A 52767-nucleotide genomic window follows, 5' to 3' on the forward strand; every position below is an offset into this window, starting at 1 on the left:
TGGGAGGACAATCAATGATCATGGAAATGCGCGTCTATCGCTGTTTACCCGGCCGCCTACCGGCGCTGATGAAGCGTTTCGATACGCTGACGCTGAAACTGTGGGACAAGCACGGTATCAAGCAGGCCGGCTTCTACACGACGCTGATCGGCACCTCCAATCAGGAACTGACCTATTTCATCGCGTGGGACTCGCTCGCCGACCGCGAAAAGAAATGGACCGCATTCCAGTCTGATCCCGACTGGATCGCCGGCCGCGCCAGGAGCGAGGAGGACGGCCAGATCATCGACAACATCGTCAGCCAGCTCTTGGTGCCGACGGCGTTCTCCGCGGTAAAATAGTCGCGGGCGCAACCCTGTAATTCGGGGGTAAACGGGGTTGATCCTGAAAGCGCGGACCGGCATGGTCTGCGCCAGTTATGAAGGAAAATCCCTTGAACGCGAAACTCGATGCAGCCCCGGTCGTCTCGGTCGGTCCGGTCAAATTCGGCAATAGCCTGCCGATTTCTATCATTGCCGGGCCGTGCCAGCTCGAAAGCCGTGCGCACGCCCTCGAAGTGGCGACTGCGCTGAAAGAGATCGCGGGCCGGCTCGGCATAGGCCTCGTCTACAAGACCTCCTTCGACAAGGCCAATCGAACGTCGGGCTCGGCGGCGCGCGGAATTGGTTTGGCGCAGGCCTTGCCGATCTTCGCCGAGATACGCTCCTCGCTCGGTTTGCCCGTGCTGACCGACGTGCACGAGACCGCCCAATGCGCCGAGGCGGCACAGGCAATCGATGTGCTGCAGATCCCGGCCTTCCTGTGCCGGCAGACCGATCTGCTGCTTGCAGCGGCGGCGACCGGCAAAGTCGTCAACGTCAAGAAAGGCCAGTTCCTTGCGCCGTGGGAGATGACCAACGTCGTCACCAAGATCACCGGCGGCGGCAATCCGAACGTGCTGGTGACAGAACGCGGCGCGTCGTTCGGCTACAACACGCTGGTGTCGGACATGCGTGCGCTGCCGATCATGGCGCAGACGACGGGCGCGCCCGTCATTTTCGACGCCACCCATTCGGTGCAGCAGCCGGGCGGGAAGGGCACCTCATCCGGGGGCCAGCGCGAATTCGTTCCTGTGCTGGCGCGCGCGGCGGTGGCGGTCGGCGTCGCCGGCGTGTTCATCGAGACCCATCCCGATCCCGATCATGCGCCGTCGGACGGGCCCAACATGGTGCCGCTGCGTGAGTTCGAAGCGTTGGTGAAAAGGCTGATGGGCTTCGACGCACTTGCCAAGAACGCTCCGCCGTGACCGCCACCAGCGGCATGCCGCCGGCGCTCAATATTATTGCGCTCGCAACTTTTTCGGCAGCCTTGTCCGCCCGCGCGCTCGATCCGGTGTTGCCGCATGTGGCCGAGGATTTCTCGGTCAGCATCGCGACCGCCGCCAGTTTCGCCGCTGCCTTCGCCTTCACCTTTGCCATCATCCAGCCGGTGCTCGGCGCCTTCGCCGACATTTTCGGCAAGGCGAGGCTGATGATCGTCTGCCTCGCGCTGCTCGGCTTTGCCAACATTCTCGGCGCGATGGCGACATCGTTTCCCCTGCTGTTTGCGAGCCGCATTCTGGCCGGCATCGGTTCGGGCGGCGTGTTTCCAATCGCGCTGGGGCTGACCAGCGATCTCGTTGGTCCCGAGAAGCGTCAGATCGCGATCGGTCGTACGCTGGCCGGCGCCATGACCGGCAACCTGCTGGGCGCTACGGTGTCCGGCTTGATCGGCGATTTCCTTGGCTGGCGCGGTGTGCTGGCCGTGCTCGGCGGAATCGTCGTGCTGGCCTCGGTCGTGGTCGCGGTCGGATTTCGCGGCGCGGCGCTGACACATCCACCGCGCACCAGCCTGTCAGCCCTGAAGAAGGGCTATCGCACGATTTTCACCAATCCGAACGCGCGCATCTGCTACTCGGCCGTCTTTATCGAAGGCTGCTGCGTGCTCGGCCTGTTCCCGTTCATTGCCGCCTTCCTGTTCGAACTCGGACAAACCTCGCTGTCGATCGCAGGTGTCGTCATCGCGGGCTTCGCCGTCGGCGGCCTGTTCTACACCATGACGGTGTCGCGGCTTCTGCCGAAGATCGGTGTCAACGGGATGATGATCGGAGGAGCGGCGCTGGTCGGCGTGCAGCTCATTGCGGTGGCGATGGGGCCGGAATGGAAGTTGCAGTTGCTCAGCCTGATTTTGATGGGCTGGGGTTTCTACATGATCCATGGCAGTCTGCAGGTATTCGCCAGCGAATTGTCGGCAGAAGCGCGCGCGATGGCGCTGTCGTTGCACGCGTTCTTTTTCTTCATGGGGCAGACCGTCGGCCCGATCGCTTATGGTTTCGGCATCCAGCACGTTGGCAAGGTGCCGACTTTGCTGACTGCAGGAGCCGTGATGATCGCGCTAGGCTTTGTCTGTGCCAAATTGCTGCGCCAGACGCGGCCCACGGATGCGGCGGTGACGTAGCAGGCCGCTAGAATAATCCGATGAGGTACTCGAACAGCAAAACCGTCGTGACAAAGGCGCAATTCCGGCCCGACTTCTAAGGAAATTGCCGGCTCGCGTCGGGATGACGCACATCTGCCGCATGCGTCTCGGCCGGATGCCGTGGTCAGGGAGCCGGCCATGGCACGAGGATTGCTTCACTTCTTGCCATTTAAGGTGATGATGTGGACGCCCAGATTACCCGCCCGGCCAGCAGTAATTTCGCCACCAGAAGTGCCGGCTATGCCAATGAACCTCCGCTCCAGCGTTTTCTGGCCGCTTGCTATGGCGACTTCAAATCGGACTATTCCGGCACGGTCGCGGATTACATCCCTGAACTGAAGCGCGCCAACCCGGCCCACTTTGGCATCGGTCTCGTCACCATCGACGGCCATGTTTATGAGGTCGGCGACAGCGCCGTGCCTTTCACCATTCAATCGGTGTCCAAGGCCTTCGTGTTCGCGCTAGCGCTCGACCTGGTCGGCGAGGAGCGCGTGGCCGCAGCGATCGGCGTGGAGCCGAGCGGGGAGGCGTTCAACTCGATCCGGCTGACTAACGACAATCGGCCCTTCAATCCGATGGTCAATGCCGGTGCGATCGCCTGTTCCGGTCTTATTTCACCAGGTCGACGGCGCACACGCCTTCGAGCGCATCCGCGAGAAGCTTAGCCAGTTCGCCGGCCGCGAACTTGGCGTTGACGACGCCGTTCATGCCTCCGAAGCGCTGACCGGCAACCGCAATCGCGCGATCGCCTGGTTGTTGAGGAATTATCTCGTGCTTCAGGACGACGTCGATGCCGTACTAGACACCTATTTCAGACAATGCGCCATCCTCGTCACCGCGCGTGACCTCGCGGTGATGGCGGCTACACTCGCTAATCGCGGCGTCAATCCGGTGACGGGTGTTTCCGTCATTTCGCCCAATATCGTCGCGCGTACGCTCTCGGTGATGACGAGTTCCGGCATGTACGATTACGCCGGCGAATGGATTTACCGCGTCGGTATCCCGGCCAAGAGCGGCGTCGGCGGCGGAATCGTTGCGGCGCTTCCCTCGCAGATGGGGCTTGGTACGTTTTCTCCATGTCTCGACAGCCACGGCAACAGCGTGCGCGGCCTGAAGGTCTGCGAAGCGCTGTCGTCGCGCTTCGACCTGCACATGCTCAACCGCAGCGCCGACGTCCGTACCTGCATCATTGCCGACTACGACATCTTCGGCATTTCGTCACGCCGCAGCCGCCAGCCCAACGAGCAGCAGATCTTGGAAGAGCGCCATAGCGACATCCGCGTGATCGAGCTGGTTGGCGCGTTGAATTTCGCCACGATCGATTATGTGACGCGGCGGCTGGCCGGAGAGCCGCCGAATGCGCCGTTGTTGATCCTCGATTTTCGCCGCGTGCCGGACCTGACCGCTGCCGGCGCGCAGCTCCTTGGCGAGAACCTCACCGTTCTCGCCAATATCGGTGTGACGGCGATTCTGACTGGTCTCGAGACGACGTCGCCGGTGTGGACGGAAGTGCGTGCACGAACCGCAGAGCCGCAGCGGTTGCGGCGCTTCGCGCTGCTCGACGAAGGCATCGAATGGGCGGAGGACCAGGTTATCTATCGCTATGGCGGCTTTACCTCCTCGAAGGAAACAAGCCATCTCGGCGAACAGGCGCTGCTGGCTGATTTGGCCCCGGCGGAAATCGCAGCACTGGCTGACCTATCGACTCCACGCCGCTATGAAGCTGGCCAGCGCATCGTCAGCGCCGGGGAGCCGGCCAACTCGCTCTTTTTCCTGCAAAGCGGAATGGTGAGCGTCAAGCTGCCGAGCGGGGTGCGGTTGGCCTCGCTCGGGCCGGGCATGGAATTCGGCGAAATGGCCATCATCGAACAGCACCGCAGCGCCGATGTGTGGGCTGATACGCCGGTAAAATGCCTCGAGCTGCCGCTCGACAGTTTTGCCGATTACCGCCAGCTCCACCCGCAGACCGCCTTGAAGATCATGCGCAATCTTTCTGCGCTGTTGGCGCGGCGCCTGATCCTCGCCAACGCCAAGGTCGATCTGCTCAGCGCATATTGAGAGCTGTCGACAGCAGCTTTTGCGCCTGCCGGCTTGCCTGGGTACAAAAATTCTCGAGGGCGATCAGCCGAGAATGGCGGAGAAAGCGTTGTGCACGTGCGGTGGTTGGTCGCAGAGGCCATCCGGTTCATGAAAATGGGGCTGATCGGCCTCGTGCGCGAGGCCGCGCCTTAGCGCTTGCCAAGTTTTCACATTGTGTAAAGATTGAACCGAGCCGACCGACCCAGCGCGTTAGGCCCGTTATGAACGGAGGATGCCTTGAGCGAGTCGATTCACCCCAGCGCACCGCATCATCTCCCATCCTTCATCACCGCGCCGGGCGACACCGACGTTCTGATGGTCGTCATCGGCATTTTTCTTATCGTCGCCGTTCTCGCGGTCGGCAATCTCTATTTGCACCTGCACACACTGCCGGAACGGATGGCGCACAAGTCGCAGAAATTCCAGTTTGAAGTCGTGGCGGTGCTGGGCCTGCTGGCGCTGTTCACGCACAACCACCTGTTCTGGGTGATCGGCCTGTTCCTTGCGATGATCGACCTGCCGGACTTCAGCACGCCACTGCGCAGGATCGCAGGGTCGGTCGAGAAGATGGCTGGTGTTCCGCCCGAACAGGACCCGACCGAGCCGCCAGTTGGAGACGCGACGCACGCTGCCGCAACCGGCGACGCCAAGGCCCGAATAGAGAAGGCCAGTGGCGCCAAGAGCGAGGTGCACAGCCATGCTTGAGTTGCTCCTCTGTTCGCTGCTGACGATCTTTCCGGATTATCTCTATCGCCGCTACCGGCAGGGCAAACGGCTCGGCAAGGAGATTACGCTGTACTCGGTGTGGTTCGAACTGCGATTTGGCATCATCGCCTGCCTGATGCTCACGGTCGCGCTGATTACGATGATCTTCTACTATCACCCGTCGACCACATCGGCGACGTTGTACTACCGAACCGTTCCGATTGTGCCCGAAATAACCGGCCGGGTGGCGGAGGTTAACTTCGATCTCAGCGCTCCCGTCAAGAAGGGCGACGTGCTTTTTAGGCTCGACAGCGCCAAGCAGGAAGCGTCGCTGCAGACCGCGAAGCGCAAGATCGCCGAAGTCGATGCCGCGATGCTGTCGGCGCAGGCCGATATTCTCAAGGCGGAAGGTCAGCTTCAGGAGGCAAAAGGCGCGCTGCAGCAGGCGCAGGACGAACTCGACACCAAGAGCGAACTGCAGAAGCGCAATCCTGGTATCGTTCCGCAGCGGGACATCGAAAAGCTACAAGTGGCCGTCGCGGGGCGTCAGGGGTCGCTTGACGCGGCAACGGCGTCGAAACAGTCCGCTATGACGCGGTTGAGCGCTCTGCTGCCGGCGGAGAAGGCAAGCGCGGAGGCGGCGCTGGCCGAAGCGCAGGTCGATCTGGACAAGACCTTTATTCGCGCCGGTGTCGACGGGCGGGTCGAGCAGTTCGCGCTCAGGCCGGGCGATATCGTCAATCCAATGATACGGTCGGCCGGCGTCCTGATTCCGGAGGGCGCGGGACGACGCGCGCTTCTGGCAGGGTTCGGACAAATCGAAGCGCAGGTCATGAAGGTCGGAATGGTGGCCGAGGCCACCTGCATTTCCAGGCCGTGGACGATTATTCCGATGGTGGTGACCAACGTCCAGGATTACATCGCGGCAGGCCAGGTCAGGGGCGGCGAGCAATTGCTCGAAGCGCAGCAGGTCGTGCGCCCGGGTACGATCCTCGTCTACATGGAGCCGATCTTCAAGGGTGGGCTGGAAGGCGTGACGCCGGGAAGCAGTTGCATCGCCAATGCCTACACCAGCAATCACGAACTGATCTCGTCGGGGAAAGTCGGCTCATTCAAGAGCTTTGGGCTGCACGTCGTCGATGCCGTCGGGCTTGTGCATGCGATGCTGCTACGCATTCAGGCGCTGCTGCTGCCGGTCAAGACATTGGTGCTGAGCGGGCATTGATCGAGACGTCCGCTGTGCAGCCGAGCTTTCTCTGGTCAGATTAGAGGCCAAGTGTGATCTCGGCCCAGCGCATCACAGTTCTGCCATTGAGAAACTCGATCACGCTGGGCTCGATCGCTGCCGGCCGGTCGTGGCCGAGCACAGCAGTCGCTACGATCATGTCGCAGCGTTCCCTAAAAACGACCGATATCGCCGTCTTGCCAAGCGGATTGCGAGCGTTGAGCGTGTAAGCGCGGCTGCGACCGTCCATCGACGCAATTCTGACCGGACGGCTGGTGCCGAGCGGCGAGACGTCGCCAACGAGAACAAGATCTCCCATGCGGTCGACATCATCGTCATCGGCTACGCCAGTCGTGCAATTGCAAAAGCCGATCTTGGCGCGCAGATAAATGTTCACCTCGGCACCGCAATCCGCCTCCTTACAGCGGAACGCCTTTCCCTTCCCCCAGGGATCGCTGGGGAAGGGCCAAGCCATCTCGGTCCATACCGGCGCGGTCGCAGTTGCGGCCGCGCGCTGTGGCAGACCGGACCATGCCAGCATCGCCGCCAGCACAGTTCCCAGCGACGCTACTACAATGGCGACACGACCTACCCGCCTCATTGCACCACCGTTTCAGGTTGGCCTAATTGCTGGCGAGATACCTCTTTGCCGCTGCGAGCTCTGGCCGCTCCGTGTCGGCGTTCGCGGTCAATGCCACGAGCTGTTGATAGTTGTGTCGTACCGCAGCCTTGTCACCGAGCGTATCGGCGGCCTTGGCAGCGCCTACGTAGCCTTGGAGTCGGTTCGGCTCCTTGGCCTTGGTGGCCTCGAAGGCCGCAAGCGCCTCCTTGGCCATGCCGCGATCGAGCAGCATGAAGCCATAAAGCTCGCGCGCCGGCGCCAGCGGGCCCGGCGTGATCGCGTGCTTCTCGGTTTTGTCCTCGGCGTCCGCTGCAGCGCTCATAGCCATGAGCGCCTCGTCGTATTTGCCCTCCGAGTGAAGTATCCACGCAACGGCGACCTGACGCTGGATGTCGACGATCTCCGGCCAATAAATATCCTTGGATTCGCGCAACTTGTCGCGCAATTCAGCAAGTTTTTGGACGTCGGCCTTGGCAGCCTCCGGCTTGCCGGAGCGCGCCGCGCCGAGAGCGCGAGCGAAGTGCGAGATCGCCGTCGAGAAGTGTGAGCCGCTCGGCCTGACAGACAGTTGCGAGGCGGCGTCCCAGTCACCGCGCTCGATCGCATAACGGGCCGGCGCCGCCGCCAGTGCATAGTCGGCCGCTGCGACCGTGGCCTTGAAGTTGGTCTCTCTTGCCATGTCGTCCATGACGACGCGCGCTTGCTGATCTTGGGCAAGTTGAAGGTGGGCGTAAACCATATAATCTTGCGCGTGCAGATAATTGCCCACCGACTTTTCGGCCTTGGCCGCCTTTACGGAGGCGATGTTGGAAGCAATCGACTCCTTCCAGTAACCGACGCGGGTGTAGATGTGCGACGGCATGTGCTGGGCGTGCGGCGCGGCCGGCGCGATCTTGGCGTAACGGTTGGCGGCGTCGAGCCCTTTTTGTGCAGTCGCCGGATAGTCGTAGAGATGGATCAGGTAGTGCGTCACCCCCGGATGCTGCGGAAGCCGCACGGAAATCGGCTCCAGGATTGAGGCGCCCTTGGTCTGCTGTGTGTAAGTCTTGTCGTTCAGGTCCGCCGACGTATTGAGCGTGATGGCGTAGGCGATCTGAGCCTCGTCGTCGTCTGGATATTTCGTGGCGACTTTCGCTTGGGCATCCCGGTAGGCGCGCATGCGCTGGGCGTGGGACACTTTGTCGTAATCCGCGTACATCACCATAAGGGCATCAATGTAGTCGCGTTCGCGCTCGGTCTTGGCCCCGATTTCCTTGGCCTTCGTGATAGCGGCAAGGCCGGGCGCGAGATTCGGCCGCGGGATTGCGTTGTGCGGGTTGTCCATCAGCGTGAGCGCGATGCCCCAATATGCCATGGCACATGCGGGGTCCGCCTCGATGACCTCCTCAAAGATCTCTTTGGCGTTGGCGTACCAGAAGGAGTGCTGATAGCGCATCGCTCGATCGAAGCGTCGCTGCGCGACTTCGTTGCAAGAGATTTTAAAGTGCACTTGACCGAGCTGCTGATCCACATCGTCTTGCGCAAACAGCGGCTGGGATGTCGATAGGCTAAGAGCTGCGACGGTAAACCCGAGGAGAGACTTCCGCATGGCCTTCCTCCCTTTGATGCATCTAGAAAAGAATAGATTTCAATAAGCGCCCTTATACGCCTTTCGCACTCGTGCTTGAACGAATATGTGGATCGTGGCAGTGCGACTGACCTTTCGTCCCCCGAGCTTAGACAGTTCTCGGAGGTCCCTGCGCGATTCCACTTCTGATCAGCGCTTAGCCTCGCCCGCGATAGGGCGCGACGCCCTGGTCGGGTACCCACATGCCGTTGGGCAGTTTGCCGGTCTGCCAGAACACGTCGATCGGAATGCCGCCGCGCGGATACCAATAGCCGCCGATGCGAAGCCATTTCGGCTTGATCTCGGCGGCGATCCGCTTGCCGATCATGACCGTGCAATCCTCGTGGAAGGCGCCGTGATTGCGGAAGCTCGCGACATAGAGTTTCAGCGATTTGGATTCCAGCAGCCACTGTCCGGGCACGTAGTCGATCATGAGATGCGCGAAATCCGGCTGGCCCGTCACCGGGCAGATCGAGGTGAATTCCGGTGCGGTGAAGCGCACCAGATAATTGGTATCCGCCTGCGGATTGGGCACGCGGTCGAGCTGCGCCTTTTCCGGGCTGTCAGGCCATTCCACGGCGCGGCCGAGCTGCAATGATTTCTGCAATGATTTTTTGGCCATCATGATCGTCCTCTGCGAGCGCTGACATGGCCGCAACGGGGCGGAGTCGTCAACCGTTAGCGCGCGGACGGATCGGCGAGAAACCGTACTAGCGCCTGCCGTTCGGTGGCGTCCTCGATCCCGCGTATCGACATCCACAATCCCGGAAACATCGCGGCGGGATCGGCAAGGAACGTTTCGAGGCGTTTTCGGTCCCAGCGTAGTCCCTCGTCGCGCGCCTTGCGCAGCACCGGCGAGTAATCGAATTCGGCGTCGTCAGCTACAGTGCGGCCGATTAGACCGGAAAGATTCGGGCCGGGCAGGCCGCGCTCCGCGGGATCGAGGCTGTGACAGGCGCGGCAGGGCGAGAATGCCCGCACACCATCTTCCTCCGCGGTGGCGGAAGCGGGCAGCAGAAGGCACAACAGCAGCAGGAAGGCGAAGGACTTCACGCGACCGTCTGTATCACGACCAGGCGGTCATTGCCGGATTCGCCGCCCCAGGTTTCGCCGGGCCGGCCGTCGAGCTGGCGCACATTCGCGCCCGATTTGTCGCTGGGGAATGCGTTGAACTTTTCCGTCGCAGGATCGAAGCGCACGATCGCGTTGGCGCCGAAATCGGTGAGCCAGACCTTGTCCTTGTCGTCGACGTAAACCGCGTAGGCGCGCGGGCTTGTGCCGGGCAACTTCCACGCCTTCCAGGAGCCGTCGGCAGGATCGTGGACCGATACATTGCCGCTATTCCATTCGCTGACCCAGATCCGGCCCTTCGAATCCGACCACACGCGCCGCGCGCCCTGGTTCGGCGTCGGCGGTTCGACCACGGTCGCGTTGCCGGTCGCCGGGTCGATCTTGGCGATGTGGTTGCCGGCCAGCGAGGCGTACCAGATGTCGCCCTTCGGCGTGACCGTCATGCCGTAGGTGCCGCGGCCGCGCGGTGATTTGAACACGGTCATGTCGCCCGATTTCGGATCGAGCCGGCCATAGATGCCGGATTGTCCGGTGAACCAGTAGATGCCGCTTCTGTCGAAGACAGCGGTGTTGAGGTTGGCGTAAGCCTCCTTTTCGGGCAGGCGGAACAGCGTCACCTTGTGATCACTGGGATCGACACGCGCAATCGCGTTCTGGCCGCCCTCGGTCACCCAGGGCGCGCCGTCCGGGCCGATAATCACGCCATGCGGCGCGGCGCCCTTGCCGAGATCGATCAGCTTGTAGGAGCCGTCGCGCGGATCGAGCCGGCCCAGCGTGCCGTTGCGCTGGCCGCAGAACCAGATCGTTCCATCGGGGGCGGGTGTCGTGTCGCGCGAGCCCATGCCCGCTTTGACCGGATAATATTTGACGCGAAACGGGCCTTCCTGGGCCGCAGCATTTCGCAGGACGGCGGGCGCGGCCAGGATTCCGGCAGCGGCGGTTCCAAGAAACTGGCGGCGATTCATTGCGTTACCCCGGTCTATCAATGTGAAGGTTTGGACGCTGATATCAACCTTGAAGCAAGTCTATCCTGACCCGGCTCTATCGTCCGGAAAAGGCCGCAGCCAAAGCGTTCACATTTGCTTGCGCCCCGTGTAAGACGCCCCGAAACCGGACCCACCATTCCCAGGAAAGTGCAGATATGACCGCCATCGTCGACATCATTGGCCGTGAAATTCTCGATAGCCGTGGCAATCCCACCGTTGAAGTCGATGTGGTGCTCGAAGACGGCTCGATCGGCCGTGCGGCCGTTCCCTCCGGCGCCTCCACCGGCGCGCATGAGGCGGTCGAGCTCAGGGACGGTGACAAGAAGCGCTATCTCGGCAAGGGCGTGCAGAAGGCGGTCGAGGCCGTCAACGGCGAAATCTTCGAGGCCTTGAGCGATCAGGCGGTCGAGGAGCAGGTCCACATCGACCAGATCATGATCGATCTCGACGGCACGCCGAACAAGAGCCGGCTGGGAGCTAACGCCATCCTCGGCGTCTCGCTGGCTTGCGCCAAGGCGGCCGCGGAATCCTTCGATATGCCGCTCTATCGCTATGTCGGCGGCACCTCGGCGCGGACGCTGCCGGTGCCGATGATGAACATCATCAATGGTGGCGTGCATGCCGATAATCCGATCGACTTCCAGGAATTCATGATCCTGCCGGTCGGGGCTGCGAGCTTCGCTGAAGCGCTGCGCTGCGGCTCGGAAATCTTCCACACGCTGCGCGATGAACTGAAGAAGGCCGGCCACAACACCAACGTCGGCGACGAGGGCGGCTTTGCGCCGAACCTTCCGTCAGCCGACGCCGCCCTCGATTTCGTGGTAAGCGCGATCGGTAAGGCCGGTTACAAAGCGGGCAGCGACGTGATGCTCGGGCTCGACTGCGCCGCGACCGAGTTCTTCAAGGAAGGCAATTACGTCTATGGCGGCGAGAACAAGACCCGCTCGCGCTCCGAGCAGGCGAAATATCTCGCCGACCTCGTCTCGCGCTATCCGATCGTCACCATCGAGGACGGCATGTCCGAGGACGATATGGAAGGCTGGAAGGAACTGACCGACCTGATCGGCAAGAAGTGCCAACTCGTCGGCGATGATCTGTTCGTCACCAACGTCACGCGGCTTGCCGACGGCATCAAGAACGGCCGCGCCAATTCGATCCTGATCAAGGTCAATCAGATCGGCACGCTGACCGAGACGCTGGCCGCGGTCGAGCTGGCGCACAAATACGGCTACACCTCCGTGATGTCGCACCGTTCCGGCGAGACCGAAGATTCCACCATCGCCGACCTCGCGGTCGCCACCAATTGCGGCCAGATCAAAACCGGCTCGCTGGCGCGCTCCGACCGCACCGCCAAGTACAACCAGCTCCTGCGCATCGAGCAACAGCTAGGCAAGCAGGCAATATATGCGGGCAAGGCAGCGCTGAAGGCCTTGGCCTAACGCATCGGCGCGGCCAGATATAACCAACACAATGGGGAGATTTCGATGAGCGACGGCAAGAGCGGGCTGCAACTGCGTTCGCTGCTCAAGAAGAGCGGCGAACTCGAACTGTCGCTGGTGGATGTCCCGACGCCGGAACCGGCCGACGACGAAGTCGTGGTTCGTGTCGAAGCGACGCCGATCAATCCCTCTGATCTCGGGCTTTTGATCGGCCCGGCCGAGATGTCGACCGCCAAGGAATCAGGCAGCAAGGACGCGCCTGTCATTACGGCGAAGATGCCGGAATCGGCCATGCGGATGATGGCGGCGCGGCTCGATCAATCGCTCCCCGTCGGCAATGAGGGCGCCGGCGTCGTGATCAGGACCGGATCGTCGGACGCTGCGAAAGCGCTGATGGGCAAGAACGTCTCGATGATCGGCGGCGCGATGTACTCGCAATATCGCACCATGAAGCTGAGGGACATCATGGAGTTGCCATCGGGCACCACGCCTGCCGACGGCGCGTCATGGTTCGTCAATCCGCTAACCGCGCTCGGCATGACCGAGACCATGCGGCGCGAAAATCACAAGGCGCTGGTGCATACCGCTGCCGCGTCGAACCTCGGCCAGATGCTCAACAAAATCTGCATCAAGGATGGCATCGGTCTCGTCAACATCGTGCGCAGCAAGGAGCAGGCCGACATCCTGCACAAGATCGGCGCCAAATATGTCGTCGATTCCACCTCGCCAACCTTCATGGACGACCTTACCAATGCGCTGGTGGAAACCGGCGCCACCATCGCCTTCGACGCCATCGGCGGCGGCAAGCTCGCAAGCCAGATCCTCACCGCCATGGAGATGGCGGCCAACAAGACCGCCAAGGAATACAGCCGCTACGGCTCCAACGTGTACAAGCAGGTCTATATCTACGGCAGCCTCGACAACCGTCCGACCGAGTTGAGCCGGGCGTTCGGCCTGACCTGGGGGGTCGGCGGCTGGCTCCTGACGCCGTTCCTGCAGAAGATCGGCCCGGCCGAAATCGGCCGGCTGCGCCAGCGCGTGGCTTCCGAGCTCAAGACGACGTTTGCCAGTCATTACACGCAAACGGTGTCGCTGCAGGAGACGCTGCAGCTTTCCAACATCGCGATTTACAACAAGCGTTCCACCGGCGAGAAATTCCTGATCAATCCGAACAAGGGCTGACGGCGCTCGGCGCTTTCATCCAGCAATGAACCGGACGGGCCGCTCCGCAAGAGCGGCCCCGTTCTACATTTGCGCGCCGTTGCAGAAAGATTTTTCTCGCAACGAAGCCCCAAAGCCTGTTCCATGCACTTGCATCTTTCTGGCGATCTGGCGTAAGGGAGGGCAGGCGCTTCCGCTTCAAAAGGGATATTCAATGGCCACCCATACCATCGTCACGATCGTCGGCAGTCTCCGCAAGGAGAGCTATTCGCTCAAGATTGCCAATGCACTGGCCAAGCTGGCGCCGGCTTCGCTCAAGCTCGAGGTCACCACGCTGGGCGACATTTCGTTCTTCAACCAGGATCTGGAAGCCAATCCTCCGGCCGACTGGCTGGCGCTGCGCGAGAAGCTGCAGAAGTCGAACGGCGTGCTGTTCGTGACCCCGGAATATAACCGCTCGATCCCCGGCGTGTTGAAGAACGCCATCGACGTCGCCTCGCGCCCCTACGGCAAGAGCTCGTTCCTCGGCAAGCCGGTCGGCATCATCAGCAACTCACCGGGCGCGCTCGGCGGCGTCAGCGCGGCCAAGCATTTGCAAAACATCCTGCCGGGTATTGCCGGCCCGATCCTCGGCCAGCCCGAAATCTACCTCAACGGCGTCGGCGATGCCTTCGACGACAAGGGCGAGCTGATCAAGGAGTCCGTGCAGAAGGTGCTGCAGCAGTATCTCGGCGCGTTCGCTGCGTTCATTGAGAAGCAGAACGGGTAGGCAGACCCATCCACGTCATTGCGAGCGAAGCGAAGCGCGGCATAACCGAAAGATGGATTGCTTCGCGGAGCCTGTCATCGGGCGCGCATTCGCGCGAGCCGGTGGCTCGCAATGACGGGGGAGAGGGCGGGTCCTCATCGCCCGTACCCGCCTTTTTAAGATTTCATTAACCCGGCCGTCGCATCTTGGCCGCATGGTCTCCCGCACCCGATTGAAATCCATTCTGACAGGCCTCGCCCTCTACACGATGGCGGCGCTGATGGTTGGCTATTTCGGCGTCAACGCCTACACCGGCAAATACGGGCTGAACGCGCGCCAGGAACTCGATCAGGAGATCATCGCCCTGACCTCCGAACTGGCGCGACTGAAGCGGGAGCGGGCGCAGGGCGAGCAGCGGGTTTCGCTGCTGCGGTCCGACCGCGTCGACCCTGATATGCTGGACGAGCGCGCGCGGTTTCAACTCGACTACGCCAACCCGCGTGACCTGGTGCGGATCAACAAGCCGAACTGATTTTCAAGCAGATGTCATGAGCATCGCCGTCATCGGGACGATGCCGGCATGCCGGTCCGCAAATTTCAAAAAATCGTCAAATCGATTTCGAAAATGTCTCGCCGCGCTGCAGTGCGGCATAGCAATATATTCTCCAACGCACGCAATCCTTTCACGCCGGTTTGAGTTGGGATAGAGAGGGCTGATCCGTCTCTTCCTTCTCTCTCACCCGGAATTGCCATGGCTGCACCCAAGAAAAGCGTCGTCGCGAAGGAATCAGGGCAGGAAAAGGCAAGCGGGTCCCCACCGGAATTCACCAAGGCGCAGGAATTGGCTGCGCTGCGGGACATGCTCTTGATCCGCCGCTTCGAGGAAAAGGCCGGCCAGCTCTACGGCATGGGCGCGATCGGCGGTTTCTGCCATCTTTATATCGGCCAGGAAGCCGTCGTGGTCGGCATGCAGATGGCCCTGAAACAGGGCGATCAGGTCATAACCGGATACCGCGACCACGGCCACATGCTGGCGTGCGGGATGGACGCCAAAGGCGTCATGGCCGAGCTCACGGGACGTCGGGGCGGCTACTCCAAGGGCAAGGGCGGCTCCATGCACATGTTCAGCATGGAAAAGAATTTCTACGGTGGCCACGGCATCGTCGGCGCCCAGGTCTCGCTCGGCACCGGCCTTGCTTTCGCCAACCGCTACCGTGGCAATGACTTCGTCAGCGTGGCCTATTTCGGCGACGGCGCTTCCAACCAGGGGCAGGTCTACGAGAGCTTCAACATGGCGGAGCTGTGGAAGCTCCCGGTGATCTATGTGATCGAGAACAACCGCTACGCCATGGGCACGTCGGTGACGCGCTCCTCGGCCCTGACCGATTTTTCCAAGCGCGGCGCCTCCTTCAACATTCCGGGCCAGCAGGTCGACGGCATGGACGTTCGCGCCGTGAAGGCCGCGGGCGACGAGGCGGTGGCCTGGTGCCGCGCCGGCAAGGGTCCGTTCATCCTGGAAATGCAGACCTACCGCTATCGCGGCCACTCGATGTCGGATCCGGCCAAATACCGGACCCGCGAAGAGGTCGAGAAGGTCCGCACCGACCAGGACCCGATCGAACAGGTTCGCAATCGCCTGCTGGCCGCCAAGGTCAGCGAGCAGGAGCTCAAGGCCATCGACGCCGAGGTCCGCGAGATCGTCAACGCGGCGGCGGATTTCGCCCAGCGCGATCCCGAGCCCGATCCTTCCGAGCTCTGGACCGACATCTACAGGTAATTCAACACGTACTCCGTAAAAGTGGGACCGGTTTTGCGACTCTGGCTACGTGCATCAAACGAGCGCAGAACCAACTGACGAGTGATTTCGGGAGCCGATATGCCCATTCAAGTGCTGATGCCTGCGCTGTCGCCCACCATGGAAAAGGGCAACCTTGCGAAGTGGCTGAAGAAGGAAGGCGAGACGATCAAGTCGGGCGACGTGATCGCCGAGATCGAGACCGACAAGGCGACGATGGAAGTTGAGGCCACCGATGAGGGCACGCTCGGCAGGATCCTGATTCCGGAAGGCACCGCCGATGTCGCGGTCAATACGCCGATCGCGACCATTTTGGCCGACGGCGAGAGCGCCGCCGATCTCGGCAAGGTGAGCGCGCCGGCGCCGCAGCCGAAGGCCGCAGAATCCGCGCCATCAGCAGAAGCCAAGGCGGAGGCGCCACAGCCGAAAGCCGAGGCGAAGGCGCCGCCGGCAGCCGTCGCCGAGCCCGATCCGGAAGTGCCTGCCGGCACCGAGATGATCACCCAGACCATCCGCGAAGCCTTGCGCGACGCGATGGCGGAAGAGATGCGCCGCGATCCTGATGTGTTCATCATGGGCGAAGAGGTCGCGGAATATCAGGGCGCCTACAAGGTCACCCAGGGTCTGCTGCAGGAATTCGGCGCGCGGCGCGTGATCGATACACCGATCACGGAGCACGGCTTTGCCGGCGTCGGGGTCGGCGCGGCGATGTCGGGACTGAAGCCGATTGTCGAGTTCATGACCTTCAATTTCGCCATGCAGGCGATCGACCAGATCATCAACTCCGCGGCCAAGACGCTGTACATGTCGGGCGGCCAGATGGGTTGCTCGATCGTGTTCCGCGGCCCGAACGGCGCCGCCGCCCGTGTCGCCGCCCAGCACAGCCAGGATTACTCGGCCTGGTACTCGCAGATCCCCGGCCTGAAGGTGATCGCGCCGTTCTCGGCCGCCGACTACAAGGGGCTGTTGAAGGCTGCGATCCGCGATCCCAACCCGGTCATCTTCCTCGAAAACGAAGTCTTGTACGGCCACACCGGCGAGGTACCGAAGCTCGACGACTACGTGATCCCGATCGGCAAGGCGCGGATCGTGCGTTCCGGCAAGGACGTGACGCTGATCTCGTGGTCGAACGGCATGACCTATGCGCTGAAAGCTGCCGACGAACTCGCCAAGGAAGGCATCGAGGCCGAGGTGATCGACCTGCGCACGCTGCGTCCGATGGACACCGACACCATTGTTGCGTCGGTGAAGAAGACCGGTCGCGCGGTGACGGTGGAAGAGGGCTGGCAGCAGTCCGGCGTCGGCGCCGAGATTGCCGCCCGCATCATGGAGCACGCCTTCGATTATCTCGACGCGCCGGTGGCACGGGTCTCCGGCAAGGACGTGCCGATGCCTTATGCCGCGAACCTCGAAAAGCTCGCATTACCCAATGTGGCCGAGGTGGTCGCGGCCGCCAAAGCCGTTTCCTATCGGTAGGTCGATATGGCCGGTCCCAACGAACAGCCGCTGCCGCCTGACGTGATCGGCCGCGAGGACGCCGTCGAAGTTCTGCGCGCGTTCGTGGTCGACGGCGGGCTCTCGATCGCGTTCCAGCGCGCATTCGAGGAGCCTGACATGTGGGGCATGCTTCTGGTCGATATCGCGCGCCACGCTGCCCGCGCCTATGCGCGCGAGAGCGGCTACACCGAGGACGAGGCGCTGACGCGTATCGTCGAGATGTTCGAAGCCGAAATCAACCGGCCGACCGATATGGGCTCAACCACGCCCCGGTCGCAACAGGGTCACTGACAATGCCGATCAACATTTTGATGCCCGCGCTGTCGCCCACGATGGAAAAGGGCAACCTTGCCAAGTGGCTCAAGAAAGAGGGCGACAAGGTCAAGTCCGGCGACGTGATCGCCGAGATCGAGACCGACAAGGCGACGATGGAAGTCGAGGCGGTCGACGAAGGCACGATCGCAAAGATCCTGGTGCCCGAGGGCACGCAGGATGTCCCGGTCAACAATATCATCGCGGTCATGGCCGGCGAGGGTGAGGACGTGAAGGCGGCCGGCGCGGGTGCAGGCGCTGCGCCCGCACCGAAGCCCGCTGAAGCACCTAAAGCTGCTGAGGCACCTAAGCCCGCTGCGGCTACATCTGCACCGGCTCCTGCAACCGGACCGACGCAGGCTGCCGCGCCGCAGGCGGCGGCTTCCGCTTCGCAAGCCAATGGTCACGCGCGCATCTTCTCGTCGCCGCTCGCCCGCCGCCTCGCCAAGGACGCCGGCATTGATCTTTCGCGGATCAACGGCTCGGGCCCGCATGGCCGCGTCGTCGCCCGCGACGTCGAGGACGCCAAGTCCGGCAAGGGCCTGAAGGCGCCGGCTGCCGCGCCCGCTGCGGGGCCGAGCATCGCGCCCGGGATGTCGGACAAGCAGATTCTGGCGCTGTTCGAGGAGGGATCCTACGAGATCGTGCCGCATGACGGCATGCGCCGCACCATTGCGCAAAGGCTCACCGCATCGGTGCAGACCGTGCCGGTTTTCTACCTGACGATGGATTGCGACATCGGCAAGCTCCTGGTCGCCCGCGAGGAGATCAACGGCGCAGCGCCAAAGGACAAGGAAAAGAAGCCGCTCTACAAGCTCTCGGTGAACGATTTCGTCATCAAGGCAATGGCGATCGCGCTGCAGCGGATTCCGAATTGCAATGTGAGCTGGACCGAAGGCGGCATGCTCAAGCACAAGCATTCCGACATCGGCGTTGCGGTGGCGATGCCCGGCGGCCTGATCACGCCGATCATCCGCAAGGCGGAAACCAAGACGCTGTCGACGATCTCGTCCGAGATGAAGGATTATGCGGCGCGCGCTCGGGCGCGCAAGCTCAAGCCGGAGGAATACCAGGGCGGCACCACGGCGGTATCCAACCTCGGCATGTACGGCATCAACCACTTCACCGCCGTGATCAACCCGCCGCATGCCACGATCCTGGCGGTCGGCACCAGCGAGGAGCGTCCGGTGGTCCGCGGCGGCAAAATCGAGATCGCGCAGATGATGAGCGTGACGCTCTCGTGCGATCACCGCGCCATCGACGGCGCGCTTGGCGCCGAGCTGATCGGAGCATTCAAGCAGTTGATCGAAAACCCCGTGATGATGATGGTGTAGGACGAGGGTAACCCGCACCGTCATTGCGAGCGCAGCGAAGCAATCCGTCTCTCCGGCGACAAGGTGGATTGCTTCGTCGCAAGGGCTCCTCGCAATGACGGAAGAACGGTGTCGCACGATGGCAACGAGTGCATAACCAATGGCCGATACTTCCTTCGACGTCATCATCATCGGCTCCGGCCCCGGCGGCTATGTCACCGCGATCCGCGCGGCCCAGCTCGGTTTCAAGACGGCGATCATCGAGAAATCCTATCTCGGCGGCATCTGCCTGAACTGGGGCTGCATCCCGACGAAGGCGCTGTTACGCTCGGCCGAAATCTATCACTACATGCAGCACGCCAAGGATTACGGGCTTTCCGCCGAGAAAGTGTCGTTCGATCCGAAGGCTGTGGTGCAACGCTCGCGCGGCGTATCGAAGCGGCTGAACGACGGCGTCGGCTTCCTGATGAAGAAGAACAAGGTGACCGTCATCTGGGGCGACGCATCGATCGATGCGCCTGGCAAGGTCACGGTGAAGAAATCCGCCGTGGAGGCGCCGAAAGGCGCGCTGGGCGAGGGCGCCTATCAGGCCAAGCACATGATCCTTGCCACCGGCGCGCGGCCGCGCGTGCTGCCGGGGCTTGAGCCCGACAAGAAGCTGGTCTGGACCTATTTCGAGGCGATGGTACCGGAGCGGATGCCAAAGTCGCTGCTCGTGGTCGGCTCCGGCGCGATCGGCATCGAGTTCGCCTCGTTCTTCCACACCATGGGTGCCGATGTCACCGTGGTCGAGGTGCTGCCGCAGATCCTTCCGGTCGAGGATGAGGAAATCGCAGGCCTTGCGCGCAAGCGGTTTGAAAAGCAAGGCATCAAGATTCTCAGCAACACCAAGGTCACAAAACTGGAGAAGAAGGCCGACAGCGTCGTCGCCACCATCGACGACGGCAAGAAGCCGCAAACGGTCGAGTTCGAGCGGGTGATCTCGGCGGTCGGCGTGGTCGGCAATATCGAGGGGCTCGGCTTGGAAAAACTCGGCGTCAAGACTGACCGTGGCGTCGTCGTGATAGACGGCTACGGCAAGACCAACGTTCCCGGCATCTACGCCATCGGCGACGTCGCAGGTCCCCCGATGCTGGCGCACAAGGCCGAGCATGAAGGCGTGGTCTGCATCGAGGCCATCAAGGGCCTGCATCCGCACGCCACAGACAAGAACCTGATTCCCGGCTGCACCTATTGTCACCCGCAGATTGCCTCCGTGGGACTGACTGAGGCTCGGGCGAAAGAGGGCGGCCGCGAGATCCGCGTCGGCCGTTTCCCCTTCGTCGGCAACGGCAAGGCGATCGCGCTCGGCGAGGATCAGGGCCTGGTCAAGGTGATCTTCGACAAGAAGACCGGCCAGTTGCTCGGCGCGCACATGATCGGCGCGGAGGTCACCGAGCTGATCCAGGGCTATGTGGTCGCCATGAACCTGGAGACAACGGAAGAAGAGCTGATGCACACCGTGTTTCCGCATCCGACGCTCTCGGAAATGATGAAGGAAGCCGTGCTCGATGCCTATGGGCGTGTGCTGAATATCTAGCCTAGTCCCTAACCGTCATGCGCGGGCTTGACCCGCGCATCCATCGCGCTTCACAAGAGTCTTGCGAAGAAGATGGATTGCCGGGTCGAGCCCGGCAATGACAAGCAAACCAGAAAGAACAGTTGTGAAAGACAACGACAATCTGACAATCGAACGCCCGACGTTCGTGACCCACCTCGAATGCGCGATGGAAGGCGATCATTACGCCGCCGACCAGATCCATAATCTTTCGAAAGCGGGCAAGCCGCTGCTGGTGCGCTACGACCTGTCGGGCGTGAAGAAGGCGCTGACCAAGGAGGCCCTGGCGCAGCGTCCCGCCGACATGTGGCGCTACCGCGAGTTGCTGCCGGTGCGGAAGGTGACCGACATCGTCAGCCTCGGCGAGATCATGACGCCGCTCGTTCGCCTACAGAGGCTTGCGAAGAAACTCGGCGGCGGCGAGATCATCGTAAAAGACGAGGGACGGTTGCCGACCGGCTCGTTCAAGGCGCGCGGCCTGGTGATGGCGGTGTCGATGGGCAAGGCGCTTGGCATCAAGCACATGGCAATGCCGACCAACGGCAATGCCGGCGCGGCGCTGGCGGCCTACGCCACTTCCTGCGGCATCAAGACAACGATCTTCTGCCCGGCCGATACGCCGGAAGTGAACGTCAGCGAGATTGAGTTGCAGGGCGCCACCGTCTACCGCGTTAACGGGCTGATCGACGACTGCGGCAAGATCGTCGGCGAGGGCAAGGCCAAGGCTGGCTGGTTCGATACCTCGACGCTGAAGGAGCCCTACCGGATCGAAGGCAAGAAGACGATGGGGCTCGAGCTCGCCGAGCAGCTTGGCTGGGAAATGCCTGACGTGATCTTCTATCCGACCGGCGGCGGTACCGGCCTGATCGGAATGTGGAAAGCTTTTGCCGAACTCGAAACCATCGGCTTCATCGGCGCGAAGCGCCCGCGGATGGTGGCGGTGCAGGCGTCGGGCTGCGCGCCGATGGTGCGTGCTTTTGAAGCAGGCACCGAACATGCGCCGCGCTGGGAGGACGCCCACACCATCGCGTCGGGCATTCGCGTACCGCAGGCGGTCGGAGATTTTCTGATCCTGCGCGCGGTCCGCGAGAGCAAGGGATTTGCGATTGCGGTGCCGGACGAGAAGATTTCTGCTGCGCTCAACGAAGTGGCGCGCGAAGAAGGCCTGCTGTTGTGCCCGGAGGGCGCGGCCACTTACGCCGCCTACCAGCAAAGCCTTGCCGACGGCCGCGTGACGAAAAATGATCGCGTGATGCTGTTCAATTGCGCCACAGGGCTTAAATATCCGCTGCCGCCGGTCACGCGTACGCTCGATCGACATCAACCGATCGACTACGCGAAGCTGTAAGGTCCTCATCCTGAGGAGGCGCAATGCGCCGTCTCGAAGGATGGCCGCGAGTCCGGCGGCCTCGTGGTTCGAGGAGCGCGGCGTTGCCGCGCTCCTCGCCGTGAGGGGTGAAATGGCGCCTTGGAGGAAGCACATGCGTAGAATGGTTTTGGCCGCCTTGTTCGCGACGCTGGCATTTTCCGGCTCCGCCATCGCGCAAAATTTTCCTTCGCGCGCTGTCACCATCATCGTTCCGTTCTCGGCGGGCGGTCCATCGGACGCGATGGCGCGGATACTCGCCGAACGCATGAAGACTACGCTCGGCGAGCAGGTCCTGGTCGAGAATGTGACGGGAGCAGGCGGTTCGGTCGGCGTCGGTCGCGCGGTGCGCTCGGCTCCTGACGGCTACACCGTCAGCTTCGGCCACCTCGGCACCCACGTCGCCAATGGCGCGATCTACAAACTCGGCTACGATCTCGTCACCGATCTCGAACCGGTCGCGTTGCTGCCGAGCAACCCGATGATCATCGTCAGCAAGAACGCGGTGCCCGCCAAATCGCTGAAGGAATTCATCGCCTGGCTGAAGACGCAGCCGTCGCCGCCGACCGCCGGCACCGCTGGCGCTGGCTCCGGAAGCCATATTGCCGGGCTCTATTTCGAAAACGTCGCCGGCGTCAAACTGCAATATGTGCCGTATCGCGGCACCGGACCCGCAATGAACGATCTCGTCGCCGGCCAGATCGATATGATCGTCGACCAGACCTCCAACTCGATCGGGCAGGTGCGCGCAGGCAACATCCGCGCCTATGCCATCACGGACTCTAAGCGCGTAGAGTCTGCTTCCGACATTCCGACCGTCGACGAGGCGGGGTTGCCTGGATTCCACATGACGCTGTGGTCCGGCCTTTGGGTCCCCAAGGGCACGCCAAAGGACGTCGTCGCAAAGCTGAATGCCGCGGCGGTTGACGCCCTGAATGATTCGGCCGTGCGCAAGCAGCTCGAAAACCTCGGTCTGCAGATGCCCCCAAAGGACAAGCTCGCGCCCGAAGCGCTCGGCACCTGGCAAAAGGCCGAAATTGCAAAATGGTGGCCGATGATCAAGGCCGCCAACGTCAAGGTGGACTAGCTCCCGATCCGCACGCGGATGAATGTGCAAGACCGGGGACGGGGAACCTACCGGTAGCGCGGACGTTAACGCTTCGATAGGTATACGGAGCGCGCAATGGCTGATAATGACAACCGATCCAAGGGCACAATCGGACTCATTCTCGGCGGAATCATCGCGGCGGCCGCCGCTGCATTCATTCTCACCGGCGGGGAATTGGGCGGAGTTAAAGAAGTGACCAGCGATTCTGATCTTCCGCCGGTCGCGCCCGGAAAGAAATAGCGTGGATCACTAGTTCGTCATGTGCGATTGGCTCCGACTGGAACCCCCAGTTTGAGTTGGTAGGAGTGACATCATCTCCATGACGCAACGTCGTTCCTCAAGACTTCGCCGTTGCAGGTATCTTGTATCTACGTATCGCCAGCACTGGGCTCGAACGGACCCGGTTCGGAGAAGCCCTCGATCGATTCGACCTTTGCGTAGTTCTCGGCGATGCTCTCGGGGGTCAGATGTGGATCGTAGAAGCCAGGCCCCATGACGATAGCGATACGTTGGATTGCTCCGGCTCCCACGTTGTAGATCCTGTTCGTCTCCGAACAACTATCGCTTGCCAGCCAGACGATCGCTGGCGCAACAGCCTCAACCGGCATGGCGGCTCTTCCATCTGCTTCAGACAAGCGCGATCCTGCGGCCGGGTGCATTCTCGTGTACGCGATTGGCGAAATGGTGTTCACGAGAATCCCGTGCTCAGCGCCTTCTAGTGCAAGAATGCGCATCAATCCGACTACTGCGCACTTGGCCGCCGCATAGGTGGCTTGGCCACGTAATCCGAACAGGCCGCTGACTGACGTCGTGAGGATGATCTTCCCATAGCGCTGTGCGACCATATAGGGCCAGGCGGCCTTCACCGTGTTGACGGGCCCGCCGAGGTGCACGCGCCAATAGTGATCGAAATCGTCAAGGGTGGCGTCCTCGAATAGCTGGCTTCCGAGGATACCAGCGTTGTTCACGAGAAGGTCTATTCTCCCGAAACGCTCGATGGTCGTCGCGATCAGGTCACTGCCACCTTCGGGGGTGGAAACATCGCTGTCATTCGCGATTGCCTCGCCTCCATGTGACCGAATGAGGTCGGCCACCTGTTCCGCTATCATGGAGTCCTTCCCGGATCCCGATACGTCGGTGCCCAGGTCGTTCACCACGACCCGGGCACCGCGTTCGGCGAGAAGTTCGACGTGTGCCCGCCCCAGCCCGCGGCCTGCCCCGGTCACAACCGCGACCTTCCCCTCTAACGAAATTCGTTCAGTCATCTCGTTATCCTCTTCCGACAAGCATCAACCAAGGGCTTGTAACGAAATAAGCGCTTCACTGTGCGGAGCGTAGCGGGAGTACGTGTAGTTCGAGTTTGGATGGAACGCGTCGTATCGTATGCTGATGGCGGCGAGTTGGGCGTCGGAGATCTTGCCGCCTTTCGGATAGCTGCCGGCGCCGATGTCGTAGGAGAAGGCGAGCATGCGTGGCTCGACTCGGTTCCACTTGCCGGTACAGGGCGGGTGGTGGACGACGATGCAGATGGCCAGGCCAGTTTGGTGCGATCGAAGCTTCCGACGGGGCGGCCAACCAGCGATTTCGGTCGACACCAAAAAGAAGGAGCTGGTCGGTGACTTCAAGAACAGCGGCCGGGAGCTGCGGCGCAAGGCCGGCCCCAGGCTGCCCGTCACAACTTCACCGGCTGGCGGCTGCCTCGGCGGCCGGCAGCGGCGCCGCGTTCGTCTCCTGCGTCACGACGCGCTGGACGGTCTTCGACGCCACCGCGGTGCCGTTGTCAAACCTCACGCGATAGACCGCCAAACTCTCGACCACTCGCTGGACATAGTTCCGCGTTTCGGAAAACGGAATCCGCTCGACCCAGTCGACCGCGTCGACCTTGGGGTCGCGCGGATCGCCATGGGCCTTGACCCAGTCCCGCACCCGGCCCCGGCCAGCATTGTAGCCGGCAAAGGTCATGATGTGATTGCCCTTGTATTCGCTCAGCAGCGCGCTCAGTTCGGCGGCGCCCATCTGCGTGTTGTAGACCGGGTCGGAAACCATCCGGTCCCAGTCATAGCTGATGCCAAAGCGCTTGGCGGTATCGCGTCCGGCTTCCGGCGTCACCTGCATCAGGCCGACCGCATCCGCCGCAGACTTGTCGCGCTGATCGAACGCGCTCTCCGTGCGCGCCACCGAATAAATCATGCTGTGCTCGATTTCGGGGGCGAGCTGGCGGTGCGGCGGAATCCCGATGGTGGGAAAGGCGTAATGGTCGAGCGGCAGTCCGCGGCCGAGCGAGGGCTTTCCGACCTGCAGCATCGCGCGGGCGTCGTTGCGGCGGCCGGTGAGCTCGCCGAGCGCTTCGAGCAGGGCAACGTCAGAGCTTTGTTCGCCGAGATCGGCGGCAAAATAAAGCACGACGTCGCGTTCGCCGATCTCGTAGAGCATGTCGGCGGCGCGCACGCGTTCGTCCGTGGCCGAAGCACCGGCGGACGCGAGAACGGGCGAGGGCGCGCGAAGTTCGATCTGGTCACGGCCAAGCCTGGCGCGCGCCATCTGGCTGTAATAGGCGGTCGGGTAGCGGGCGGCCGCTTCATAGCTCGCACGCATCGCATCCGTCTGGCCAAGGGCTTCGGCCGCGCGTCCGCGCCAGTAGTTCGCCCGCGCCAGCACGATCGGATTGGTCGCGCCGTCGTCGATGTGGGCGAAATGCGTGGCCGCGGTTTTGGGATCGTCGAGGTAGCGGAGCGCGATCCAGCCGCACATGAAGTGGACGTCGGCGCGGTAGTATTCATTGGCCGGCGCTGCGGCGGGACGGATCACATCGTAGGCGGTCTGGAACTTGCCCTCATCAAGCAGCTTGCGGGCGAGCATGCGCCGCTCGCGCCACCATTGATCGGTGTCCTGCAGCGCCATGGTCTCGGGTGCCGCGGCCAGCATCAGGCGGGCCGCATCGTCAATGCGGTTTTGAGCGAGCATCCACTGGATGCGGCAAAGAGTGTACCCAAGATCCTGCCGTGCCTCGGCTGCGACATCGTCGAGCGCATCCAGCGCCTTGTTCGCTTTTCCCCTGACCGCGGCACAGGCCTTCACGATTGCAAGCTCGTCGTCGCCGAGGCGCTTCGCGGCGCGTTTCGCGCCGGCGAGGTCCTTGGCGCCGATGCGCTTGTCCATGCGCGCACGGTGGTCATCGCGGTTGAGAAAATCGCGGAACGTCTCGAACGCTGCGGTCTCCAGCCACTCCGACAATTCGTCCGAACGCCATGCATCGCGCGCCAGCCGGGCCGCGCCGTCCCGATCACCCTCTGCGAGCAGCACGCGCGCCAGCGCCAATTTGCCCTTGGCGCTCGTGGGCCGATCGCCAATGAAGCCGCGAACCGTCGCCGCATCGCTGCGCTCTTCCCACAGCCGCGCCTCCGCGCGCCGGCGCAGCAACGCGATGCTCGGCCATTCCGGATTAGCGGCGATGAACGCCGCGTAGCGGCCGAAAGTCGCTGTCGTCTCCGGGCGGCGCAGGATGAACCACTCGACGAGCTTCTGCGCCGCCGGATCCGCGAGCCTGTTCCTTACGGCCGTCGCCTCTTCGGTCTTTGCCTTGCGCGCGAGATCGATGGCTTCCTTCACCAGCGCAAGGTCTCCCGTCAGCGGAGCGACGGCCTCCCTGGGAGCAGGCGAAGCCATCGACGGCTTCGGCTTGCGTTGTGCGGAAGCGTGTTTGGCGTGCCGACGTTTCCCGGACGCAGCGCTGCGATGAGGACGAGCCTCCTTCACGTGCGACTTCCTGGTCGCGTCGTGCGCCTTCTGGGTGTGTGGCTTATGGCTGGCCCGCGCGGTCGCATCCGTCGAAAAGAGGGCAAGCCCGGCTAGCGTGAAAAAACAAGACAGCGAGCGTAAGCACCGGTTCATTCCATGGTCCCCCTGCGAAACCCACGTCACAAACGCTGTCAAAGCCAAGAGATCGAATGATGCGTGTGGCCCTGATCTGTTTCGAAAGATGCCACAACCCCCAATCAGTAATTGTCACTTCGCGCAACAAATGCGCGCAAAATGAGGCGACGCACGCAAAATGAGGCGAATGGAACCCAACATTTCCCGGCGTAACGCCGCGCAGTCGTGCGAATAAGGAATTTCAACGCTTACGCCATCGATAGCGGGCGCGTGGCATCGCCTCCGACTGCGGACGAAGCGGCCTGCCGGGCTGAATGCTGCGACGATCAACGCCCCTGAACGATCCGGCCGTGCGCAAGCAGCTCGAAAATCCCGGCCTGCAGATGCCGCCGAAGGGCAAGCTCACGCCCATGGGCAGCGGGACCTATCCACGCAGTCCAGCGCCCGGCGACGATTGAATCGACACCGGACGCTGGAGGACAAGGGCCGGGAGGCGGCCCTTGTCCGTGATTGCGCCTTGTTGTTTTCGGCTTACCCATACATGGCCATGTTGGCCATCGCCGTCGCTTCGTTGTGGTGGCCGCCGTCGGTGCCGCCACCGGCAAGCACGCCGTCGTCCTCCAGATCGAAGTGCGCGCCGCCGAGTTCGCCGACCTTCTCGTAAGCGCCGTACACGGTTTGCGTAACCGCGATATCGCTTTGCTTCACCAGGTTGCCGTAGACGGTGATCGTGCCCAGCAGATCCTCGTCATGCGCGCCGGCATTGCCCTGCTGGCTGATGACGGTGATCACGCTGTAGTCGTTCCTGCCGTCACCATTGCTGTCCTTGTGCTCGATCGACTTCACCTCGGCAGTGTGCGCCGAGATTTCGATCTTGTCGCCCTGGGCGCGATTGAAGTCGCGGATCACGTCGTTGCCGAAGCCGTCGACCCAGTGGTCGTGAGTGGCGTTGTTCTCGCCGGTGACGCCAACCCAGTCGATGGTGCCGTCGTCGTTGACGTGCTTGGCAACGATCTCGTCCTTGGCGTTGACCATGCCTTCGAAGCGGAAGGTGTCGCTGCCGCGGCCACCGGTGAGGGTATCGTTGACTGCCTTGAACGCGGCCGTCTCTTCCGCGAAGATCTGCGTCGTGCCGTCCTGGGCCGCGACCATCTCGCCGGAGTCCGAGCGGCTGAGCAGGACGTCGTTGCCGGTGCCGCCATCCATCCGGTCGGCGCCGAAGCCGCCGACCAGAAGATCGGCGCCGGAGCCGCCTGCCAGATTGTCGTTACCCGAACCGCCCCACACCTTGTCGTCGCCGGAGCCGGCATTGAGCGTGTCGTTACCGGCCATGCCGGCGAGCGTGTCGGCTTTGGCGCCCGCGAACAGGGTGTTGTTGCCCGTCGTCCCGTTCAGATGATCATGGTCGGCACTGCCGCCCGTAAACCTAGCGAAGAAATCCTCGAAGCGGCTATTGTCGAGGAAGCCGTTCAGATTGAAGCGTGCCATTATTCAAACCTCTTACTCAGAGGCCTCACGAACTACAAACGACCACCACGGATTTTGGGAATCGTGAAGTGATGCGCGCGGGCAAGACGTGAGGCGTGACTCCTCACCCGCATCGAAGAAGAAACAGCAAAACGGGTCCGTGACTGGACGTGCACGCGGCGGATTTGCGCAGGCTAGGGGCAATATGGTGACGCGAAAGGCATTCGTGCGGTCGATCGTTCAACGCGTGCCTCAATTGCCGCGGCGGTCAAAATGTCTGCGATAAGTTGTGCACGGCGTTGTTCTGTCTTGCGTATGAACGATAAGTCCGCGGTCCACCGCGTGACGAAAACGCGCGCAAAGAGTGCCGGCCGCACAAAATTGACGCGATCCCCGTTCGAACACGATTGATGTCAGGCGCGGTAACTTTCGGTGTGTGCAGTGGCGTCGGCAGAGCGATCGAACGATCATGGGCTGCAGGGACGTCGTTCGAATTGCGTTGTCCGATTCTCGGCGACGTTCGGGCGGTCACCAGATTCAGTTTGGTCGCGCGATGACGCGAGGCGAACCAGCGTTGGGGAAACCGCTTTATCGAGCACTCTTGGGTTGTGACCGGTCGCTCGGAGTCTCGAAATCGTGATCGTCGAGTGGGTCGCGCAGTGGCTTCGACGCCCCAAATAATGGTTGCCGCTGGGCCACGATTGTTGCGTGGCCGCAACAGTAGGCGAGCATTTGGTTAATTGTTCCACCTGCCTCTTGCTTGCGCCGCTTTTTAGCCACACCCCTCCATGAAACCATTTCTTTCTTAAGCTGATTAGCCTCAGCGCCGGCGTAGGCGACGGGAAATTGCTCCCGAGACCGACCAGGAAATGGCTGAGGAAATAGGTTCGCGCGGATGGACGCCAAGACCGACATCAAGAAGAGGTTGCCGAGCCGTCATGTGACGGAGGGGCCCGAGCGCGCGCCCCATCGGTCCTATCTCTATGCGATGGGGCTGACCACCCAGCAAATCCACCAGCCCTTCGTCGGCGTCGCGTCCTGCTGGAACGAGGCCGCGCCCTGCAATATCTCGCTGATGCGCCAGGCGCAGGCGGTCAAGAAGGGCGTCGCTGCCGCCGGCGGCACCCCGCGCGAATTCTGCACCATCACCGTCACCGACGGCATCGCCATGGGCCATGACGGCATGCGCTCGTCGCTGCCGTCCCGCGAGTGCATCGCCGACTCGGTCGAGCTGACCGTCCGCGGCCATGCCTACGACGCCCTCGTCGGGCTTGCCGGCTGCGACAAGTCGCTGCCGGGCATGATGATGGCGATGGTCCGGCTCAACGTACCCTCGATCTTCATCTATGGCGGCTCGATTCTACCGGGCAATTTCCGCGGCCAGCAGGTCACGGTGCAGGACATGTTCGAGGCCGTGGGCCGACACTCGGTCGGCGAAATGTCGGACGCCGATCTCGACGAAATCGAGCGGGTGGCTTGCCCGTCCGCCGGTGCGTGCGGCGCACAATTCACCGCCAACACAATGGCGACGGTGTCCGAGGCGATCGGCCTGGCGCTGCCATATTCGGCTGGAGCGCCAGCGCCTTACGAGATTCGTGACGCGTTTTGCGCCGCCGCCGGCGAGAAGATCCTGGAGCTGATCGCAGCCAATATCCGGCCGCGCGACATCGTCACCCGCCGCTCGCTGGAAAACGCCGCTGCGGTCGTTGCCGCCTCGGGTGGGTCGACCAATGCTGCGCTGCATCTGCCGGCCATCGCGCATGAGTGCGGCATTAAGTTTGACTTATTCGACGTCGCCGAAATCTTCAAAAAGACACCATATGTCGCGGATTTGAAGCCAGGGGGCCGTTATGTTGCCAAAGACATGTTCGAGGTTGGTGGCATTCCGCTTCTGATGAAGACGCTGCTCGACAATGGCCACCTGCATGGGGATTGCATCACCGTCACGGGCCGTACGATCGCCGAAAACCTCAAGAGCGTGAAATGGAATCCGCACCAGGATGTGGTGCGGTCCGCCGACAACCCGATCACCGTCACGGGAGGCGTTGTCGGGCTGAAGGGCAATCTCGCGCCGGAGGGTGCGATCGTGAAGGTCGCGGGCATGTCGAAGTTGAAGTTTACTGGTCCTGCCCGCTGCTTCGACCGCGAGGAAGACGCCTTCGAGTCGGTCCAGAAGAAAACCTACAAAGAGGGCGAGGTCATCGTGATCCGCTACGAGGGGCCGCGCGGCGGTCCCGGCATGCGGGAGATGCTCTCGACCACGGCGGCGCTGACCGGGCAGGGGATGGGCGGCAAGGTCGCTTTGATCACCGACGGCCGGTTCTCCGGTGCCACCCGCGGGTTCTGCATCGGCCATGTCGGGCCGGAGGCGGCCGTGGGCGGTCCGATCGCCCTGTTGCAAAATGGTGACATTATCGAGATCGACGCCGAGGTCGGAACCCTTAACGTAAAATTGACCGACGCCGAACTCGCCGAACGTAAAACCAAATGGGCGCCCCGAGAGACTAATCATACGTCGGGTGCGCTGTGGAAATATGCCCAACAGGTTGGGCCGGCGGTGGATGGGGCTGTGACCCATCCTGGCGGTGCGCACGAGAAACAGTGTTATGCGGACATCTAGGCGTATCATTTTCGCGTTGATGCTGGGGGCCACACCGGTGGCCACTCCCGGATTCGCATTTGATGGCGCACCGGTGAAGCCGGACGCCACGCTGCCCATGATGAACCAGCCCGCCGCCGCGCAGGCCGTCACTGCGCAGGCCCTGAAGAAGGCTCCGCCGGCGCCGCCCGCGACGGCAACGCCGGTTGCCGCGTCCTCGCTGACTTCGCTGCAATATGCCGCCGAGGGTGGCCATCCCGTCGCGCAGTGGAAGCTCGGCCGGATGTATGCCGATGGCAATGGCGTCATCCAGGACGATCTACGCGCCTTCGAATATTTCAGCCGCATCGCCAACGCGCATGCCGAGGACAGCCCGTCGGCGCCGCAGGCGGCGATCGTCGCCAACGCCTTCGTGGCGCTGGGCCGCTACTACCTGAACGGCATCCCCAATTCCAAGATCAAGGCCGATACGGACCGGGCGCGGGAGATGTTCTCCTATGCCGCGTCCTATTTCGGCAACGCCGATGCGCAATACGATCTGGCGCGGCTTTATCTGAAGACGCCGGACGCCTCGCGGGACGATTTCCGCTACGGCGCGCGCTGGCTTGGCCTGGCTGCCCAGAAGGGCCAGCATCAGGCGCAGGCCATGCTCGGCCAGATGCTGTTCAACGGCGACCGTCTGCCGCGGCAGCCCGCACGCGGACTGATGTGGCTGACCTTGGCGCGCGACAACGCGGCTCCCGACGAGACCTGGATCCGGGAAAGCTATAACCGCGCTTTCGCCAAAGCCTCCGACGACGACCGCGCCATGGCGCTGCAGATGCTCGAGCACTGGGTGCAGGGCAAGCGGGACTGACGGCTGCGAAGCTGCTGTAACCGGTATGGTGGGCAAAGCGAAGCGTGCCCACTATCTCTCCGAAATCATTGGTGAGAATGTCAGACCTCATCCTGAGGAGCGCGGAACGCGCGTCTCGAAGGATGAAGGCCGAGATGCTGCAGCGGGGCCTTCATGGTTCGAGACGGCGCGGAGCCTGTCATCGGGCCGCGCCACGCGCGGACCCGTTGGCGCCTCCTCACCATGAGGGTTTGATGCCTACCGCGAAGCGTCCATCTGCTTTGACATTGGATAGCTAGAACTCGCGCCGAACTTGCCTGTCGACGCACCGTCGTCAACATAGCCGGCCGACCGATAGAAGCGATGCGCCGTCTCGGTGCTGGTCAGCGTGCAGCGAACGTTGCCTCGCTCCACCGCTCTGGCTTCGAGCGCCCCCAGCAAGGCACGGCTGACGCCGCGAAATCGCGCATCGGGCGCCACGTAGTTCAACGTGATTTCACCTGCGTCGGTGACGGATCCGACCGCCAGAATCGCATCGCCATCAACGGCGAGCAGAAGCGAATTTCCTGGCTGTATTGCCCACGCGGCCACCATTTCCGGCGTCTTGTTGGCCAGCCACGCATGGAGGATCGCCGGATCGTTGCCGTGATCGGCAACGCATAAGCGGGAAATTGATTCCCTCAGAACGCGACAGGCTGCGACGGCGTCTTCGGGCGCCGCGTCCCGAATCCTCACATTCTCCGCGCCGGTCCCGCTCAAGCCGTCTCCAGATCGAAATCCGCCCACACCGGCACATGGTCCGACGGCTTCTCCCAGGCGCGCACATAGCTGTCGATGCCGACATTGGCGAGCCGGTCGCTGGCCTGCGGCGACAGCAGGAGATGGTCGATTCGAAGGCCCCAGTTCTTCTGCCAGGCGCCCGCCTGATAGTCCCAGAAAGTGTAGAGGCCCTGTTCGTCAGTCACTGCGCGCAGCGCGTCGGTCAGCCCGAGGCCAAGTAGCGACTGGAAGGCCTCGCGGGTCTGGGGACGGAACAGCGCATCGTTGGTCCAGGCGGCCGGGTTATAGACGTCGCGAGCGGCCGGAATGACGTTGAAGTCGCCGGCCAGAACCAGCGGTTCTTCTGCCTTAAGTCGCTCCTTCGAGTACTCAAGAAGTCGCGACATCCATTTGAGTTTATAGGGATATTTTTCGGTGTCCGGCGGATTGCCGTTGGGCAGATAAAGGCAGGCGATCCGCATTACCCCGGTCTTCAGCGTCACCACGCCTTCGAGGAACCTGGCGTGAGCGTCCTCGTCGTCGCCGGCCAGGCCCGATTTGGTCTCGTCGAATGGCAGTTTCGACAGTAGCGCGACACCATTGAAGGTCTTCTGGCCGTGGGTGACGACGTTATAGCCGAGCGCCTCGATCTCCAGCCGGGGGAACGCCTCGTCCACGCACTTGATTTCCTGCAGGCAGACAATGTCCGGCGAGCATTCCTTGAGCCAGGTCAGGAGATGGTCGACCCGCTGCCGGATCGAATTGACGTTCCAGGTTGCAATGCGCATGAAATGGCTCGGGATTGTAACTACACATTTTCTGGCAGTGGCATACCATGTGCAGCGAGGCTGTGATAACCGTTTAGAAATAAGGCGCAAACATCGCCGTCAAGGGGCAAGAGGAGATCGTCCTGTCCTTTGAGGACCGGCGAGCGTGAAAATTATGAAAAAGCGTAGCTTGATACTTCTTTTCGGCGCCATTGGCATCCTTGCGGCGGCCGGTTTCGTTACCCGCTCCTCATGGATGGGCGGCAGCAGCAGCGCCCAGGGCCCGCAACGTCCGCGAATGGTATCGGTCGAGCTGGGAAAGGCGGAGCGCAAATCCGTGCCGGTCGATGTCGATGCGATCGGAATGGTGACGCCGATCTCCAGCGTGGCGCTGAAGTCGCGGCTGGAGACCACCATCCTCGCGGTTCATTTCGAGGACGGCGCCAAGGTCAACCAAGGCGATCTGCTGTTCACGCTGGACAGCCGCCAGATCGACGCGCAGATCGAGCAGGCCGAGGGCGTGCTCGCCAGGGACCAGGCGCAGCTCGAGGGCGCGCAGCGCGACCTTCGCCGCTTTACCGATCTCGTCGCCAAGGGCGCCACCACCCAGGTCAATGTCGACAACGCCAAAACGCAGTCCGACATCCTGGCCGGCTCCATCAAGGCCAATCAGGCGGCGCTCGACAATCTGAAGGTCCAGAAAAGCTACACCACGATCCGCGCGCCGTTCTCGGGGCGCATCAGCGTCGCCAATGTGAAGGTCGGCAATTTCGTCCGCCCGGCCGATACCACGCCGCTTGCGGTCATCAATCAGATGGCGCCGGTCTATGTGACCTTCTCGGTTCCGCAGCGCGTGTTGGCGGATCTGCGGGAATCGATGGCGAAAGGCGTCTCCGGCGTTACCGCCACCATCCCGGGCCACCAGCGCGCCGAGAGCGGCAAGGTCGCGATGGTCGAGAACACCGTGGATATGGCCACTGGCATGGTCACCGTGCGCGGCATCATGAATAACGAGAACGAGACGTTGTGGCCCGGGACGCTGGTCGCAACCAAGCTTATTATCCGAGCTGAGGACTCTGTCGTAGTGCCGACGGTCGCTGTGCAGCGTAGCCAGAGCGGCAATTTCGTCTTTGTCGTCAAGGACGGCACAGCCAAGGTCCAGCCGGTCAAGGTCGACCGCACCGCGCAGGGCATGTCGGTGATCTCGGAAGGACTCGCCGGCGACGAAAGCGTTGTTGTCGACGGGCAATTGCTGCTGTCCGACGGATCGCGGGTCGAGCCGCGGGCCAAGAAGGCCGGGGCATAGAAGATGACGCTGTCCGAACTCTGCATCCGCCGGCCGGTCATGACGACGCTGATCACGGCGTCGATCATCGCGTTCGGGATCTTCGGCTTTCGCCTGCTGCCGGTCTCGGCGCTGCCGCGGGTCGATTTCCCGACCATCGCCGTGACCGCAACCCTGCCGGGCGCGAGCGCGGATACCATGGCGGCCTCGGTCGCCGGCGTCATCGAGCGCCAGCTCTCGACGATCGCGGGCATCTCGTCGATGTCGTCGAACTCGTCGCAGGGCACCAGCACCATCACCATCCAATTCGATCTCAACCGCAACATCGATGCCGCGGCGCTCGACGTGCAGACCGCGCTGACGATCGCGCAGCGCCGGTTGCCGCGTGAGATGATCATCCCGCCGAGTTTCCGCAAAGTGAATCCGGCCGATTTCCCGGTGCTGTTCGTGGTGCTCGGCTCGTCGACGCTACCGCTGTCGGCGGTCAACGAGTATGGCGAGATCACGATCGGCCAAACCCTGTCGCAGATACCCGGCGTCGCCCAGGTCAGCGTCTACGGCGCGCAGAAATTCGCCGTTCGCGTTCAGGCCGACCCGGAAGCCGCCGCGGCGCGCGGGCTGTCGCTTGAAGACATCCGCAATGCAGTTTCGGCCGCCAATTCCTCGACCCCGGTCGGCACGCTGAACGGACCGAAACAGGACGTCGCGCTGCAGGCCTCCGGCCAGATGGACAAGGCGATGGACTATCGCCAGATCGTGGTGGCCTGGCGCAACGGCTCCCCGGTCAAGCTCGACGAGGTCGCGCGGATCTACGACAGCGTCGAGAACGAGCGCATTGCGAGTTGGCTGAACGGCGACCGTTCCATCGTACTCGGCATCCAGAAGCAGCCGGACGCCAACACCGTGGCGGTGGTCGATTCCATCCTGGCCAAACTGCCGGTGCTGCGGGCGCAGATCCCGCCATCGGTCTCGATCAACGTCCTGATGGACCGATCCATTTCCATTCGTCAGGCGGTGGCCGACGTCGAGGAGACGCTGCTGATTGCGGTCGGGCTGGTCATCCTGGTGATCTTCCTGTTCCTGCGCTCGGCGTCCGCGACCTTCATTCCGGCGCTGGCGGTTCCGATTTCGCTGTTCGGCACCTGCGCGGTGATGTACGCGCTCGATTACTCCATCAACAACATGACGCTGCTGGCGCTGACGCTGTCGGTCGGTTTCGTGGTCGACGACGCCATTGTCATGCTGGAAAACATCGTCCGCCACATCGAGCACGGCATGCGGCCGTTCGAGGCCGCGCTGAAGGGCGCGCGCGAGATCGGCTTTACGATCATTTCGATCACCTTCTCGCTGATCGCCGTGTTCATTCCGGTGCTGTTGATGGGCGGCATCGTCGGCCGCGTGTTCCGCGAATTCGCCGTCACGGTATCGGTCGCCATCCTGGTATCCGGGTTCGTCTCGCTGACGCTGACGCCGATGCTGTGCGCGCGTGTGCTGCGGGCGCATGACGCGACCAAGCGGCCGAACATCGTGCTCCGCATTTTCGAGAGGATGTTTGCTTCCTGGCTGCGCGCCTATGAATGGACGCTTGACTGGGTGCTGGCCCGAAAATTCCTGATGCTGATGGTGACGCTCGCGACGCTGGGCGGCACCGTCTACCTCTACATGATCGTGCCGAAGGGCTTCTTCCCGCAGGAGGACACTGGCTTCCTGATCGGCGTGACCGAAGCTGCCACAGACACCTCGTTCGATGCGATGAAGGAGCGGCAGCAGGCGCTGGTCGACGTGCTGAGATCCGATCCGGCGATCGACTACATCAACTCCACCGTCGGCTCGGGCGGCCCCAATCCGACGGCGAATTATGGACGCCTGTTTATCGCCCTGAAGCCGAAAAAGGAGCGCGACAACCTCAACACCATCATCGGGCGGCTGCGTGCCAATGCGCGGCAGGTTCCGGGCATGCAGGCGTTCTTCCAGCCGATCCAGAACCTCAATATCGGCGGCCGGATTTCCAAGAGCCAGTATCAATACGTGATGCAGAGCGGCGACACCGATTCGCTGTACCGGCTGGCGCCTGAGATGCGCGAAAAGATCGAGAAGCTGCCGGGCCTGCTGGACGTCACCACCGACCTCTACATCAAGAACCCGCAGATGACGGTCGACATCGACCGCGAAAAGGCCGCGGTCTACGGCATCACCGTCGATCAGGTGCGCAACCAGCTCTACAACGCCTACGGCTCGCGCCAGGTCGGCACCATCTACATGCCTTCGAACGACTACCAGATCATCCTGGAAGTGCAGCCGCAGTTCCGCGTCGATCCGTCTGACCTGTCCAAGCTCTACATGAAGACGCAGAACAACCAGACCATCCCGCTGTCGGCGGTGGCAAGGCTGGTTCCGACGGTCGGTCCGCTGCAGATCAACCATCAGGCGCAGCAGCCGGCGGTGACGATCTCCTTCAATCTCGCGCCGGGCAATTCGCTGGGCTATGCGGTCGACAAGATCACCGAGCTCGAGCAGGCTTCGAACCTGCCGGCGACCATCGCCACCGGCTTCTCCGGCACCGCGCAGGTGTTCCAGGATTCGCTGCGCGGGCAGGGCGTGCTGATCCTCGCCGCCGTGTTCGCGGCGTTCGTGATCCTCGGCATTCTCTACGAGAGCTTCATCCACCCCATTACCATCATCTCAGGCCTGCCGTCGGCCGGCATCGGCGCGATCCTCACCTTGATGCTGTTCGGGATGGAGATGTCTGTCATCGCGATGATCGGCATCGTGATGCTGGTCGGCATCGTCAAAAAGAACGCGATCATGATGGTGGACTTTGCGCTGGAGCGCCGCCGCGTCGGCCTCAGCGCCGAGCATGCGATCCGGGAGGCGGCGCTGTTGCGTTTCCGCCCGATCATGATGACGACGTTTGCCGCGATCTTCGGCACGCTGCCGATTGCGCTCGGCGCCGGCGCCGGCGCCGAACTGCGGCAGCCGCTCGGCGTCGCGGTGGTCGGCGGCCTCTGCCTGTCGCAACTGCTGACGCTCTACATCACGCCGGTTGTCTACATCTATCTCGACCGCATCGACCGCCGCCTGCGGCGCAAGCTCGAGCCGCAACTGGCCGAGACCGGCGAGGATGAGCGGCCGCACGTGGTTGCCGCCGAATGATGACCGTCAGCCGCGTGATACGGTCGGTTGCGCGGGGCGCCGCTGTCCTGATCACGCTCGCATGCGTTGCCGGCGCCTTCAGTCCTGCCCGTGCCGATGATCCGATCGAAATCTTCGACGCCCATATGCACTACAATTGGGAACCAAAACCCTATTACGGCGTCGACGAGGTGCTTGCGCTGTTCAAGAAGCACCGCGTCACCGGCATCCTCGCCACCAGCCGCCCGAACACCGGTACGCACGCGCTCATGGATGCAAAGCCCGAGGGCCTGCAGATCGTCCCCTTCATCCGGCCCTATCGTGTGCGCGCCGACATCCAGACCTGGTTCGGCGATCCCTTCATCTTCGATCTCGTGCAGGACGAATTCAAGCGCGGCTATTACCGCGGCATCGGTGAATTCCACATCTCGGGCAAGGCGGCGGAGAGCGAATGGGTAAAAAAGACCGTCGATTTCGCGGTTGAGCACGACCTTTATCTGCACGCCCATGCCGATGACGTCGCTGTCGAGATCCTGATGCGGCACAATCCGCGCGCCCGCATCATCTGGGCCCATACCGGCTTTGGCCTCTCGACCGACCGCGTCGCCGAGATGCTTTCGAAATATCCGAAGCTGTGGGGCGAATTGTCCTACCGCGGCGGCATCGTCAATGGCAGCGGCAAGCTGACGGCCGAATGGCGCGCGCTGTTCGAGCGTTTCCCGGACCGTTTCCTGCTCGGCTCCGACACGTGGATCAACGAGCGCTGGGAGAGCTACGGCGAGATCATGGCCGGCTATCGGGCATGGCTGGCGCAGTTGCCGCCAAAGATCGCGGCGCAGATCGCACATGGCAACGCGAAGGCGCTGTTCGGCGGCGAGCGCTGAGCGCGAGGCATGGGCGGCGCAGTTCCCACGCTGTGAAGGTGGGTTTCACCGCCGAAAATGGCAGGACACCGGAAGTTCCCGGCGGTTCCTGGGCCATTCACGGAAGATCATGCTCCGGCTTCTGAAAATGCACCAGAATTTGCGCTGCCGCGCTCGGCATGAAATTGTTTTTTGGACCGGCCGCCGCCCGCTGGTAAGATCACGTGATTATGTGCTGAACCTTTCTTCCGTCGCTAAGACCCATAATTGTGTCCGAGCCTGCAGGCTGGACGATCCCCAGAAGTTCAGCCGCTGGCGGGGCACGGCAAGCATTCCACATTTTTAGTTCCAGCAAGCGAGGAGAAGCCTATGCGCAAGTCTCTCGCCGTTTTCCTTTCTGGCGTAGCACTGATCATGGCGGCGTCGACCGCACTAGCCGGAGAGCAGGTACTCGAATTCAAGCTCGTCACCAAGCCGATCGACTACAAGGTAACAGAGGCAACAAACATCGAAGGCCAGACGGTCGCGTCGGGCAGACTGTTCGGCGTCGCCGTCTTCAAGGACGGCCGCATCGGGGTGAAAGAGTTCGTCAATTCCGCAGACTTGCTCAAAGGCACGGGACCCTTCTACGGCTACAGCACCTACACGTTCGAGGAGGGCTCGATCACGGCGCGTTACACCGGCTCGGTCAAAGAGGGCCGGTCAAACGGTGAATATACGATCCTCTCGGGCACGGGTGCCTATGCGAACGCTACGGGCACGGGCAGCATCGAAAGCGCGCCGAACCCGTTCAAGGGCGTCAACCTCTTGAACATAAAACTCGTCGTCAAAACGCCCGGTACGTAAGAGGCCTTACACGCAGACGCGCCTCCGCCACTCTGGTGCCGTGAGGTGCGGCTCATGCGCATGCGCTATTGGCGAGATCCTGGCCGGCTATCGGGCGGGCTCGCGCAGTTGCCGCCGAAGATCACGGAGCAGATAGCGCACGGCAATGCGCGGGCACTGTTCGGCGACGGCTGCACTGCACGGTTTGAGGGAGCGCCTCAATCCGCAAACTGATTGGCCGCCTTGATGATCGGCGCCCAGCGATCGACTTCGCTGATCAGTTTTGCCTTCAGGGCTTCAGGCGTTGCTTCGTTTTGCGGGACGGGCTCGGTGTTGATGTCGTTGAACCGCTTCACCAGGTCCGGGTCGCGTAACGCTTCCTGCAGCGTCTTGGAGAGTTTCTGGATGATGTCGTCGGGCGTGCCCTTGGGCGCATAGATGCCGTGCCAGGCGCCGACTTCAAAACCCTTCAAACCGGCTTCATCGGCGCTCGGAAGATCGGGCATGGACGCGAGGCGCGACTTCGTGGTGATGGCGTAGGCTTTGACCAGCTTCGATGCGATCGGGCTTGTGGTGTTCGTCGTTTGGTCGCAGGAGAGGTCGATCTGCTTGGCGATCAGATCGTTCATGACGGGAGCATTGCCCTTGTAGGGCACTGTCAGGATTTCCTTGCCGACGGCGGTCATGAACAGCATGCCGCAAAGATGCGAAGCGGCGCCAAGGCCCGCATTGCCAAATGTCATCTTGTCGCCGTTGGCCTTCATGTAGGTGATGAGCTCGGCCAGCGTGTTCGGCGGTAAATCGGGACGGCCGATGATCGTCATCGGCGCGTTGGTCACGAGCCCAACAGGCGCGAACGCCGTCTTGGTGTCGTAGGGCAGCTTGCGATACAGCGTCGCGGCCGTAGAGATGCCGATGTGATGGATCAGCAGCGTGTAGCCGTCGGGTTCGGCGCGTGAGGCCCGCGTCGCCGCGATCGTGCCGCCGGCGCCCGTTGCGTTCTCGATCACGATCGTCTGGTTCAACAGCTTCGACATCGACTGCGCGGTCACCCGCGCCACCGTGTCGGTCGCACCGCCGGCGGCGAAGGGGACCAGCAGCGTGATCGGCCGGTTCGGATAGCTCTGCGCCAGTGCCGCGGAGCTGACCATAGCGAACGCGAGCGCAATGGTGGCTGTCTTCTTCGTCTGCATCGTCTGCTCCCTGAGTTCTTGTTCTGGTTTTTCTCGCGGGCTTTTTGCCTCACGATCGATCCGTCGTGGCCGGTGACCGGCCGTCACACGTTAGAGCTATGGATGGCGTCCACGACGGCTGCGGTAACGTCCTTCGTCGTCGCGGTGCCGCCGACATCGGGGGTGGTGATGCCGGCGCCCGTGACCTGCTCCACGGCGCGCATCAGCCGCGCCGAGGCCTCGGCCTCGCCGAGGTGATCGAGCATCTGCGACGCCGTCCAGAAGCTGGCGACCGGGTTGGCGATGCCCTTGCCGGTGATGTCGAACGCCGAGCCATGGATCGGCTCGAACATCGACGGAAAGCGACGCTCGGGATCGATATTCGCGGTGGGCGCCACGCCAAGGCTGCCGGCCAGCGCGCCGGCGAGGTCGGACAAGATATCGGCATGCAGGTTGGTCGCCACGATGGTGTCGAGGCTCTGCGGCTTCAGCGTCATCCGCACCGTCATCGCATCGACCAGCATCTTGTCCCAGGTGACATCAGGGAATTCTTTCGAGACCTCGTCGGCGATCTCGTCCCACATCACCATGCCGTGCCGCTGCGCATTCGACTTGGTGACCACGGTGAGGAGCTTTCGCGGCCGCGACTGCGCGAGGTGGAACGCGTAGCGCATGATGCGCTGGACTCCGACGCGGGTGAAGATAGCGACCTCCGTGCCGACTTCTTCCGGCAGACCGCGATGCACCCGGCCGCCACAGCCGGCATATTCGCCTTCGGAGTTTTCGCGCACGATAACCCAGTCGAGGTCGCCGGGGCCGGCATGGCGGAGCGGCGAGGTGATGCCGGGCAGGATCCGGGTCGGCCGGACGTTGGCGTATTGGTCAAAGCCTTGGCAGATCGGCAGCCGCAGACCCCACAGCGTGATGTGATCGGGAACATCGGGCGCGCCGACCGCACCGAAATAGATCGCGTCGAATTTCTTCAGCGTGGCCAGCCCATCGGCCGGCATCATCACGCCGTGCTTGCGATGGTAGTCGGAGCCCCAATCGAAGGTTTCGATGTTGAACCTGACGTCCCCGAGCCGCTTCTGAAGGCTTTCGAGAGCCTGGACACCAGCGGCGATGACTTCTGGGCCGATCCCGTCGGCCGGAATGGCCGCGATTGAATATTCACGCATCGAATTCTCCTTGGAAGGGCCTAGGCCCGCGGCTTGTCCACGTCATTGCGAGCGCAGCGAAGCAATCCACGCCTCCGCTTGCGTTGAAATGGATTGCTTCGTCGCTTCGCTCCTCGCAATGACGACGAGGCCAGTCTTGCGCTCCGGACATCCTGCGGTCCTCGGCAATGCGAGACAACCGCCTCGCGTTTATACAAAAAATTGATATAATCCTCCGCGGGAGGGTCGATGGACCTACATCACTTGCGCTGCTTCGTGGCGGCGGCCGAAGAATTGCACTTTGGCAGGGCGGCGCAGCGGCTGGACATGCTGCCGTCGGCGCTTGGGCGCTTCATCCGACTGCTCGAAGAGGATCTCGGAACGCGGCTGATGACGCGCACAACGCGAAGCGTCGCGTTGACGGACGATGGCGCCGTGCTGCTGAAAGAGGCGAGGGCGTTGCTGGCGCAGGCCGATGCGCTCGCCGGCCAGTTCCGCACGCGCGGCCGGAAGCGCGCCGCGATCGTTCGCGTGGGCGCCATCGACAGTGCCGCTGCAGGACTGCTGCCGCGGCTCTTGCACGATTTCCGGCAGCGCCGGCCCGACGTCACTGTGCAACTGGTCGAGGACAAGACCGTGCGGCTGCTGCCGCGCCTGTTGTCCGGCCGGCTCGATCTCGCCTTCGTGCGCCCGCCGGAGCGGCCGGACAAGCGACTGGAGTTTCTGTTCCTGCTGCACGAGACGGCCGTCGTCGCGGTCGCCGAGCGTCATCCGCTGTCACAGCGCAAGCGCGTGACCATTGCCGATCTCGAGAACGAGCCGCTGATCGTGCCCGAACGCCGCTCGCGTCCGCACAGCCATGATCTGACCATGAAACTGTTCGCCGAGGCGAGGCGTGAGGCGCGCGTGGCGCAGATCGCCGACGAGAAGCAAACCATCGTCAACCTGGTGTCCGCAGGATTGGGCGTTGCCATCGTCCCGCGCTGGACATCGCGCATGGCCACGCGCGGCGTTCGCTTCATCCGCCTTGCGGCATCCGACATGAACAAGCTGCCACTGGCGGCCGCGTTCACCCGCGGCACTCGCGATCCCGTGCGCGATGACGTTTTGGCGATGCTGAAAGCCGATTTGCCGCGCTACGCGCGGGAGGCGTAGGAGGCGCGGCTATCCCCGCGTTGAGGTATGGATTGCTTCGCTGAAATTCTGCCGTCGTCCCTGCGAATGCAGGGACCCATACGCCGCGGCCAGCGTAACGGGCACGACAACTTCGCGTCCGCAAGCTGCGGTGACAGTTGGCTACGCAGAGCGTCTGCGAACCACGCTTTCTCGACAGATCACGCGGTATGGGTCCCTGCTTTCGCAGGGACGACAAGTGGAAGCAGCTTCAATTCTCAGACCGAAAAGCTCGTCCCGCAGCCGCACGACGCGGTCGCATTCGGATTGACCACGCGGAACGACGCGCCGATCAGATCATCGACGAAATCGACTTCGGAGCCTGCGAGGAACGGCACGGAGGCTGGATCGACCAGCACCACCGCGTCCTCGCGCGCGATCACGAGGTCGTCTTCGGCCTTGGCGTGGTCGACGTCGAACTTGTACTGGAAGCCGGAGCAGCCGCCGCCCTCGACCGAGATGCGCAGCATGGCGCCGCCGCCTTCGGATTTGAGGATTTCCCCGATGCGGCGGGCGGCCCGTTCGCTGACGGTGATGGCAGTGGTCATGGCATGCTCTCCGGCCCGTCATACCCAATTCATTTGGTATGGGGCGTCAGACATAGTTAAGTGCGTAATCTCGCGGAATCAAATGGATAAGGACTAAAAAAACGTGTCGGTCGGAATGGCTGCCCCCCGCGCGCTCTATGGCTGCGATCCTGACCGCAGCCGCGGCCGGCTGTTCGCGGAGCCGCCGAGCAGGACCCGCAGCCCGTTCCGGCGCGATTGTGACCGGGTAATCCATTCCACCGCGTTCCGGCGGCTGAAGCACAAGACCCAGGTGTTCGTGTTCCACGAGGGCGACCATTACCGCACCCGGCTGACCCATTCGCTGGAAGTGGCGCAGATCGCCCGCGCGCTGGCCCGTCAACTTGGGCTCGACGAGGATCTGACGGAAACCCTGGCGCTGGCCCATGATCTCGGCCATCCCCCATTCGGCCATGCCGGCGAACGGGCGCTCGACAAATGCCTCAAAGCCCATGGCGGCTTCGATCACAACGCGCAGGCGCTGCGGGTCGTGACCTCGCTGGAGCACCGCTATCCCGAGTTCGACGGGCTGAACCTGAGCTGGGAATCGCTCGAAGGCATCGTCAAGCACAACGGCCCGCTGACCGAGCGGGGCGGGACCCCGGCCGGGCCGTACCGCGACAGCGGCATTCCCGTCGGCATCGCCGACTTCAACCAGAAATTCGACCTTGAGCTGTGGAGCTACGCCTCGCTGGAAGCGCAGGTCGCAGCGTTTGCCGACGACATCGCCTATGACGCCCACGACATCGATGACGGCCTGCGCGCCGGCCTGTTTGGCGTCGACGACCTCAAGGTGATGCCGCTCACCGAAACCATCATCGCCGAGATCGACCGGCATTATCCCAACCTTGACCAGGCCAGGCGCGGCGCGGAACTGGTCCGTGAGCTGATTTCCTACATGATCGGGGCTGTCATGTCGGAGGCGGGCAGGCGCCTAGAGGCAGCGAAACCGGAATCGGCGCATGACGTCCGCCACCACGATCAGCCGCTGATCGCCTTTCCGTCCGAGGTCGCGGAAGAGGAGGCCGCAATCAAGGCATTCCTGAAACAGCATATGTATCGCCACAATCGGGTCATGCGGGTGATGGGCGATGCCGAAGGCATCCTGTTTGACCTGTTCGCGCGTTACCAGACCTCGCCCGGCGACCTGCCGGCCGAATGGGTCGAGGGCACCGAGCGCGAGAGCGAGGGCGAGCGCGCCAGGCGGATCGGCAATTTCATCGCCGGAATGACCGACCGTTTCGCCTTAATCGAGCACCAAAGGCTTTTTGACTCGACCCCGGATTTGCGTTAGGCGGCGGCCATGTCCGACAAGCCAGCTTCCCAACATCTGTTCGCCGACGCGCTGGCGCGCGTGCAGGCGATCTGCGCCGCGCTCGCGGCCGAGGGCCAATGGCCCGCCGGCATCGATTTCTCCCGCGTCGTGGTCGAGCCGCCGCGCGAGGCGAGCCATGGCGATATGGCAACCAATGCTGCGATGGTGCTGGCCAAGGATGCCAAGGTCAAGCCGCGCGATCTCGCCGACAAGATAGCCGAAAAATTACGCGCCGACGATCTGGTGGCTTCCGTCGAGGTCGCCGGGCCCGGCTTCATCAATCTGACTTTGAAGCCTCAGGTCTGGGCCGACGAGCTGCTCACGATGCTGCGCGAAGGCGCGGCTTACGGCAAAAGCGCGATCGGACGCGGCGCCAAGGTCAATGTCGAATACGTCTCGGCCAACCCGACCGGGCCGATGCATGTCGGCCATTGCCGGGGCGCGGTGTTCGGCGATGCGCTGTGCGGTCTGCTGGATTTTGCGGGCTACGACGTCACGCGCGAGTATTACATCAACGATGCCGGCGCGCAGGTCGATGTGCTCGCGCGCTCGGCCTATCTGCGTTACCTCGAAGCAACAGGCGAAATTGTCGGCGAGATTCCGGAAGGGCTGTATCCGGGGGATTATCTCGTGCCGGTCGGGCAGGCGCTCGCGGCCGAGCACGGCGACAGGCTCAAGGCGATGCCGGATACAGCGTGGCTGCCGATCGTGCGTGCCAAGGCGATCGCCATGATGATGGACATGATCAAGGGCGATCTCGCAGCCCTCAACATCAAGCACGACATGTTCTTCTCGGAGCGCTCGCTGATTGAGACCGGCAACAACAAGGTCACCGAGACCATCGATTTCCTGCGTTCCAAGGGCGATATCTACGAAGGCCGGCTGCCGCCGCCGAAAGGCAAGCCGGTCGATGATTACGAGGACCGCATCCAGACGCTGTTCCGCGCCACCGCCTATGGCGACGATGTCGATCGTCCGCTGATCAAGTCGGACGGCTCCTACACTTATTTCGCTGCCGACATCGCCTACCACAAGAACAAGGTCGATCGCGGCTTCCTCGACATGATCAACGTGTTCGGCGCCGATCATGGCGGCTACATCAAGCGCATGCAGGCGGCGGTGAAGGGCGTCAGCGGCGGCAAGGCCGCGCTCGACGTCAAGGTCGTGCAGCTCGTGCGCCTGCTGCGCGCGGGTGAGCAGGTGCGGATGTCGAAGCGCTCCGGCGAGTTCGTCACGTTGCGCGAAGTGGTCGATGAGGTCGGCTCGGACGCGGTGCGGTTCATGATGCTGTTCCGCAAGAACGACGCCGTGCTCGATTTCGACCTCGCCAAGGTGCGCGAACAATCGAAGGACAACCCCGTCTTCTACGTGCAGTACGGACACGCCCGCGGGCATTCAATCTTCAAGAATGCCCGCGAGGTGGTTCCTGAGCTGCCGGCGGATGATGCTGCCCGGTCGGCCTTTCTGGGGGATGCCCCGGTGGAGCGGCTGACCGATCCGGCCGAATTGGACCTTTTGAAGCGGCTGGCGCTCTATCCCCGGATGGTTGAGGCCGCGGCGGTCGCACATGAGCCGCACCGAATCGCTTTTTATCTATATGATTTGGCCAGTGAATTTCATGCGTTATGGACGAAAGGGCGGGATTTGCCCTATTTACGCTTCATTATAACTAATGATGCAGAGATTACGAGGGCGCGCTTGGCAATGGTTCAGGGCGTCGTCTCGGTTCTGGCATCGGGCTTAGCCGTTCTCGGCGTCCACGCTCCGACCGAGATGCGGTAGGCAGGGGCGAAGGCCTTCACGGATGGGGGTTCGTGGGGTATCTGGCAGGGGCCGCTCGTCATGGTTTGTTTGACATGGCGGGTTGGCGCTGTCCCGTAGGGGATGCATCATCACGATGGCTAATCGATATCAGGACCGAACTTTTCCCTCCGCCGACGAAGCTCGCGGCGAGAGCGATCCACTTGCCGAGCTCGCAAGGCTGATCGGGCAAAACGACACATTCGCGAGCGCGGCCAAACCCGCGCCGCACCCGCTGCAATCGCGGGCCAATGTGCGTCCGCAGCAGTATGATCCGCCGCAAGATCTCGACGCTCCGCCGAGCCCGCCGGCATGGATGCAGCGCGCGCGCCAGGAAGCCCCGCCGCCGTCTCCGCCTCCTCTGCCGCCGCAGCAGGAGTACGATGACGAGCCGGATTACCAGCCACAGCCGGTGCACCCGTTACATCGCTACGCGTCGCAGCAGCCCGAGGCGCCTGCGCAGGACTATTACGAGGCTCCGCAACAATACGCCGACGAGCCGCAGCAGGACCCCTCGCGCTATGACGACGCGCTGTATGGACGGTTAGAGACCGGCGAGCACGACTATCAGCGCGATCCAGCCTATCCGGACGATCCTTATGCCTACCAGAACGAAGAATACGAGGAAGAGCCTGCGCCGAAGAAGCGCTCGAGCGGCCTGATGACGGTCGCCGCGGTGCTGGCGCTCGCCGTGGTGGGGACGGGCGCTGCCTTTGGCTATCGCACTTATATCGGTTCGCCCCGCAGCGGCGAGCCGCCGATCATCAGGGCCGACAACAGCCCGACCAAGGTGGTGCCGGCGCCTTCCGATGGCGGCGCCGCCAAGAACCCTGACCGCATGCTGTCCGGCGATGGCGGCGAGAAGCTGGTGTCGCGCGAGGAAACGCCGGTCGACGTCAATACGCGGTCCGGCGGGCCGCGCGTGGTGTTTCCACCGCTGAACCCAAACTCTAGCCCGCCGCCGGTCGCGAGCGTGTCTCCGTCCGGTCCGCCGCCTGCTAACGGCGCGAACGGAACGATGCCCAACAACGAACCGCGCAGGATCAAGACGCTCGCCGTCAAGGGCGACGCCGGCGAGAACGGCGGCATCCCGGCAGGGGCCGGCGCGCCTCCGCCGAAACCGACGACGCGAAGCGCCGCTGCCCCGGCTGTCGCCCCTGGTCCTGCTCCCATTGCGCCGCCGGCGCGCAACCCTGCATCGGCCAATGCCAGCGCGAATTCGCCAATGTCGCTGGCGCCGCAGGCCGATTCTCCGCCGCCGACCCGGATGGCGGCGACCAATCCGACCCAGCCGGCTGCCCCGGCCGGTGGTGGTTATCTGGTCCAAGTTTCCTCGCAAAAGAACGAGGCCGATGCGCAGGCTTCCTACCGGGCGCTGCAGGGCAAGTTCCCGAGCGTGCTGGGGCCGCATTCGTCGCTGGTGAAGCGCGTCGATCTCGGCGAAAAGGGCGTCTACTACCGCGCCTTCGCCGGTCCGTTCGGCACCTCCGAGGAGGCGGCACAGGTCTGCAGCAGCCTGAAATCCGCCGGCGGGCAGTGCTTCGTCCAAAGGAATTAATGGCGGTTTCCTTGACCCCGGTGCTCTGAGGGGCCTAATCGGCCCCCATGAGCAGCCGCGCATTCATTACGGGCGTATCGGGACTGGAACTGAGCGCCACGGAGCGCGAATTCATCCGTGGGATGCGGCCATGGGGCTTCATCCTGTTCAAACGCAATGTCGAGACTCCCGGTCAAGTCTCTGCGCTAGTTGAGGAATTGCGGCGCTGCCTGGGAGATGCGGATGCGCCGGTCCTGATTGACCAGGAAGGCGGGCGGGTGGCCCGGCTCGGGCCGCCGCACTGGCCGGTCTATCCGCCCGGCGCCGTGTTCGGTGCGCTCTACGACCTCGAGCCGGCGCTGGGCCTTCAGGCCGCGCGCTTGAGCTCGCGCCTGATCGCCGCCGACCTGATCGACCTCGGCATCACCGTCGACTGCCTGCCGCTGGCGGACGTGCCGGTGGCCGGGGCCGATGCCGTAATCGGCAACCGGGCCTACGGAACCGAACCGGGCAAGGTCGCAGCGATTGCCCGGGCGGTCACCTGGGGGCTGGAGCACGGCGGCGTCCTGCCCGTGCTAAAGCACATTCCCGGCCATGGAAGGGCGACCGCCGATAGCCATTTCCGCCTCCCGACCGTTGATACATCGAAAGAGGAGCTGGAACGGACCGATTTCGCGGCCTTTCAACCGCTGGCGGACCTGCCGATGGCGATGACCGCACATGTTGTGTTTAGCGCGCTAGACCCCGCCCAACCGGCGACGACTTCTGCGACAATCATCCGGCAGGTGATTCGCGGCGTAATTGGGTTCCAAGGCTTGTTGATGAGTGATGACGTGTCCATGAATGCGTTGGCGGGATCGATCACCGAGCGGACCCGCGCCATCGTCAACGCCGGCTGCGACATGGTTTTGCATTGCAACGGCAAGCTCGACGAGATGCGCGACATGGCGCGCGAGACGCCGGAACTGACGGGCGAGGCCTTAGGACGCGCCGAGCGGGCGCTGGCCTCGCGAAAACAGCCTCAGCCCTTCGACCGGCAGGCAGCACGGGCTGAACTTGAAGCGTTGATGGATCGGGTAGGAACGGCATGACGGCTGAGATTCTATCTTTTGAAACCGGACGGCCCGCCGAAATCACCGATGGCGAGCCGGCGCTGGTTGTCGACGTCGAGGGCTATGAGGGCCCGCTCGATCTGCTGCTCACGCTGGCGCGGCAGCAGAAGGTCGATCTCGCCAAGATTTCGATCCTGGCGCTGGCCGACCAGTATCTGACGTTCATCGAGGCGGCGCGAAAAATCCGTCTCGAACTGGCGGCCGATTATCTCGTGATGGCCGCCTGGCTGGCGTTCCTCAAATCGCGGCTGCTGCTGCCCGAGCCGGCCACGCCGGACGGCCCCAGCGCCGAAGAAATGGCGACTGCCTTGGCGAACAGGCTGCGCCGGCTCGAGGCTATCAGGGAAGCCGCCAACCGGCTGATGAACCGGCCGCAGTTCCAGCGCGATATCTTCCCGCGCGGCAATCCGGAAACGATCGCCGAAATCAAACACCCCAAATTCACGGCGACGCTGTTCGACCTGCTCACCGCCTATGCCACGCAGCGCCAGCAGCGCGTGCTGGCGACGGTGCATCTGGCCAAGCGCACCGTGTGGTCGCTGGCCGAAGCGCGCGCCTCACTGGAGCGGCTGGTCGGCATGGCCGAATCCGAGGAGTGGAACTGTCTCGACGATTATCTGCTCACCTACGTGGTCGATCCCTCGCAGCGGGCAACGGTGTTTGCGTCGAGCTTTGCCGCCGCGCTCGAACTGGTGCGCGAAGGCGAGATGGAATTGAACCAGAAAGAGGCGTTCGCGCCGCTTTATTTTCGCAAGCGTCCGCCGCAGGCAGCGATGCCCGCGCCGGATATGACGGTCGAGTAAGTGGAAGGAGACCTAGCCATGGCAAGCCTGGCGGAAAAACGCATGGAAGATGCCGAGGATCATCCCATCGACCAGAATACCGAGGTTGCGGCGCGGCCCGAGGAATTGCGGCTTCTCGAAGCGCTGCTGTTTGCCTCCGCCGAGCCGATCGATCAGGCGACGCTCGCCAAGCGCATGCCCGACGGCGTCGATGTCAAGGCGGCGCTGGCGCAACTGCAGGCGGAATACGCCCCGCGCGGCGTCAATCTCGTGCGGGTCGCCAACAAATGGACGTTCCGCACTGCGGGCGATCTGTCGTGGCTGATGACGCGCGAAAGCACGGAGACACGGCGTCTGTCGCGGGCGGCGATCGAGGTGCTCGCGATCATCGCCTATCACCAGCCGGTGACGCGCGCCGAGATCGAGGAGATCCGCGGCGTGATCACATCAAAGGGAACGCTGGATGTGCTGCTCGAAACCGGCTGGATCCGCCCCCGCGGCCGCCGCAAGACGCCGGGCCGGCCGCTGACCTTCGGCACGACGGAAGCGTTCCTGTCGCAGTTCAGCCTGGAAGCGCTCGGCGACCTGCCGGGTCTGGAAGAGTTGAAGGGTACCGGGCTACTGGATTCGCGGCTGCCTTCCGGCTTCAGCGTTCCAACGCCGTCAGACGATGTGGCGCTGCGTGAGGACGAGGATCCGCTGGAGGCCGGTGACAACCTGGAACTGCTGCTGGCGCCGGCCGCCGAGCCTGAAGAGGGCGGCGGAAGCTAGTTCCGAAGGCTCCCCGGGCTATTCGCTCAAGCGGGGTTAACAATAGCCATAATGCGTAGCCGCGACAGCGATTTGCCGCGGTAGGGGTCCTTGTTTTTGATACCTCTCGGGCCTACCTTCCGCCAAAGCTTGGCCGGAAGCCGGCCGTCTCTTTTGGAGGGTTGCAGGATGGGTTCTCTTAGCATTTGGCACTGGATCGTCGTGATCGCAGTGGTCCTGCTGCTGTTTGGCCGTGGCAAGATTTCGGACCTGATGGGCGATGTCGCGAACGGCATCAAGGCCTTCAAGAAGGGCATGCAGGACGATGAGAAGGCGCCCGAAAAGCCCGCTGAGCCGGTGAAGACCATCGATCACAATGCGACGCCGGGGCCTACGGCGGCGCGCACGGATGTCGGCAGCAAGGCTGTCTGAACTGGGCAGCTTGAACCAGGCGTCAGTTGAGAGACGCCGGTTGAGAAGAGGCGCGGGCAGCTCCAAGTCTTAGCTTCAAGTCTTGGCTATGATGGATTGGGGCGCGGACATCTCGCGCGAGCGGAAGAATTCATGTTCGACATCGGGTGGAGTGAACTGGTCGTCATCGCGGTTGTCGCGCTGATTGCCATCGGCCCGAAAGAGCTGCCGGGCGTGCTGCGCATGGTCGGGCAATGGATGGGCAAGGCGCGCAAGATGGCCGCCGAATTCCAGGGCCAGTTCCAGGAAGCCATGCGCGAGGCCGAAATGGCCGACCTCAAGAAGAGTTTTGACGAGGTCAAGGACGTGGCGACAGGCGTCTCGCCGGCCAATGTCATGACCTCGCTGCAGAAAGACGTCAGTGACGCCCTGCAGATCGGCGACATCGACAAGCCAGCCACGACCCCATCCAACGATGCGCAGGTGGCCTCCGCGATCAGCGAGCCTGTCACGCCGACGACGCCGGTCGCACCCACGGCGGAAACCTTCGTAGAAGCGGAGAAGCATGCTGCGGCTTCGGAGCCGCTGGCGATCACGCGTGAAGTTCAAGCGGTCCAGCAGGACGTTGCGCCGGCCGCGCCTGACATTCTCAAGGACGCCAAAGCGTCATGACCATCGAAGACATCGAGGCCAGCAAGGCGCCATTGATGGATCACTTGATCGAGCTGCGCTCGCGGCTGATCAAGGCGCTGCTCGGCTTCGGCATTGCCTTCATCTTCTGCTTCTTCTTCGCCAAGCAGATCTACAACGTGCTGGTATGGCCGTTCGTCTGGATCGCCGGCGCCGAGAATTCGAAATTCATCTACACCGCGCTGCTGGAATATTTCCTCACGCAATTGAAGCTCGCGCTGTTCGGCGCCGGGTTCATTTCATTCCCGATCGTGGCGACGCAGATCTACAAATTCGTGGCGCCCGGACTCTACAAGCATGAACGCGGCGCGTTCCTGCCGTATCTGATCGCAACCCCGTTCTTCTTCGTGCTCGGCTCGCTGCTGGTCTATTTCGTGGTGCTGCCGATGCTGGTGCGGTTCTCGCTCGGCATGCAGCAGATGGGCGGCGAAGAGAGTGCGCAGATCCAGTTGTTGCCCAAGGTCGGCGAGTACCTATCGCTGATGATGTCGCTGATCTTCGCCTTCGGCATCGCGTTCCAATTGCCGGTCATCCTGACGCTGCTGGGTCGGATCGGCATCGTCACCTCCCAGATGCTGCGCGAGAAGCGGCGCTATTTCATCGTGATCGCCTTCGTCATCGCAGCGGTGCTGACGCCGCCCGATGTCATCAGCCAGGCCTCGCTCGCGATACCGCTGATGGCCCTGTATGAGGGCGCGATCATCGCCGTCCGCATGGTCGAAAAGAAGGCCGCGGCCGCGCAGGCCTCGAGCGGGAGCCCACCCGCCAGCC

Annotated in this window: 48 protein-coding genes and 2 pseudogenes; 36 read left to right on the plus strand and 14 right to left on the minus strand. The window is 62.9% G+C overall.

Annotation, left to right across the window (positions count from 1 at the left end; all coding sequences use genetic code 11):
* The first annotated feature begins 14 nt into the window (after positions 1-14).
* The 6 genes and pseudogenes from GWE18_RS30260 to GWE18_RS30285 all read left to right on the plus strand — a co-directional run bounded on the left by GWE18_RS30260 (position 15) and on the right by GWE18_RS30285 (position 6505).
* A complete protein-coding gene (locus GWE18_RS30260; RefSeq protein WP_057848810.1) occupies positions 15-341 on the plus strand; it encodes an NIPSNAP family protein in 327 nt (108 codons plus the stop codon).
* Positions 342-433: 92 nt separating this feature from the next.
* Positions 434-1285 carry a 3-deoxy-8-phosphooctulonate synthase gene (gene kdsA / locus GWE18_RS30265; RefSeq protein ID WP_275189384.1) on the plus strand — a complete coding sequence of 284 codons (852 nt, stop codon included), beginning with the start codon at positions 434-436 and terminating at the stop codon, positions 1283-1285.
* Positions 1286-1299: 14 nt separating this feature from the next.
* Complete coding sequence (locus GWE18_RS30270; protein WP_275189426.1) at positions 1300-2475, plus strand: MFS transporter; 1176 nt, start codon at positions 1300-1302, stop codon at positions 2473-2475.
* Between the two features lie 203 nt (positions 2476-2678).
* Positions 2679-4554: pseudogene (glsA, locus tag GWE18_RS30275) on the plus strand (glutaminase A).
* A gap of 258 nt (positions 4555-4812) precedes the next feature.
* Positions 4813-5280, plus strand: coding sequence for a hypothetical protein (locus GWE18_RS30280; protein ID WP_275189385.1), 468 nt, complete (start codon positions 4813-4815; stop codon positions 5278-5280).
* Positions 5273-6505 (plus strand): biotin/lipoyl-binding protein, encoded by a 1233-nt coding sequence (locus GWE18_RS30285; protein ID WP_275189386.1) that lies wholly within the window; start codon positions 5273-5275, stop codon positions 6503-6505. Before GWE18_RS30280 ends, GWE18_RS30285 begins: the two co-directional genes overlap by 8 nt.
* 40 nt (positions 6506-6545) lie before the next feature.
* On the opposite strand, the gene GWE18_RS30290 is transcribed toward GWE18_RS30285, so the two are convergent.
* The 5 genes from GWE18_RS30290 to GWE18_RS30310 form a co-directional block, all read right to left on the minus strand.
* Complete coding sequence (locus GWE18_RS30290) at positions 6546-7106, minus strand: hypothetical protein (protein WP_275189387.1); 561 nt, start codon at positions 7104-7106, stop codon at positions 6546-6548.
* Positions 7107-7128: 22 nt separating this feature from the next.
* On the minus strand, positions 7129-8715 hold the full coding sequence (locus tag GWE18_RS30295) for a hypothetical protein (RefSeq protein ID WP_342804310.1): 1587 nt from the start codon (positions 8713-8715) through the stop codon (positions 7129-7131).
* Between the two features lie 175 nt (positions 8716-8890).
* A complete protein-coding gene (gene queF / locus GWE18_RS30300; RefSeq protein ID WP_247837243.1) occupies positions 8891-9355 on the minus strand; it encodes a preQ(1) synthase in 465 nt (154 codons plus the stop codon).
* Positions 9356-9411: 56 nt separating this feature from the next.
* On the minus strand, positions 9412-9786 hold the full coding sequence (locus tag GWE18_RS30305) for a c-type cytochrome (RefSeq protein WP_275189389.1): 375 nt from the start codon (positions 9784-9786) through the stop codon (positions 9412-9414).
* Complete coding sequence (locus GWE18_RS30310) at positions 9783-10769, minus strand: lyase (protein WP_275189390.1); 987 nt, start codon at positions 10767-10769, stop codon at positions 9783-9785. Before GWE18_RS30310 ends, GWE18_RS30305 begins: the two co-directional genes overlap by 4 nt.
* A gap of 176 nt (positions 10770-10945) precedes the next feature.
* Here GWE18_RS30310 and eno point away from each other — a divergent pair, with 176 nt between their 5' ends.
* From eno to GWE18_RS30370, 12 genes are all read left to right on the plus strand, one after another.
* A complete protein-coding gene (gene eno, locus GWE18_RS30315) occupies positions 10946-12229 on the plus strand; it encodes a phosphopyruvate hydratase (RefSeq protein WP_275189391.1) in 1284 nt (427 codons plus the stop codon).
* A 45-nt stretch (positions 12230-12274) separates the two neighbouring features.
* Positions 12275-13411 (plus strand): zinc-binding dehydrogenase, encoded by a 1137-nt coding sequence (locus GWE18_RS30320; protein ID WP_275189392.1) that lies wholly within the window; start codon positions 12275-12277, stop codon positions 13409-13411.
* Between the two features lie 193 nt (positions 13412-13604).
* Positions 13605-14159: an NADPH-dependent FMN reductase gene (locus tag GWE18_RS30325; protein WP_275189393.1), complete on the plus strand. Its 555-nt coding sequence runs from the start codon at positions 13605-13607 to the stop codon at positions 14157-14159.
* Positions 14160-14352: 193 nt separating this feature from the next.
* Entirely contained in the window at positions 14353-14670 is a 318-nt protein-coding gene (locus GWE18_RS30330; RefSeq protein ID WP_057848798.1) for a septum formation initiator family protein, read from the plus strand.
* 219 nt (positions 14671-14889) lie between these two features.
* Complete coding sequence (pdhA, locus tag GWE18_RS30335) at positions 14890-15915, plus strand: pyruvate dehydrogenase (acetyl-transferring) E1 component subunit alpha (protein ID WP_275189394.1); 1026 nt, start codon at positions 14890-14892, stop codon at positions 15913-15915.
* Positions 15916-16014: 99 nt separating this feature from the next.
* On the plus strand, positions 16015-17409 hold the full coding sequence (locus GWE18_RS30340; RefSeq protein ID WP_275189395.1) for a pyruvate dehydrogenase complex E1 component subunit beta: 1395 nt from the start codon (positions 16015-16017) through the stop codon (positions 17407-17409).
* Between the two features lie 6 nt (positions 17410-17415).
* Positions 17416-17721 carry a DUF5076 domain-containing protein gene (locus GWE18_RS30345; RefSeq protein WP_057848795.1) on the plus strand — a complete coding sequence of 102 codons (306 nt, stop codon included), beginning with the start codon at positions 17416-17418 and terminating at the stop codon, positions 17719-17721.
* 2 nt (positions 17722-17723) lie between these two features.
* Positions 17724-19076 (plus strand): pyruvate dehydrogenase complex dihydrolipoamide acetyltransferase, encoded by a 1353-nt coding sequence (locus GWE18_RS30350; protein ID WP_275189396.1) that lies wholly within the window; start codon positions 17724-17726, stop codon positions 19074-19076.
* 139 nt (positions 19077-19215) lie between these two features.
* On the plus strand, positions 19216-20634 hold the full coding sequence (gene lpdA / locus GWE18_RS30355; protein ID WP_275189397.1) for a dihydrolipoyl dehydrogenase: 1419 nt from the start codon (positions 19216-19218) through the stop codon (positions 20632-20634).
* A gap of 124 nt (positions 20635-20758) precedes the next feature.
* Positions 20759-22000: a threonine synthase gene (locus GWE18_RS30360; protein WP_275189427.1), complete on the plus strand. Its 1242-nt coding sequence runs from the start codon at positions 20759-20761 to the stop codon at positions 21998-22000.
* 133 nt (positions 22001-22133) lie between these two features.
* Positions 22134-23105, plus strand: coding sequence for a tripartite tricarboxylate transporter substrate binding protein BugD (locus tag GWE18_RS30365; protein WP_275189398.1), 972 nt, complete (start codon positions 22134-22136; stop codon positions 23103-23105).
* Positions 23106-23201: 96 nt separating this feature from the next.
* Entirely contained in the window at positions 23202-23366 is a 165-nt protein-coding gene (locus tag GWE18_RS30370; RefSeq protein ID WP_275189399.1) for a hypothetical protein, read from the plus strand.
* Between the two features lie 128 nt (positions 23367-23494).
* Here the strand turns inward: GWE18_RS30370 and GWE18_RS30375 are convergent, their stop codons facing one another.
* Both GWE18_RS30375 and GWE18_RS30380 read right to left on the minus strand, forming a co-directional pair.
* A complete protein-coding gene (locus GWE18_RS30375) occupies positions 23495-24391 on the minus strand; it encodes an SDR family NAD(P)-dependent oxidoreductase (protein ID WP_275189400.1) in 897 nt (298 codons plus the stop codon).
* Between the two features lie 24 nt (positions 24392-24415).
* A complete protein-coding gene (locus tag GWE18_RS30380) occupies positions 24416-24595 on the minus strand; it encodes a hypothetical protein (RefSeq protein ID WP_275189401.1) in 180 nt (59 codons plus the stop codon).
* Positions 24596-24695: 100 nt separating this feature from the next.
* On the opposite strand from GWE18_RS30380, the pseudogene GWE18_RS30385 reads away from it, so the two are divergent.
* Positions 24696-24770: pseudogene (locus GWE18_RS30385) on the plus strand (hypothetical protein); the annotation flags it as partial.
* A gap of 36 nt (positions 24771-24806) precedes the next feature.
* On the opposite strand, the gene GWE18_RS30390 reads toward GWE18_RS30385, so the two are convergent.
* On the minus strand, positions 24807-27017 hold the full coding sequence (locus GWE18_RS30390; protein ID WP_275189402.1) for a lytic transglycosylase domain-containing protein: 2211 nt from the start codon (positions 27015-27017) through the stop codon (positions 24807-24809).
* A 296-nt stretch (positions 27018-27313) separates the two neighbouring features.
* Between GWE18_RS30390 and GWE18_RS30395 the strand changes: the two genes are divergently transcribed.
* Positions 27314-27457, plus strand: coding sequence for a hypothetical protein (locus tag GWE18_RS30395; RefSeq protein ID WP_275189403.1), 144 nt, complete (start codon positions 27314-27316; stop codon positions 27455-27457).
* 73 nt (positions 27458-27530) lie between these two features.
* Here GWE18_RS30395 and GWE18_RS30400 read toward each other — a convergent pair whose 3' ends face one another.
* Positions 27531-28487 carry a calcium-binding protein gene (locus GWE18_RS30400; RefSeq protein WP_275189404.1) on the minus strand — a complete coding sequence of 319 codons (957 nt, stop codon included), beginning with the start codon at positions 28485-28487 and terminating at the stop codon, positions 27531-27533.
* An 874-nt stretch (positions 28488-29361) separates the two neighbouring features.
* Between GWE18_RS30400 and ilvD the strand changes: the two genes are divergently transcribed.
* On the plus strand, positions 29362-31086 hold the full coding sequence (gene ilvD / locus GWE18_RS30405; RefSeq protein WP_275189405.1) for a dihydroxy-acid dehydratase: 1725 nt from the start codon (positions 29362-29364) through the stop codon (positions 31084-31086).
* On the plus strand, positions 31073-31921 hold the full coding sequence (locus GWE18_RS30410; RefSeq protein ID WP_275189406.1) for a tetratricopeptide repeat protein: 849 nt from the start codon (positions 31073-31075) through the stop codon (positions 31919-31921). Before ilvD ends, GWE18_RS30410 begins: the two co-directional genes overlap by 14 nt.
* 237 nt (positions 31922-32158) lie before the next feature.
* Here the strand turns inward: GWE18_RS30410 and GWE18_RS30415 are convergent, their stop codons facing one another.
* Both GWE18_RS30415 and xth read right to left on the minus strand, forming a co-directional pair.
* Positions 32159-32659 (minus strand): GNAT family N-acetyltransferase, encoded by a 501-nt coding sequence (locus tag GWE18_RS30415; protein WP_342804311.1) that lies wholly within the window; start codon positions 32657-32659, stop codon positions 32159-32161.
* Entirely contained in the window at positions 32656-33447 is a 792-nt protein-coding gene (gene xth, locus GWE18_RS30420) for an exodeoxyribonuclease III (RefSeq protein ID WP_275189407.1), read from the minus strand. The genes GWE18_RS30415 and xth overlap by 4 nt, the downstream gene beginning before the upstream one ends.
* Before the next feature lie 154 nt (positions 33448-33601).
* On the opposite strand from xth, the gene GWE18_RS30425 reads away from it, so the two are divergent.
* The 4 genes from GWE18_RS30425 to GWE18_RS30440 all read left to right on the plus strand — a co-directional run bounded on the left by GWE18_RS30425 (position 33602) and on the right by GWE18_RS30440 (position 39552).
* Positions 33602-34732, plus strand: coding sequence for an efflux RND transporter periplasmic adaptor subunit (locus GWE18_RS30425; RefSeq protein WP_275189408.1), 1131 nt, complete (start codon positions 33602-33604; stop codon positions 34730-34732).
* Positions 34733-34735: 3 nt separating this feature from the next.
* Positions 34736-37864 (plus strand): efflux RND transporter permease subunit, encoded by a 3129-nt coding sequence (locus tag GWE18_RS30430; protein WP_275189409.1) that lies wholly within the window; start codon positions 34736-34738, stop codon positions 37862-37864.
* Positions 37861-38727 carry an amidohydrolase family protein gene (locus GWE18_RS30435; protein ID WP_275189410.1) on the plus strand — a complete coding sequence of 289 codons (867 nt, stop codon included), beginning with the start codon at positions 37861-37863 and terminating at the stop codon, positions 38725-38727. The genes GWE18_RS30430 and GWE18_RS30435 overlap by 4 nt, the downstream gene beginning before the upstream one ends.
* Before the next feature lie 348 nt (positions 38728-39075).
* Complete coding sequence (locus GWE18_RS30440; RefSeq protein WP_275189411.1) at positions 39076-39552, plus strand: hypothetical protein; 477 nt, start codon at positions 39076-39078, stop codon at positions 39550-39552.
* 197 nt (positions 39553-39749) lie between these two features.
* Here GWE18_RS30440 and GWE18_RS30445 read toward each other — a convergent pair whose 3' ends face one another.
* Both GWE18_RS30445 and GWE18_RS30450 read right to left on the minus strand, forming a co-directional pair.
* Positions 39750-40724 (minus strand): tripartite tricarboxylate transporter substrate binding protein BugD, encoded by a 975-nt coding sequence (locus GWE18_RS30445; RefSeq protein WP_275189412.1) that lies wholly within the window; start codon positions 40722-40724, stop codon positions 39750-39752.
* 83 nt (positions 40725-40807) lie between these two features.
* Entirely contained in the window at positions 40808-41881 is a 1074-nt protein-coding gene (locus GWE18_RS30450; protein ID WP_275189413.1) for a tartrate dehydrogenase, read from the minus strand.
* A 228-nt stretch (positions 41882-42109) separates the two neighbouring features.
* On the opposite strand from GWE18_RS30450, the gene GWE18_RS30455 reads away from it, so the two are divergent.
* The gene (locus GWE18_RS30455; RefSeq protein ID WP_275189414.1) at positions 42110-43015 is read left to right on the plus strand and encodes a LysR family transcriptional regulator; all 906 of its coding nucleotides are present in this window, start codon (positions 42110-42112) and stop codon (positions 43013-43015) included.
* 236 nt (positions 43016-43251) lie between these two features.
* On the opposite strand, the gene erpA is transcribed toward GWE18_RS30455, so the two are convergent.
* Positions 43252-43581, minus strand: a complete 330-nt coding sequence (gene erpA / locus GWE18_RS30460) for an iron-sulfur cluster insertion protein ErpA (RefSeq protein WP_275189415.1) — start codon at positions 43579-43581, stop codon at positions 43252-43254.
* A gap of 103 nt (positions 43582-43684) precedes the next feature.
* Here erpA and GWE18_RS30465 point away from each other — a divergent pair, with 103 nt between their 5' ends.
* From GWE18_RS30465 to tatC, 9 genes are all read left to right on the plus strand, one after another.
* Positions 43685-44893, plus strand: coding sequence for a deoxyguanosinetriphosphate triphosphohydrolase (locus GWE18_RS30465; protein ID WP_275189416.1), 1209 nt, complete (start codon positions 43685-43687; stop codon positions 44891-44893).
* Positions 44894-44902: 9 nt separating this feature from the next.
* Positions 44903-46696 (plus strand): arginine--tRNA ligase, encoded by a 1794-nt coding sequence (gene argS / locus GWE18_RS30470; RefSeq protein ID WP_275189417.1) that lies wholly within the window; start codon positions 44903-44905, stop codon positions 46694-46696.
* 115 nt (positions 46697-46811) lie between these two features.
* On the plus strand, positions 46812-48272 hold the full coding sequence (locus GWE18_RS30475; RefSeq protein WP_275189418.1) for an SPOR domain-containing protein: 1461 nt from the start codon (positions 46812-46814) through the stop codon (positions 48270-48272).
* A gap of 47 nt (positions 48273-48319) precedes the next feature.
* On the plus strand, positions 48320-49342 hold the full coding sequence (gene nagZ, locus GWE18_RS30480; protein WP_275189419.1) for a beta-N-acetylhexosaminidase: 1023 nt from the start codon (positions 48320-48322) through the stop codon (positions 49340-49342).
* Positions 49339-50166 carry a ScpA family protein gene (locus tag GWE18_RS30485; protein WP_275189420.1) on the plus strand — a complete coding sequence of 276 codons (828 nt, stop codon included), beginning with the start codon at positions 49339-49341 and terminating at the stop codon, positions 50164-50166. The genes nagZ and GWE18_RS30485 overlap by 4 nt, the downstream gene beginning before the upstream one ends.
* 18 nt (positions 50167-50184) lie before the next feature.
* Positions 50185-50916, plus strand: a complete 732-nt coding sequence (gene scpB, locus GWE18_RS30490; protein WP_275189421.1) for an SMC-Scp complex subunit ScpB — start codon at positions 50185-50187, stop codon at positions 50914-50916.
* 168 nt (positions 50917-51084) lie between these two features.
* Positions 51085-51327: a twin-arginine translocase TatA/TatE family subunit gene (locus tag GWE18_RS30495; RefSeq protein WP_275189422.1), complete on the plus strand. Its 243-nt coding sequence runs from the start codon at positions 51085-51087 to the stop codon at positions 51325-51327.
* A 132-nt stretch (positions 51328-51459) separates the two neighbouring features.
* Complete coding sequence (tatB, locus tag GWE18_RS30500; protein ID WP_275189423.1) at positions 51460-51978, plus strand: Sec-independent protein translocase protein TatB; 519 nt, start codon at positions 51460-51462, stop codon at positions 51976-51978.
* The coding region (tatC, locus tag GWE18_RS30505) for a twin-arginine translocase subunit TatC (protein WP_275189424.1) at positions 51975-52767 on the plus strand (793 nt) is incomplete at its 3' end. The genes tatB and tatC, both read left to right, overlap by 4 nt.

The sequence above is a fragment of the Bradyrhizobium sp. CSA112 genome (genome assembly GCF_029051645.1).
Classification (GTDB): Bacteria; Pseudomonadota; Alphaproteobacteria; order Rhizobiales; family Xanthobacteraceae; genus Bradyrhizobium.

Bases quoted from the DNA above. Each gene is read 5' to 3' on its own strand.
- GWE18_RS30260 (WP_057848810.1), top strand. From the start codon at position 15: ATGATCATGGAAATGCGCGTCTATCGCTGTTTACCCGGCCGCCTACCG.
- GWE18_RS30270 (WP_275189426.1), top strand. From the start codon at position 1,300: ATGCCGCCGGCGCTCAATATTATTGCGCTCGCAACTTTTTCGGCAGCC.
- GWE18_RS30285 (WP_275189386.1), top strand. From the start codon at position 5,273: ATGCTTGAGTTGCTCCTCTGTTCGCTGCTGACGATCTTTCCGGATTAT.
- GWE18_RS30290 (WP_275189387.1), bottom strand. From the start codon at position 7,106: ATGAGGCGGGTAGGTCGTGTCGCCATTGTAGTAGCGTCGCTGGGAACT.
- GWE18_RS30295 (WP_342804310.1), bottom strand. From the start codon at position 8,715: ATGCGGAAGTCTCTCCTCGGGTTTACCGTCGCAGCTCTTAGCCTATCG.
- queF (WP_247837243.1), bottom strand. From the start codon at position 9,355: ATGGCCAAAAAATCATTGCAGAAATCATTGCAGCTCGGCCGCGCCGTG.
- GWE18_RS30310 (WP_275189390.1), bottom strand. From the start codon at position 10,769: ATGAATCGCCGCCAGTTTCTTGGAACCGCCGCTGCCGGAATCCTGGCC.
- eno (WP_275189391.1), top strand. From the start codon at position 10,946: ATGACCGCCATCGTCGACATCATTGGCCGTGAAATTCTCGATAGCCGT.
- GWE18_RS30320 (WP_275189392.1), top strand. From the start codon at position 12,275: ATGAGCGACGGCAAGAGCGGGCTGCAACTGCGTTCGCTGCTCAAGAAG.
- GWE18_RS30325 (WP_275189393.1), top strand. From the start codon at position 13,605: ATGGCCACCCATACCATCGTCACGATCGTCGGCAGTCTCCGCAAGGAG.
- GWE18_RS30330 (WP_057848798.1), top strand. From the start codon at position 14,353: ATGGTCTCCCGCACCCGATTGAAATCCATTCTGACAGGCCTCGCCCTC.
- pdhA (WP_275189394.1), top strand. From the start codon at position 14,890: ATGGCTGCACCCAAGAAAAGCGTCGTCGCGAAGGAATCAGGGCAGGAA.
- GWE18_RS30340 (WP_275189395.1), top strand. From the start codon at position 16,015: ATGCCCATTCAAGTGCTGATGCCTGCGCTGTCGCCCACCATGGAAAAG.
- GWE18_RS30345 (WP_057848795.1), top strand. From the start codon at position 17,416: ATGGCCGGTCCCAACGAACAGCCGCTGCCGCCTGACGTGATCGGCCGC.
- GWE18_RS30350 (WP_275189396.1), top strand. From the start codon at position 17,724: ATGCCGATCAACATTTTGATGCCCGCGCTGTCGCCCACGATGGAAAAG.
- lpdA (WP_275189397.1), top strand. From the start codon at position 19,216: ATGGCCGATACTTCCTTCGACGTCATCATCATCGGCTCCGGCCCCGGC.
- GWE18_RS30365 (WP_275189398.1), top strand. From the start codon at position 22,134: ATGCGTAGAATGGTTTTGGCCGCCTTGTTCGCGACGCTGGCATTTTCC.
- GWE18_RS30370 (WP_275189399.1), top strand. From the start codon at position 23,202: ATGGCTGATAATGACAACCGATCCAAGGGCACAATCGGACTCATTCTC.
- GWE18_RS30375 (WP_275189400.1), bottom strand. From the start codon at position 24,391: ATGACTGAACGAATTTCGTTAGAGGGGAAGGTCGCGGTTGTGACCGGG.
- GWE18_RS30380 (WP_275189401.1), bottom strand. From the start codon at position 24,595: ATGCTCGCCTTCTCCTACGACATCGGCGCCGGCAGCTATCCGAAAGGC.
- GWE18_RS30390 (WP_275189402.1), bottom strand. From the start codon at position 27,017: ATGAACCGGTGCTTACGCTCGCTGTCTTGTTTTTTCACGCTAGCCGGG.
- GWE18_RS30395 (WP_275189403.1), top strand. From the start codon at position 27,314: ATGCTGCGACGATCAACGCCCCTGAACGATCCGGCCGTGCGCAAGCAG.
- GWE18_RS30400 (WP_275189404.1), bottom strand. From the start codon at position 28,487: ATGGCACGCTTCAATCTGAACGGCTTCCTCGACAATAGCCGCTTCGAG.
- ilvD (WP_275189405.1), top strand. From the start codon at position 29,362: ATGGACGCCAAGACCGACATCAAGAAGAGGTTGCCGAGCCGTCATGTG.
- GWE18_RS30410 (WP_275189406.1), top strand. From the start codon at position 31,073: ATGCGGACATCTAGGCGTATCATTTTCGCGTTGATGCTGGGGGCCACA.
- xth (WP_275189407.1), bottom strand. From the start codon at position 33,447: ATGCGCATTGCAACCTGGAACGTCAATTCGATCCGGCAGCGGGTCGAC.
- GWE18_RS30425 (WP_275189408.1), top strand. From the start codon at position 33,602: ATGAAAAAGCGTAGCTTGATACTTCTTTTCGGCGCCATTGGCATCCTT.
- GWE18_RS30430 (WP_275189409.1), top strand. From the start codon at position 34,736: ATGACGCTGTCCGAACTCTGCATCCGCCGGCCGGTCATGACGACGCTG.
- GWE18_RS30435 (WP_275189410.1), top strand. From the start codon at position 37,861: ATGATGACCGTCAGCCGCGTGATACGGTCGGTTGCGCGGGGCGCCGCT.
- GWE18_RS30440 (WP_275189411.1), top strand. From the start codon at position 39,076: ATGCGCAAGTCTCTCGCCGTTTTCCTTTCTGGCGTAGCACTGATCATG.
- GWE18_RS30445 (WP_275189412.1), bottom strand. From the start codon at position 40,724: ATGCAGACGAAGAAGACAGCCACCATTGCGCTCGCGTTCGCTATGGTC.
- GWE18_RS30450 (WP_275189413.1), bottom strand. From the start codon at position 41,881: ATGCGTGAATATTCAATCGCGGCCATTCCGGCCGACGGGATCGGCCCA.
- GWE18_RS30455 (WP_275189414.1), top strand. From the start codon at position 42,110: ATGGACCTACATCACTTGCGCTGCTTCGTGGCGGCGGCCGAAGAATTG.
- erpA (WP_275189415.1), bottom strand. From the start codon at position 43,581: ATGACCACTGCCATCACCGTCAGCGAACGGGCCGCCCGCCGCATCGGG.
- argS (WP_275189417.1), top strand. From the start codon at position 44,903: ATGTCCGACAAGCCAGCTTCCCAACATCTGTTCGCCGACGCGCTGGCG.
- GWE18_RS30475 (WP_275189418.1), top strand. From the start codon at position 46,812: ATGGCTAATCGATATCAGGACCGAACTTTTCCCTCCGCCGACGAAGCT.
- nagZ (WP_275189419.1), top strand. From the start codon at position 48,320: ATGAGCAGCCGCGCATTCATTACGGGCGTATCGGGACTGGAACTGAGC.
- GWE18_RS30485 (WP_275189420.1), top strand. From the start codon at position 49,339: ATGACGGCTGAGATTCTATCTTTTGAAACCGGACGGCCCGCCGAAATC.
- scpB (WP_275189421.1), top strand. From the start codon at position 50,185: ATGGCAAGCCTGGCGGAAAAACGCATGGAAGATGCCGAGGATCATCCC.
- GWE18_RS30495 (WP_275189422.1), top strand. From the start codon at position 51,085: ATGGGTTCTCTTAGCATTTGGCACTGGATCGTCGTGATCGCAGTGGTC.
- tatB (WP_275189423.1), top strand. From the start codon at position 51,460: ATGTTCGACATCGGGTGGAGTGAACTGGTCGTCATCGCGGTTGTCGCG.